Source organism: Pantoea sp. B270, assembly GCF_018726825.1.
Classification (GTDB): domain Bacteria; phylum Pseudomonadota; class Gammaproteobacteria; order Enterobacterales; family Enterobacteriaceae; genus Pantoea; species Pantoea dispersa.
Window position 1 is genome coordinate 3,134,606 of sequence record NZ_JAHCSX010000001.1, and the last position, 56,823, is coordinate 3,191,428.

Annotated in this window: 51 protein-coding genes, 2 tRNA genes and 2 pseudogenes (2 of these 55 only partly in view); 35 read left to right on the forward strand and 20 right to left on the reverse strand. The window is 58.3% G+C overall.

Annotated elements, in window-relative coordinates; all coding sequences use genetic code 11:
• Positions 1-1,117: the 3' end of a TonB-dependent siderophore receptor gene (locus tag KOL70_RS14855; RefSeq protein ID WP_058770686.1), read on the forward strand. Its footprint begins 1,160 nt before the window's first position; the window shows 1,117 of its 2,277 coding nt (coding positions 1,161-2,277); its start codon lies beyond the left edge, outside the window; the stop codon is at positions 1,115-1,117.
• 6 nt (positions 1,118-1,123) lie between these two features.
• Here the strand turns inward: KOL70_RS14855 and pmrB are convergent, their stop codons facing one another.
• From pmrB to dacB, 3 genes are read right to left on the reverse strand one after another with little or no spacing between them, the layout of a single operon-like run.
• Positions 1,124-2,185 (reverse strand): two-component system sensor histidine kinase PmrB, encoded by a 1,062-nt coding sequence (pmrB, locus tag KOL70_RS14860; protein ID WP_104188015.1) that lies wholly within the window; start codon positions 2,183-2,185, stop codon positions 1,124-1,126.
• The gene (gene pmrA, locus KOL70_RS14865; protein WP_021507711.1) at positions 2,182-2,844 is read right to left on the reverse strand and encodes a two-component system response regulator PmrA; all 663 of its coding nucleotides are present in this window, start codon (positions 2,842-2,844) and stop codon (positions 2,182-2,184) included. Before pmrA ends, pmrB begins: the two co-directional genes overlap by 4 nt.
• Positions 2,844-4,277, reverse strand: coding sequence for a serine-type D-Ala-D-Ala carboxypeptidase (dacB, locus tag KOL70_RS14870; RefSeq protein WP_215480832.1), 1,434 nt, complete (start codon positions 4,275-4,277; stop codon positions 2,844-2,846). The genes pmrA and dacB overlap by 1 nt, the downstream gene beginning before the upstream one ends.
• A 248-nt stretch (positions 4,278-4,525) precedes the next feature.
• On the opposite strand from dacB, the gene greA reads away from it, so the two are divergent.
• Positions 4,526-5,002: a transcription elongation factor GreA gene (gene greA / locus KOL70_RS14875; protein ID WP_021507709.1), complete on the forward strand. Its 477-nt coding sequence runs from the start codon at positions 4,526-4,528 to the stop codon at positions 5,000-5,002.
• 128 nt (positions 5,003-5,130) lie between these two features.
• Here the strand turns inward: greA and yhbY are convergent, their stop codons facing one another.
• Positions 5,131-5,424: a ribosome assembly RNA-binding protein YhbY gene (gene yhbY, locus KOL70_RS14880; protein ID WP_010617345.1), complete on the reverse strand. Its 294-nt coding sequence runs from the start codon at positions 5,422-5,424 to the stop codon at positions 5,131-5,133.
• A 126-nt stretch (positions 5,425-5,550) separates the two neighbouring features.
• Here yhbY and rlmE point away from each other — a divergent pair, with 126 nt between their 5' ends.
• The 17 genes from rlmE (at position 5,551) to KOL70_RS14965 (ending at position 23,658) form a co-directional block, all read left to right on the forward strand.
• Positions 5,551-6,180, forward strand: a complete 630-nt coding sequence (rlmE, locus tag KOL70_RS14885; RefSeq protein WP_021507708.1) for a 23S rRNA (uridine(2552)-2'-O)-methyltransferase RlmE — start codon at positions 5,551-5,553, stop codon at positions 6,178-6,180.
• Positions 6,181-6,354: 174 nt separating this feature from the next.
• Complete coding sequence (gene ftsH / locus KOL70_RS14890) at positions 6,355-8,283, forward strand: ATP-dependent zinc metalloprotease FtsH (protein WP_021507707.1); 1,929 nt, start codon at positions 6,355-6,357, stop codon at positions 8,281-8,283.
• 85 nt (positions 8,284-8,368) lie between these two features.
• On the forward strand, positions 8,369-9,202 hold the full coding sequence (gene folP, locus KOL70_RS14895; RefSeq protein ID WP_021507706.1) for a dihydropteroate synthase: 834 nt from the start codon (positions 8,369-8,371) through the stop codon (positions 9,200-9,202).
• A gap of 4 nt (positions 9,203-9,206) precedes the next feature.
• Complete coding sequence (gene glmM / locus KOL70_RS14900) at positions 9,207-10,541, forward strand: phosphoglucosamine mutase (protein ID WP_021507705.1); 1,335 nt, start codon at positions 9,207-9,209, stop codon at positions 10,539-10,541.
• A gap of 217 nt (positions 10,542-10,758) precedes the next feature.
• Positions 10,759-11,094, forward strand: coding sequence for a preprotein translocase subunit SecG (secG, locus tag KOL70_RS14905; protein WP_010617340.1), 336 nt, complete (start codon positions 10,759-10,761; stop codon positions 11,092-11,094).
• Positions 11,095-11,140: 46 nt separating this feature from the next.
• Positions 11,141-11,227, forward strand: a tRNA-Leu gene (locus KOL70_RS14910).
• 59 nt (positions 11,228-11,286) lie between these two features.
• Positions 11,287-11,363: transfer RNA gene (locus tag KOL70_RS14915), tRNA-Met, on the forward strand.
• A gap of 212 nt (positions 11,364-11,575) precedes the next feature.
• The gene (gene rimP, locus KOL70_RS14920) at positions 11,576-12,028 is read left to right on the forward strand and encodes a ribosome maturation factor RimP (RefSeq protein ID WP_031279732.1); all 453 of its coding nucleotides are present in this window, start codon (positions 11,576-11,578) and stop codon (positions 12,026-12,028) included.
• A gap of 24 nt (positions 12,029-12,052) precedes the next feature.
• Positions 12,053-13,540, forward strand: a complete 1,488-nt coding sequence (gene nusA, locus KOL70_RS14925) for a transcription termination factor NusA (protein WP_021507703.1) — start codon at positions 12,053-12,055, stop codon at positions 13,538-13,540.
• Positions 13,541-13,557: 17 nt separating this feature from the next.
• Entirely contained in the window at positions 13,558-16,248 is a 2,691-nt protein-coding gene (gene infB / locus KOL70_RS14930) for a translation initiation factor IF-2 (protein ID WP_021507702.1), read from the forward strand.
• A gap of 64 nt (positions 16,249-16,312) precedes the next feature.
• A complete protein-coding gene (gene rbfA, locus KOL70_RS14935; RefSeq protein ID WP_021507701.1) occupies positions 16,313-16,720 on the forward strand; it encodes a 30S ribosome-binding factor RbfA in 408 nt (135 codons plus the stop codon).
• Entirely contained in the window at positions 16,720-17,664 is a 945-nt protein-coding gene (gene truB / locus KOL70_RS14940) for a tRNA pseudouridine(55) synthase TruB (RefSeq protein WP_058780382.1), read from the forward strand. The genes rbfA and truB overlap by 1 nt, the downstream gene beginning before the upstream one ends.
• A 132-nt stretch (positions 17,665-17,796) precedes the next feature.
• Complete coding sequence (rpsO, locus tag KOL70_RS14945; RefSeq protein WP_010615981.1) at positions 17,797-18,066, forward strand: 30S ribosomal protein S15; 270 nt, start codon at positions 17,797-17,799, stop codon at positions 18,064-18,066.
• A 308-nt stretch (positions 18,067-18,374) separates the two neighbouring features.
• Positions 18,375-20,507 (forward strand): polyribonucleotide nucleotidyltransferase, encoded by a 2,133-nt coding sequence (gene pnp, locus KOL70_RS14950; RefSeq protein WP_058770684.1) that lies wholly within the window; start codon positions 18,375-18,377, stop codon positions 20,505-20,507.
• Between the two features lie 192 nt (positions 20,508-20,699).
• Entirely contained in the window at positions 20,700-21,584 is an 885-nt protein-coding gene (nlpI, locus tag KOL70_RS14955; protein WP_021507697.1) for a lipoprotein NlpI, read from the forward strand.
• Between the two features lie 105 nt (positions 21,585-21,689).
• The gene (yrbN, locus tag KOL70_RS23810) at positions 21,690-21,746 is read left to right on the forward strand and encodes a protein YrbN (protein WP_098053093.1); all 57 of its coding nucleotides are present in this window, start codon (positions 21,690-21,692) and stop codon (positions 21,744-21,746) included.
• A gap of 16 nt (positions 21,747-21,762) precedes the next feature.
• Positions 21,763-23,658: a DEAD/DEAH family ATP-dependent RNA helicase gene (locus KOL70_RS14965; RefSeq protein WP_058759574.1), complete on the forward strand. Its 1,896-nt coding sequence runs from the start codon at positions 21,763-21,765 to the stop codon at positions 23,656-23,658.
• Between the two features lie 65 nt (positions 23,659-23,723).
• Here KOL70_RS14965 and KOL70_RS14970 read toward each other — a convergent pair whose 3' ends face one another.
• The gene (locus KOL70_RS14970; RefSeq protein ID WP_021507695.1) at positions 23,724-24,470 is read right to left on the reverse strand and encodes an SDR family NAD(P)-dependent oxidoreductase; all 747 of its coding nucleotides are present in this window, start codon (positions 24,468-24,470) and stop codon (positions 23,724-23,726) included.
• A 181-nt stretch (positions 24,471-24,651) separates the two neighbouring features.
• On the opposite strand from KOL70_RS14970, the gene KOL70_RS14975 reads away from it, so the two are divergent.
• Entirely contained in the window at positions 24,652-25,566 is a 915-nt protein-coding gene (locus KOL70_RS14975; RefSeq protein ID WP_215480833.1) for an AraC family transcriptional regulator, read from the forward strand.
• A 3-nt stretch (positions 25,567-25,569) separates the two neighbouring features.
• Here KOL70_RS14975 and KOL70_RS14980 read toward each other — a convergent pair whose 3' ends face one another.
• The 3 genes from KOL70_RS14980 to KOL70_RS14990 form a co-directional block, all read right to left on the reverse strand.
• Positions 25,570-26,580, reverse strand: coding sequence for an LLM class flavin-dependent oxidoreductase (locus KOL70_RS14980; RefSeq protein ID WP_021507693.1), 1,011 nt, complete (start codon positions 26,578-26,580; stop codon positions 25,570-25,572).
• Positions 26,581-26,696: 116 nt separating this feature from the next.
• On the reverse strand, positions 26,697-27,581 hold the full coding sequence (locus KOL70_RS14985) for a U32 family peptidase (protein WP_058759572.1): 885 nt from the start codon (positions 27,579-27,581) through the stop codon (positions 26,697-26,699).
• Between the two features lie 9 nt (positions 27,582-27,590).
• Positions 27,591-28,586, reverse strand: coding sequence for a peptidase U32 family protein (locus tag KOL70_RS14990; protein WP_058759571.1), 996 nt, complete (start codon positions 28,584-28,586; stop codon positions 27,591-27,593).
• A gap of 205 nt (positions 28,587-28,791) precedes the next feature.
• Between KOL70_RS14990 and KOL70_RS14995 the strand changes: the two genes are divergently transcribed.
• Together KOL70_RS14995 and KOL70_RS15000 are read left to right on the forward strand one after the other, a co-directional pair.
• Entirely contained in the window at positions 28,792-29,316 is a 525-nt protein-coding gene (locus tag KOL70_RS14995) for an SCP2 domain-containing protein (protein ID WP_058759570.1), read from the forward strand.
• Positions 29,310-29,816, forward strand: coding sequence for a GNAT family N-acetyltransferase (locus KOL70_RS15000; RefSeq protein WP_021507689.1), 507 nt, complete (start codon positions 29,310-29,312; stop codon positions 29,814-29,816). The genes KOL70_RS14995 and KOL70_RS15000 overlap by 7 nt, the downstream gene beginning before the upstream one ends.
• On the opposite strand, the gene KOL70_RS15005 is transcribed toward KOL70_RS15000, so the two are convergent.
• On the reverse strand, positions 29,800-30,087 hold the full coding sequence (locus KOL70_RS15005; protein WP_021507688.1) for a GIY-YIG nuclease family protein: 288 nt from the start codon (positions 30,085-30,087) through the stop codon (positions 29,800-29,802). The two genes, KOL70_RS15000 and KOL70_RS15005, sit on opposite strands and share 17 nt — an antisense overlap.
• Before the next feature lie 77 nt (positions 30,088-30,164).
• Here KOL70_RS15005 and KOL70_RS15010 point away from each other — a divergent pair, with 77 nt between their 5' ends.
• Entirely contained in the window at positions 30,165-30,578 is a 414-nt protein-coding gene (locus KOL70_RS15010; RefSeq protein ID WP_058759569.1) for a YhbP family protein, read from the forward strand.
• Positions 30,579-30,612: 34 nt separating this feature from the next.
• On the opposite strand, the gene KOL70_RS15015 is transcribed toward KOL70_RS15010, so the two are convergent.
• The gene (locus KOL70_RS15015) at positions 30,613-31,134 is read right to left on the reverse strand and encodes a type 1 glutamine amidotransferase domain-containing protein (RefSeq protein ID WP_021507686.1); all 522 of its coding nucleotides are present in this window, start codon (positions 31,132-31,134) and stop codon (positions 30,613-30,615) included.
• Between the two features lie 237 nt (positions 31,135-31,371).
• Here KOL70_RS15015 and KOL70_RS15020 point away from each other — a divergent pair, with 237 nt between their 5' ends.
• Positions 31,372-32,406 carry a permease gene (locus tag KOL70_RS15020; protein WP_215480834.1) on the forward strand — a complete coding sequence of 345 codons (1,035 nt, stop codon included), beginning with the start codon at positions 31,372-31,374 and terminating at the stop codon, positions 32,404-32,406.
• Here KOL70_RS15020 and nrdG read toward each other — a convergent pair.
• Positions 32,401-32,865, reverse strand: a pseudogene (gene nrdG / locus KOL70_RS15025) (anaerobic ribonucleoside-triphosphate reductase-activating protein); the annotation flags it as partial. The gene KOL70_RS15020 and the pseudogene nrdG overlap by 6 nt on opposite strands.
• Positions 32,862-35,000 (reverse strand): anaerobic ribonucleoside-triphosphate reductase, encoded by a 2,139-nt coding sequence (nrdD, locus tag KOL70_RS15030; protein WP_215480836.1) that lies wholly within the window; start codon positions 34,998-35,000, stop codon positions 32,862-32,864. The pseudogene nrdG and the gene nrdD, both read right to left, overlap by 4 nt.
• A gap of 277 nt (positions 35,001-35,277) precedes the next feature.
• Between nrdD and KOL70_RS15035 the strand changes: the two genes are divergently transcribed.
• Positions 35,278-37,662 carry a beta-N-acetylhexosaminidase gene (locus KOL70_RS15035; RefSeq protein ID WP_215480837.1) on the forward strand — a complete coding sequence of 795 codons (2,385 nt, stop codon included), beginning with the start codon at positions 35,278-35,280 and terminating at the stop codon, positions 37,660-37,662.
• Between the two features lie 112 nt (positions 37,663-37,774).
• Here the strand turns inward: KOL70_RS15035 and ridA are convergent, their stop codons facing one another.
• The 4 genes from ridA to argF all read right to left on the reverse strand — a co-directional run bounded on the left by ridA (position 37,775) and on the right by argF (position 40,900).
• Entirely contained in the window at positions 37,775-38,161 is a 387-nt protein-coding gene (gene ridA / locus KOL70_RS15040; RefSeq protein WP_010615965.1) for a 2-iminobutanoate/2-iminopropanoate deaminase, read from the reverse strand.
• Between the two features lie 78 nt (positions 38,162-38,239).
• On the reverse strand, positions 38,240-38,704 hold the full coding sequence (gene pyrI, locus KOL70_RS15045) for an aspartate carbamoyltransferase regulatory subunit (RefSeq protein WP_010615964.1): 465 nt from the start codon (positions 38,702-38,704) through the stop codon (positions 38,240-38,242).
• 11 nt (positions 38,705-38,715) lie between these two features.
• Positions 38,716-39,651: an aspartate carbamoyltransferase gene (pyrB, locus tag KOL70_RS15050; protein WP_058770675.1), complete on the reverse strand. Its 936-nt coding sequence runs from the start codon at positions 39,649-39,651 to the stop codon at positions 38,716-38,718.
• A 241-nt stretch (positions 39,652-39,892) separates the two neighbouring features.
• Complete coding sequence (gene argF / locus KOL70_RS15055; protein ID WP_215480838.1) at positions 39,893-40,900, reverse strand: ornithine carbamoyltransferase; 1,008 nt, start codon at positions 40,898-40,900, stop codon at positions 39,893-39,895.
• Between the two features lie 162 nt (positions 40,901-41,062).
• Here argF and rraB point away from each other — a divergent pair, with 162 nt between their 5' ends.
• Together rraB and KOL70_RS15065 are read left to right on the forward strand one after the other, a co-directional pair.
• Positions 41,063-41,482, forward strand: a complete 420-nt coding sequence (rraB, locus tag KOL70_RS15060) for a ribonuclease E inhibitor RraB (RefSeq protein ID WP_010615961.1) — start codon at positions 41,063-41,065, stop codon at positions 41,480-41,482.
• A gap of 56 nt (positions 41,483-41,538) precedes the next feature.
• Positions 41,539-42,300, forward strand: coding sequence for a tRNA-(ms[2]io[6]A)-hydroxylase (locus KOL70_RS15065; protein WP_088516037.1), 762 nt, complete (start codon positions 41,539-41,541; stop codon positions 42,298-42,300).
• Between the two features lie 162 nt (positions 42,301-42,462).
• Here the strand turns inward: KOL70_RS15065 and KOL70_RS15070 are convergent, their stop codons facing one another.
• Together KOL70_RS15070 and KOL70_RS15075 are read right to left on the reverse strand one after the other, a co-directional pair.
• The gene (locus KOL70_RS15070) at positions 42,463-42,945 is read right to left on the reverse strand and encodes a YlaC family protein (protein WP_021507677.1); all 483 of its coding nucleotides are present in this window, start codon (positions 42,943-42,945) and stop codon (positions 42,463-42,465) included.
• Positions 42,946-43,047: 102 nt separating this feature from the next.
• Positions 43,048-44,763: pseudogene (locus KOL70_RS15075) on the reverse strand (flagellar biosynthesis protein FlhA); the annotation flags it as partial.
• Here KOL70_RS15075 and lafU point away from each other — a divergent pair.
• The 6 genes from lafU (at position 44,735) to KOL70_RS15105 (ending at position 50,516) form a co-directional block, all read left to right on the forward strand.
• A complete protein-coding gene (lafU, locus tag KOL70_RS15080) occupies positions 44,735-45,649 on the forward strand; it encodes a putative lateral flagellar export/assembly protein LafU (RefSeq protein ID WP_088516086.1) in 915 nt (304 codons plus the stop codon). The pseudogene KOL70_RS15075 and the gene lafU overlap by 29 nt on opposite strands.
• A 257-nt stretch (positions 45,650-45,906) precedes the next feature.
• On the forward strand, positions 45,907-46,509 hold the full coding sequence (locus KOL70_RS15085; protein WP_021507674.1) for a hypothetical protein: 603 nt from the start codon (positions 45,907-45,909) through the stop codon (positions 46,507-46,509).
• A 125-nt stretch (positions 46,510-46,634) separates the two neighbouring features.
• Positions 46,635-48,074: a circularly permuted type 2 ATP-grasp protein gene (locus tag KOL70_RS15090; RefSeq protein ID WP_132465900.1), complete on the forward strand. Its 1,440-nt coding sequence runs from the start codon at positions 46,635-46,637 to the stop codon at positions 48,072-48,074.
• Positions 48,068-48,997, forward strand: a complete 930-nt coding sequence (locus KOL70_RS15095; protein WP_021507672.1) for an alpha-E domain-containing protein — start codon at positions 48,068-48,070, stop codon at positions 48,995-48,997. The genes KOL70_RS15090 and KOL70_RS15095 overlap by 7 nt, the downstream gene beginning before the upstream one ends.
• Positions 48,994-49,794: a transglutaminase family protein gene (locus tag KOL70_RS15100; protein ID WP_058759558.1), complete on the forward strand. Its 801-nt coding sequence runs from the start codon at positions 48,994-48,996 to the stop codon at positions 49,792-49,794. The genes KOL70_RS15095 and KOL70_RS15100 overlap by 4 nt, the downstream gene beginning before the upstream one ends.
• 17 nt (positions 49,795-49,811) lie before the next feature.
• The gene (locus tag KOL70_RS15105; protein WP_031279727.1) at positions 49,812-50,516 is read left to right on the forward strand and encodes a proteasome-type protease; all 705 of its coding nucleotides are present in this window, start codon (positions 49,812-49,814) and stop codon (positions 50,514-50,516) included.
• A gap of 44 nt (positions 50,517-50,560) precedes the next feature.
• On the opposite strand, the gene KOL70_RS15110 is transcribed toward KOL70_RS15105, so the two are convergent.
• The gene (locus tag KOL70_RS15110; RefSeq protein WP_230201028.1) at positions 50,561-51,217 is read right to left on the reverse strand and encodes a response regulator transcription factor; all 657 of its coding nucleotides are present in this window, start codon (positions 51,215-51,217) and stop codon (positions 50,561-50,563) included.
• Positions 51,218-51,456: 239 nt separating this feature from the next.
• Between KOL70_RS15110 and KOL70_RS15115 the strand changes: the two genes are divergently transcribed.
• Together KOL70_RS15115 and KOL70_RS15120 are read left to right on the forward strand one after the other, a co-directional pair.
• Complete coding sequence (locus tag KOL70_RS15115; protein ID WP_021507668.1) at positions 51,457-53,160, forward strand: lysophospholipid acyltransferase family protein; 1,704 nt, start codon at positions 51,457-51,459, stop codon at positions 53,158-53,160.
• A 256-nt stretch (positions 53,161-53,416) separates the two neighbouring features.
• Positions 53,417-56,260, forward strand: a complete 2,844-nt coding sequence (locus KOL70_RS15120) for a bifunctional diguanylate cyclase/phosphodiesterase (RefSeq protein WP_215480839.1) — start codon at positions 53,417-53,419, stop codon at positions 56,258-56,260.
• Between the two features lie 64 nt (positions 56,261-56,324).
• Here the strand turns inward: KOL70_RS15120 and ftnA are convergent, their stop codons facing one another.
• Positions 56,325-56,823: the 3' portion of a non-heme ferritin gene (gene ftnA, locus KOL70_RS15125; protein ID WP_058759556.1), read on the reverse strand. 8 nt of this gene lie beyond the right edge of the window; only the last 499 of its 507 coding nucleotides appear in the window; the start codon falls outside the window, past its right edge; it ends in the stop codon at positions 56,325-56,327.

Consider the following 56,823-nt stretch of genomic DNA (forward strand, 5'->3'; position numbering starts at 1 on the left):
AATCAGCCTGCCGTTTGAGCTGGGCGTCAATCAGACCGCGACGCTGGGCACCGAGTGGAACCAGCAGCGCATGAAAGATCCTTCGTCGACCACCCAGGCCGCCAGCAACGGTGCCGTGCCAGGCATCGCCAGCACCGGCCGCAGTCCTTATGCCCAGGCGGAGATTTTCTCCCTGTTTGCCGAAGACAACATGGAGCTGACCGACAGCACCATGCTGACGCCGGCGCTGCGCTTCGATCATCACTCCATCGTTGGCAACAACTGGAGCCCGTCGCTTAACCTGTCACAGGGGCTGGGCGATGACTTCACGCTGAAGATGGGGATTGGCCGGGCCTACAAAGCGCCGAGTCTGTACCAGACGAACCCGAACTACCTGCTGTACAGCAACGGCCAGGGCTGCGCCGCCAGCACCGGCGCCTGCTATCTGCAGGGTAATCCGAATCTGAAAGCGGAAAACAGCATCAATAAAGAAGTTGGGCTGGAGTGGAAGCATGAAGGTTATCAGGCCGGTCTGACCTGGTTCCGTAACGACTACCGTAACAAGATTGAAGCCGGCTATGCGCCTTCAGGTAAAGCCTCTAACGGCACCACGGATATCTATCGCTGGGAGAACGTGCCGAAAGCGGTGGTGGAAGGGCTGGAAGGTACGGTCAATGTTCCCTTCTCTGACAGCGTGATGTGGAATAACAACTTCACCTACATGCTGCAGAGCAAGAACAAGGAGACCGGCGATCGTCTGTCGATCATTCCGGAGTATACGCTGAACTCGACGCTGAGCTGGCAGGCAACGCAGGATCTGTCGCTGCAAACCACCCTGACGTGGTACGGCACCCAGACGCCGAAGAAGTACGACTACAAAGGACAGCCGGTGACCGGCAGCGCCACCGACAAAGTGAGCCCGTACTCAATTGTCGGCCTGAGCGGTACTTACGATATCAATAAGTACGCCAGCGTGACGCTGGGCATCGATAACCTGTTCGATAAGCGCCACTTCCGTGAGGGCAATGCGCAAACCACCGGTAACGCCACCACCGGCGCTTATCTCTACGGTGCCGGTGCCAATACCTATAACGAATCAGGCCGTACTTACTATATGAGCCTCAACACCCACTTCTGATGGCGTTCAGCCAATCAGTTGCGTTGGCAAACAGCAGCGGGCAATCAGTCCGCTGCTGTCTTCGCGGTTGACCAGTTCCAGTCTGCCACGATGCATCTGCACAATACGCAGCACAATGTTCAGGCCCAGGCCGCTGCCGCCATAGCGTTGATCGCGCCGCCGGAACGCCTGCGTCAGCTCTTCTGCCGCATCGGCATCAATACCCGGCCCCTGATCCCACACTTCAACCCAGACCTGCTGTTGCATCTGACGCAGCTTCACCTGCACGCTGCTGCCTTCCGGACTGTAGCGCGATGCGTTCTCCAGCAAATTGCGCAGCATCAGGCGCAGCAGCACCGCTTCACCCTGCTGCGGCACATCGTCGCCGTCTGGCCAGTGCAGCGTCTGCTGACGCTGGGCATACAGTTCAGCCATCTCCGGCATCAGCGGCTGCATGATGTCACGCTGCCACTGCAGCTGCTGATAGTGGCCGCCCGCCAGCGCCTGACCGGCGCGCGACAGCATCAGCAGCTGTTCGACGGTGTGCATCAACTGGTCGATACGCTCAATCAGCATGGCGCTTTGCGGCACCTGCTGCTGATGCAGAAGCTCAAGATGCAGGCGCAGCCCGGCCAGCGGCGTACGCAGCTCGTGCGCGGCGTCGGCGGTGAATAATCGCTCCTGCTGCAGCGTGTGGTCGAGACGGGAAAACAGCTGGTTGATGGAGGAGGTGACCGCAACAATCTCATCCATCTCGGAGTAAATCGGCAGCGGCGTCAGGTTGTCGGCAGAGCGGTGGGCAAGGCTGTCCTGTAACGATTTGAGCGGACGGATAATCCAGTTGATGGCCCAGAACGACAGCAGCAGTGTCAGGCTTACCATCACCAGCGAAGGCAGCAACAGCGAAGCGATGGCCTCACGGATCTCATTCTCCACGCGATCGTTACGCGCCTGGGCCGACAGGGTTTCGTTGACGAGGAAACTGATCTGTTCGCGGCTTTCGTGCCACAGCCAGATGGCGCTCATCACCTGGCAGGTGAGGAGAATCAGCGCCAGCATGATCAGTAACCGCTGACGCATGCTGTTCATTCGCGCAGTTCCAGCCGGTAGCCAACGCCGCGCACGGTTTTGATGCGATCTTTCCCCAGCTTACGGCGCAGATTATGAATGTGGACTTCTAATGTGTTGGAGCCGGGATCGTCGTTCCAGCTGTAGAGATCCTGCTGCAGCGTTTCGCGATGCACATTCTGCCCCACGCGCATCAGCAGGCGGGTGAGCAGGGCGAACTCTTTGGGGGTGATCTCCAGCGGCAGATTCTCCAGCAGCACCTGCTGCGAGCTGAGATTGAGCGTCAAATCACCCTGCTGCAGCAGGTTGTCGCTGTGCCCCTGATAGCGGCGGATCAGCGCGCGCACCCGCGCCTGCAGTTCTGCCAGCGCAAACGGCTTGACCAGGTAATCGTCGGCACCGGCGTCCAGCCCGTCGACGCGATCCTCCAGCGCATCGCGCGCGGTCAGGATCAGCACCGGCACCGCGATGCCGTCGCGCCGCCACTGGCGCAGCAACGTGGCGCCATCGCGATCCGGCAGGCCGAGATCCAGCACGATCAGGCTGTACTGGCTGCTGCGCAGCAGGGCGTTGCTTTCCGCCGCGCTGCCAGCGCAATCCACGGCGTAGCCCTCGCTGCTCAGCGCCTGCGCCAGGCCCGATTGTAATAACGCATCATCTTCAACGATCAACAGTTTCATTAGTTGTTCTTGTTAATGTCGGTATAGAGCCGGCTCTCAAAGCGCACCAGCGGAATCCGCCGCGTTTTCTGGTCTTCCGGCGGTACCGCATAGCCAGAGAGGAACTGGACAAAGGCCACGCGCGCACCGCTCGACGTGGTGATGAACCCAGCCAGATTATAGACGCCCTGCAGCGAACCGGTTTTTGCCGACACTTTGCCATCCAGCCCCGCTTCGTGCAGACCGCCGCGATACTGCAGCGTGCCGTCATAACCCGCCAGCGGCAGCATCGAAATATAATTCAGCGTGGCGTCATTTTTGGCGATGAACTGCAGCACCTGCATCATGGTATCCGGCGCGATCAGGTCATGACGCGACAGGCCGGAGCCATCCACCTGAATGCTGTTGCCGAGGTCAACGCCGGCTTTTTCGCGCAGCACACGCCTGACCGCATCCGAACCGGCGCGGAAGGTGCCCGGCACGTTAAAGTAGTGATGGCCGATGGTGCGGAACACGGTATCAGCGATCATGTTGTCTGACTTTTTCAGCATGGTGTGCAGCAGGTTGTGCAGCGGTGCGGACTGCGTCGAGGCCAGCACCGTACCCGGTGACGTCACCTGCGTCTGGCGCACTAAATGGCCGCTGTAATCAATATCGGCGTCGCGCAGCTGCGCTTTAAGGATCTCGCCGGCCCACGCGGCGCCATCCTGCACGGCAAACGCCAGGGGCAGCGGTTCCGCACGCTGGCGCATACAGCCGGTCAGCGTGTAGCGATTGAGCTCGCCGGGCACCACGTCGAGCTCGCAATACTGCCCGTCACCGCTGTTGCGTCCGATCGTGCGCACCTGGCTGAACATGTGCGCCGGATAGTAAGAGGCGATGCGCACAAAGGCGTTTTCGCCGGGCGTATTGGCACTGTAGAGCGAAACCGAGAAGCAGTTTTTATCAATAATCGCCGCACCTGGCGGGGCGCTGAAGCACTGTGTCAGATCGTTCCACGGCCAGCCTGGCGCCATATCGTGACTGGCGAACACCGAGGTGTCTATCACCAGATTGCCCTTGATATGGTTGATGCCCTGCTTTTTCAGCGCCGCCACCATATTGCGCAGATCCTGGCGGCTGAGCGTCGGATCGCCGGCAAAGCGCGCTACCAGGTCGCCATTTAAGGTGCCATCGCTGACCGCGCCTTTGGTCTCCAGCGTGGTCTGAAAACGGAAGTCCGGGCCCAGCTCCAGCAGTGCCGCCAGCGCGGTGATCACTTTCATGGTACTGGCCGGCAACGCCATCTGTTTGCCGTGATAGTCGATTATCGGGGTGGATGCGCCCACTTTTTGTACCATCAGCGCCAGGTTTGCGCCGTCTGGCAAATACTGCATGTATTCTTCAACGGGTGCTGCTTGTGCCTGCAGCATAAACGCACAGGTTAATCCGGTAACAAGTCGTGAAAATCGCATAATCTCGCGGTAACTGACGGGTGAAGGCGTCAATACTATGTCCCCGGACGGTGCAAAGTAAACAATGACCCACAGGGAACTCTGGGGTAAAATACGTATCAAAATGCAAAACCGATACCTGACCCGGAAAGCTTTCCGGGTCAGGATTCTTTTGCTTGTGAAAAGAGGTTACGCGCCGCAGAAGCCGATCTTCTGCTGTCACCGGTCAGGATGACGCCGTTAACCAGGATAGATGACGAGGAGCCAAAATGAATCAGATTCCGATGACGTTGAAAGGCGCTGAGAAGCTGCGTGAAGAGCTGAACGAACTGAAAACCGTTAAGCGTCCGCGCATCATCGCCTCTATCGCCGAAGCCCGTGAGCACGGCGATCTGAAAGAGAATGCCGAATACCACGCCGCGCGCGAAGAACAGGGGTTCTGCGAAGGGCGTATTCAGGAGATTGAAGCCAAGCTCTCCAATGCACAGGTGATTGACGTGACCGCCATGCCGAAAACCGGCCGCGTGATTTTTGGCGCCACCGTCACCGTGCTGAATGTCGATACCGATGAAGAGTTTACTTACCGGATTGTTGGTGACGACGAAGCGGACTTTAAACAGAACCTGATTTCCGTGAATTCGCCGATGGCGCGCGGTCTGGTGGGCAAAGAGGCCGATGACGTGGCTATTGTCAAAACCCCAGGCGGCGATGTGGAATATGAAGTGCTCAAAGTGGAATACATCTAAGATATTGCTACGCTTTGAAATGCGCAGCTGCATATTGTAAAGAAAGGAAAAAGGCCGCGCTGCGGCCTTTTATCCCATGCAGGAGCATGGCACTTTCTCTGCCCGTCGGACGAGCCGTAACGGTACGCTTAACGTGGCAGAGTAATTTTGCGCTCTTTGGCAGGGCGATACAGCACCAGCACGTTGCCGATGACCTGAACGTTGTTTGCCTTAGTTTCACGCACGATAGCGTCAACGATCAGCTGCTTGGTTTCACGATCTTCCGAGGCAATTTTTACCTTGATCAATTCGTGATGTTCGAGCGCCTGTTCGATCTCGGCGAGCACGCCTTCAGTCAGGCCATTGCCGCCCAGCATGACCACTGGCTTCAGTGGATGGGCAAGGCCTTTCAGGTGCTGTTTTTGTTTGGTACTCAGATTCATCGTATTTTTTGCTTACTCAGGGATTGAAAACGGTTCATTCTACCGCCATCTCGGGTATATCGCCAAATCAACGCGACCCATTGCGTGCTGATTTATCGCTACGATGACGATTTAACTGGAAATATTATGACGGGTAAAAAGCGTTCGGCCAGTTCCAGTCGCTGGCTTCAGGAACACTTTAGCGATAAATATGTGCAACAGGCACAGAAAAAAGGGTTGCGCTCGCGCGCCTGGTTTAAACTGGATGAAATTCAGCAGGGTGACAAGCTGTTCAAACCCGGTATGACCGTAGTTGACCTGGGCGCTGCGCCCGGCGGCTGGTCGCAATATGTGGTACAACAGATTGGTTCGGGTGGCCGTATTATTGCCTGCGATCTGCTGCCGATGGATCCCATCGTCGGCGTTGACTTCCTGCAGGGCGATTTTCGCGACGAAGCGGTGTTGAAAGCGTTACTGGAGCGCGTGGGCGACCAGAAAGTGCAGGTGGTGATGTCGGACATGGCGCCGAACATGAGCGGTACGCCTGCGGTCGATATCCCACGTTCCATGTATTTAGTTGAACTGGCGTTAGAAATGTGTCGGGATGTACTGGCACCTGGCGGCAGTTTTGTAGTGAAAGTGTTTCAGGGAGATGGCTTCGATGAATACCTGCGGGAAATTCGCTCCCTGTTTACGAAAGTGAAAATTCGTAAGCCGGACGCTTCGCGATCACGTTCGCGCGAAGTGTACATTGTGGCGACAGGGCGCAAACTGTAGCCCTCCATACCGGAATCAAAGCAAGGCGAAACGGCGTTTATTCTGATGCGTAATTCTGAGTTTCAGGCTAAACAGGCAAAATCATCAGCGCCGCGATTCCAGGTATGAAGGATATATAGTACCCTACGCTGTCTGTTAACACCGTTGTAATATGAGGTTAATCCCTTGAGTGACATGGCGAAAAACCTGATTCTCTGGTTAGTCATCGCGGTCGTGCTGATGTCAGTATTCCAGAGCTTTGGGCCCAGCGAGTCGAATGGCCGTAGGGTTGATTATTCAACCTTCCTGTCGGAAGTGAACCAGGATCAGGTCCGCGAGGCACGTATTAACGGGCGTGAGATCAACGTAACCAAAAAAGACAGTAATAAATACACGACCTACATTCCTGTCAACGATCCCAAGTTACTCGATAACCTGTTGACCAAAAACGTCAAAGTTGTGGGTGAACCACCGGAAGAGCCGAGCCTGCTGGCTTCCATCTTCATCTCCTGGTTCCCGATGCTGCTACTGATTGGCGTGTGGATCTTCTTTATGCGGCAGATGCAGGGCGGCGGCGGCAAGGGCGCGATGTCCTTCGGCAAGAGCAAAGCCCGTATGCTGACCGAAGACCAGATCAAAACCACCTTTGCTGACGTTGCGGGTTGCGACGAAGCAAAAGAAGAGGTGGGTGAGCTGGTGGAATACCTGCGTGAGCCGAGCCGCTTCCAGAAGCTGGGCGGTAAAATCCCGAAAGGCGTGCTGATGGTGGGCCCTCCGGGTACCGGTAAAACGCTGCTGGCGAAAGCGATCGCCGGCGAAGCAAAAGTGCCGTTCTTCACGATTTCCGGTTCTGACTTCGTAGAAATGTTCGTTGGTGTCGGTGCATCACGTGTGCGCGACATGTTCGAGCAGGCGAAGAAAGCGGCACCGTGCATCATCTTTATTGATGAGATCGATGCGGTGGGTCGTCAGCGTGGCGCCGGTTTAGGCGGTGGTCACGACGAACGTGAGCAGACGCTGAACCAGATGCTGGTTGAGATGGATGGCTTCGAAGGCAATGAAGGCATCATCGTTATTGCCGCGACTAACCGTCCGGACGTACTGGACCCGGCGCTGCTGCGTCCAGGCCGTTTTGACCGCCAGGTGGTGGTAGGTCTGCCAGACGTGCGCGGCCGTGAACAGATTCTGAAAGTGCATATGCGTCGCGTGCCGCTGGCAACCGACATTGATGCAGCGATTATCGCACGTGGTACGCCGGGCTTCTCCGGTGCGGACCTGGCGAACCTGGTCAACGAAGCGGCGCTGTTCGCTGCGCGTGGCAACAAGCGCGTGGTGTCGATGGTCGAGTTCGAGAAAGCGAAAGACAAAATCATGATGGGTGCGGAACGTCGCTCCATGGTGATGACGGAAGCGCAGAAAGAATCCACCGCGTATCACGAAGCGGGCCATGCGATTATTGGTCGCCTGGTGCCGGAACACGATCCGGTGCATAAAGTGACGATTATCCCGCGCGGCCGTGCGCTGGGTGTGACCTTCTTCCTGCCTGAAGGCGACGCGATCAGCGCCAGCCGTCAGAAGCTGGAGAGCCAGATTTCAACGCTGTACGGCGGTCGTCTGGCAGAAGAGATCATCTACGGGGCGGAACACGTTTCTACCGGTGCTTCAAACGACATCAAAGTGGCGACCAACCTGGCGCGCAACATGGTGACGCAGTGGGGCTTCTCGGAAAAACTCGGTCCGCTGCTGTATGCGGAAGAGGACGGTGAAGTGTTCCTCGGCCGTTCAGTGGCGAAAGCTAAACACATGTCGGACGAAACGGCACGCATCATCGACCAGGAAGTTAAACACCTGATCGACAGCAACTACCAGCGTGCACGCCGTATTCTGGGTGAGAACATGGATATCCTTCACGCGATGAAAGACGCGCTGATGAAGTATGAAACCATCGACGCACCGCAGATCGACGACCTGATGGCGCGCCGCGAAGTGCGTCCGCCAGCAGGCTGGGAAGATCCAGGCAGCAACAACTCTGACAGCAACGGTACGCCAAAGGCGCCACGTCCGGTTGATGAACCGCGTACGCCAAACCCAGGCAACACCATGTCAGAACAGTTCGACAAGTAACAGGCCTGTTCCTAAGCAAAAACCCCGGCTGGTCCGGGGTTTTTTACATTCCACAATCCAGTGATTCCTCAGGGAGATTTTCGCCATGAAGTTGTACGCCCGTGATACCCATCTCGATCTGTCGTTTCCCCATGTGATGGGAATTTTAAATGTCACGCCGGACTCCTTTTCTGATGGCGGAACGCACAACACGCTGGTCGACGCGCTCACGCACACCAACGAGATGGTGAATGCCGGTGCCACGATTATCGATGTGGGCGGCGAATCAACGCGTCCCGGTGCTGATGAAGTCTCAGTGGAAGAGGAACTGGCGCGGGTGATTCCGGTGGTGGAAGCCATTGCGCAGCGCTTTGAAGTGTGGATTTCGGTGGATACGTCAAAAGCAGAAGTGATCCGCGAAGCTGCGCGAGTAGGCGCTCACATCATTAACGATATCCGCTCGCTGTCCGAGCCGGGTGCGTTACAGGCCGCCGCAGATACTGGTCTGCCGGTATGCCTGATGCACATGCAGGGCGAACCGCGCACCATGCAGCAGGCACCGGAATATCAGCACATCGTAAGCGAAGTGGACGCTTACTTCGCCGCGCAGATCGCCCGCTGTGAAGCGGCCGGCATTAAAAAAGAGCGTCTGCTGCTCGACCCGGGCTTCGGTTTCGGTAAGAATCTCAGCCACAATTATGAGCTGCTGGCGCATCTCAGTGATTTTCACCATCACGGCCTGCCGCTGCTGGTGGGCATGTCGCGTAAGTCGATGATTGGCCAGCTGTTAAACGTCGGCCCGGCACAGCGCCTGACCGGCAGTCTGAGCTGTGCGGTAATCGCCGCCATGCAGGGCGCGCAGATTATTCGCGTGCATGACGTTAAAGAAACTGTCGAAGCGATGCGCATCGTCGAGGCGACACGGAGAGCAAAAGGATAAAGGCATGAGCGATCGTAAATATTTCGGTACGGATGGGATTCGCGGCAAAGTGGGTGAAGCGCCCATTACCCCGGACTTTGTGTTGAAGCTGGGTTTTGCTGCCGGCAAAGTGCTGGCCCGTTCCGGCTCGCGCAAGGTATTGATTGGTAAAGATACACGGATTTCCGGCTACATGCTGGAATCGGCGCTGGAAGCCGGTCTGGCGGCTGCCGGGCTGTCTGCGGCTTTCACCGGCCCGATGCCCACGCCGGCCATTGCCTACCTGACGCGCACCTTCCGCGCCGAGGCGGGCATCGTGATCTCCGCGTCGCACAACCCGTTTGACGACAACGGCATCAAATTCTTCTCAGCCGAAGGCACCAAACTGCCGGACGACGTCGAAGCCGCCATTGAGCTGGAGCTGGAGAAGCCGCTGACCTGCGTCGAATCCGCTGAGCTGGGCCGTGCCAGCCGCATCGTCGATGCCGCCGGGCGTTACATTGAGTTCTGCAAAGGCACTTTTCCCAGCGAGCTGAGCCTGAACGGGCTGAAGATCGTGGTGGACTGTGCCAACGGCGCGACCTATCACATCGCGCCGAATGTGCTGCGTGAACTGGGTGCGAAGGTGATTGCGATTGGCGTGCAGCCGGACGGCATGAACATCAACAAAGAGTGCGGCGCTACCGATCTGCGTCAGCTGCAGCAGCGCGTGCTGGATGAAAAAGCCGATCTCGGCCTGGCCTATGACGGCGACGGCGACCGCATCATGATGGTGGATCACCTTGGACAGAAGGTGGATGGCGACCAGATTCTCTACATCATCGCGCGTGAAGCGCTGCGTCAGGGCCAGCTGCGTGGCGGCGTGGTCGGTACGCTGATGAGCAACATGGGGCTGGAGCTGGCGCTGAAGCAGCTGGGGATTCCGTTTACCCGCGCCAAAGTGGGCGACCGCTATGTGCTGGAAAAAATGCAGGAGAAGGGCTGGCGCATGGGCGCGGAGAACTCCGGCCACGTGATCCTGCTGGATAAAATCAGCACCGGTGACGGCATCGTAGCAAGTTTGCAAGTACTTACTGCGATTGTGCGCAACCACATGAGTCTGCACGATCTGTGCAGCGGCATGAAGATGCTGCCACAGGTGCTGGTCAATGTGCGTTTCAGCGGCAGCCACGATCCGCTGGAGAGCGACAGCGTCAAAGCGGCTGCCGCAGAGGTGGAAAAAACGCTGGCCGGGCGCGGGCGTGTGCTGTTGCGCAAATCCGGCACTGAGCCGCTGATTCGCGTGATGGTGGAAGGCGAGGATGAGGCGCAGGTGACCGAACTGGCGCACAAAATTGCCGATGCGGTAAAAGCGGTTTAACTGCGTTATGGGCGGTCAGTTTGCTGCTTTCCGCCTGTAAAATCACCGGGATGGCGCTTTTTTCCGCAATCGCAAAACTTCGTGTAAATTGCGCTTGCAGAGGTATGCGCCTTTGGTTAGTATTCACACCCGCTTCTGATGGGTGATGACGAGACTCCCCGTCAATATTGGTTGAAGCTTTAACTGTGCGGATAACGCGCAAGGAAACAGGTTGATTATGTACGAAGCTCTGTTGGTTGTTTTCCTTATTGTAGCGATTGGCCTCGTTGGTCTGATCATGCTGCAGCAAGGCAAAGGCGCTGATATGGGAGCCTCATTCGGTGCAGGCGCTTCTGGTACGCTGTTCGGTTCAACCGGGTCTGGTAACTTCATGACTCGCATGACCGCAGTACTGGCTACGCTGTTTTTCATTATCAGTCTGATTCTGGGCAACCTGAACAGTAACAAGACTTCCAAAGGAAGCGAGTGGGAAAACCTCAGCGCGCCGGCTCAGTCTCAACAGCAGACTCAGCCAGCTAAACCGGCCACGCCGGGCAATGATATCCCGCAGTAAGATCGTCAGCGCTAAAGCGACATCGTATCGTCGCAGTCAGTGAAGTGCCGAGGTGGTGGAATTGGTAGACACGCTACCTTGAGGTGGTAGTGCCCGATTGGGCTTACGGGTTCAAGTCCCGTCCTCGGTACCAAATCTCAGTATAACTTGCATTTTTCGCAAGATCGGCGTAATATTCGCCACGTTTTCGGACGCGGGGTGGAGCAGCCTGGTAGCTCGTCGGGCTCATAACCCGAAGGTCGTCGGTTCAAATCCGGCCCCCGCAACCACTTTCCCTTAGAGTTCTTTTTCAAATATACTGTATGCATCGACGGACGCATCCGCAGTCAGTTTTGAAAAAAATTCTGCTGGATGGTGTGCCGAAGCCGCATCGCGGCATACAGGGTCCAGTCACAAAAAGCCCCGAATTTTCGGGGTTTTTTGTTATCAGGAAATCGTAACACTGGGCTTTAGGCCCTTTTTTTATGTCTTGGGGGTGGGCTTGTCCACATTAGAGCAAAAGTTGACAGAGTTGATCTCTGCTCCGGTAGAAGCGCTTGGCTACGAATTGGTCGGTATCGAGTTCATTCGTGGTCGCACATCAACCTTGCGCATCTATATTGATAGTGAAGAGGGTATCAATGTTGATGATTGCGCCGATGTTAGCCACCAGGTCAGCGCTGTAATGGATGTGGAAGATCCTATTACGGTGGCTTACAACCTTGAAGTTTCCTCACCGGGTCTCGATCGCCCTCTGTTCACCGCGGAGCACTATGCGCGTTTCGCTGGCGAAGAGGTGAGCCTGGTACTGCGTATGGCCGTGCAGAACCGCCGTAAATGGCAGGGCATCATCAAGTCTGTCGAAGGCGAGATGATCACGGTAACCGTTGAGGGTAACGATGAAGTGTTCGCGCTGAGCAACATTCAGAAAGCGAACCTGGTCCCCCACTTTTAAAAGTCCGGATTGAGGCTAACCAGGATGAACAAAGAGATCTTAGCTGTAGTAGAAGCCGTTTCTAACGAAAAAGCCCTGCCGCGTGAGAAAATCTTCGAAGCGCTGGAGAGCGCTTTGGCCACTGCGACCAAGAAGAAGTATGAGCAGGAAATCGACGTGCGCGTCAGCATTGACCGTCGCAGCGGCGATTTCGACACCTTCCGTCGCTGGGTGGTTGTAGAAGAAGTCACGCAGCCAACGCGCGAGATCACGCTGGAAGCAGCACGCTTTGAAGATGAAGCCTTCAATCTGGGCGATTATGTTGAAGATCAGATCGAATCTGTCACCTTCGACCGTATCACCACGCAGACCGCGAAACAGGTTATCGTCCAGAAAGTGCGTGAAGCCGAGCGCGCGATGGTGGTCGATCAGTTCCGCGAGCAGGAAGGCGAAATCATCACCGGCGTGGTGAAGAAAGTGAATCGCGACAACATTTCACTGGATCTCGGCAACAACGCCGAAGCGGTGATTGTACGTGAAGACATGCTGCCGCGTGAAAACTTCCGCCCGGGTGACCGTATTCGCGGCGTGCTGTATGCCGTGCGTCCGGAAGCGCGTGGTGCGCAACTGTTCGTTACCCGCTCCAAACCGGAGATGCTGATCGAACTGTTCCGCATTGAAGTGCCGGAGATTGGCGAAGAAGTTATCGAGATCAAAGCGGCAGCGCGCGATCCGGGTTCACGCGCCAAAATTGCGGTAAAAACTAACGACAAACGTATCGATCCGGTCGGTGCCTGCGTCGGTATGCGCGGTGCGCGCGTGCAGGCGGTGTCCAGCGAGCTGGGCGGCGAGCGTATTGATATCGTGCTGTGGGACGACAACCCGGCACAGTTCGTGATTAACGCCATGGCACCTGCCGATGTGGCGTCAATTGTGGTGGATGAAGACAATCACACCATGGATATCGCTGTTGAAGCCGGCAATCTGGCTCAGGCGATTGGCCGTAATGGCCAAAACGTGCGTCTGGCATCCCAGCTGAGCGGCTGGGAGCTGAACGTGATGACCGTCGATGATCTGCAGGCGAAGCATCAGGCCGAAGCCCATGCAGCGATCGATATGTTCACTAAACATCTCGACATCGACGAAGAGTTCGCCACCGTTCTGGTGGAAGAGGGCTTCTCTTCGCTGGAAGAATTGGCTTACGTGCCAATCAACGAGCTGCTGGAAATCGACGGCCTCGACGAAGAGACCATTGAAGCCCTGCGTGAACGAGCAAAAAATGCGTTAACCACCCTGGCATTAGCGAAAGAAGAGAGCCTTGGTAATCAGGAACCTGCTGAGGACCTGCTGAATCTTGAAGGCCTGGATCGTGCGCTGGCGTATCGCCTGGCGTCAAAAGGCGTTTGCACGCTGGAAGATCTCGCTGAGCAAGGTGTTGACGATCTGACAGATATTGAAGGGCTGGATGATGAGAAAGCCGGTGCGCTGATTATGGCTGCACGTAATATCTGCTGGTTCGGCGATGACGCGTAATAACAGGAAGGAACAGCATGACAGATGTAACCGTAAAATCGCTGGCCGCCGAAATTCAGACTCCGGTCGATCGCCTGGTACAGCAATTTGCTGATGCAGGGATCCGTAAGTCTGAAAACGACGCCGTATCCCAGCAAGAGAAAGAGACCTTACTGTCCCACCTGAATCGTGAGCACGGTCAGACCGGTTCAGGCAAACTGACGTTGCAGCGCAAAACGCGCAGCACCTTGAATATTCCAGGCACCGGGGGTAAAAGTAAGTCGGTGCAAATCGAAGTCCGCAAAAAGCGCACATACGTGAAAGGTGATGCCGACGCTGAGCAAGCTCAGGCGGAAGCAGAAGCTGAGGCGCAGCGTGAAGCGGAAGAGCAGGCGCGTCGCGAGGCTGAAGAACAAGCCCGTCGCGAAGCTGAACAAAAAGCGCAACGTGAAGCCGAAGAGAAAGCCAAGCGCGAAGCCGCTGACAAGGCTAAGCGTGAAGCAGCGGAAAATGAGAAAGTGACTAATCAACCTACCGACGAAATGACCAAGGCTGCGCAATCTGACAAAGCCCGTCGTGAAGCTGAAGCCGCCGAACTGAAGCGTAAAGCGGAAGAAGAAGCGCGCCGTAAGCTGGAGGAGAATGCGCGCCGCGCGGCGGAAGAAGCCCGTCGTCTGGCCGAAGAGAAAGCCGCTGAATGGGAAAAACCAGAGGAAGAAGATAAGGGCGACTACCACGTCACCACTTCAACTCATGCCCGTCAGGCAGAAGACGAAAACGATCGCGAAGTCGAAGGTGGTCGTGGTCGCACCCGCACCACCAAGGCAGCGCGTCCGGCCAAAAAAGGCAACAAGCACTCTGAAGCCAAAACTGACCGTGAAGAAGCGCGTGCTCAGGTACGCGGCGGTAAAGGTGGCAAACATCGTAAACCAAGCACGCTGCAGCAGGGCTTCAATAAACCTGCTCAGGCGGTGAACCGTGACGTCATCATTGGCGAAACCATCACCGTTGCCGAACTGGCCAACAAAATGGCGGTGAAAGGCTCGCTGGTTATTAAAGCGATGATGAAGATGGGTGCCATGGCGACCATCAACCAGGTTATCGATCAGGAAACCGCCCAGCTGGTGGCCGAAGAGATGGGTCACAAAGTGATCCTGCGCCGCGAGAACGAGCTGGAAGAAGCGGTAATGGACGATCGTGATACCGATGCTGCGCAGGAAAGTCGTGCGCCGGTCGTGACCATCATGGGTCACGTTGACCACGGTAAAACCTCGCTGCTGGACTACATCCGCTCCACCAAAGTCGCCTCCGGCGAAGCGGGCGGGATTACCCAGCATATCGGTGCGTATCACGTTGAAACCGATAACGGCATGATCACCTTCCTCGACACCCCGGGCCACGCCGCGTTTACCGCAATGCGTGCACGTGGTGCGCAGGCCACGGATATCGTTATCCTGGTGGTGGCGGCGGACGATGGCGTGATGCCGCAGACCGTCGAAGCTATCCAGCACGCGAAAGCGGCCGGTGTGCCGGTGGTCGTGGCCGTGAACAAGATCGATAAGCCAGAAGCCGATCCGGATCGCGTGAAGAACGAGCTGACTCAGTACGGTATCATTCCGGAAGAGTGGGGCGGCGAGAACATGTTCGTTAACGTCTCGGCGAAAGCCGGTACCGGCATCGACGACCTGCTGAACGCAATTCTGCTGCAGGCGGAAGTACTGGAGCTGACTGCGATTCGTCAGGGTATGGCGAGCGGCGTGGTGATCGAATCGTTCCTCGACAAAGGTCGTGGTCCGGTAGCAACCGTGCTGGTGCGTGAAGGTACGCTGAACAAGGGCGATATCGTGCTGTGCGGCTTCGAATACGGCCGTGTGCGTGCGATGCGTGACGAACTGGGTCGCGAAGTGCTGGAAGCGGGTCCATCGATTCCGGTGGAAATCCTCGGTCTGTCCGGTGTGCCGGCAGCGGGTGACGAAGCGACCGTGGTGCGTGATGAGAAGAAAGCGCGTGAAGTGGCACTGTATCGTCAGGGCAAATTCCGCGAAGTCAAACTGGCGCGTCAGCAGAAGTCCAAGCTGGAAAACATGTTTGCCAACATGACCGAAGGCGAAGTGTCCGAGCTGAATATCGTTCTGAAGTCCGACGTACAGGGTTCTGTGGAAGCGATCTCCGACTCGCTGCTGAAACTCTCCACCGACGAAGTGAAGGTGAAGATTATCGGTTCTGGCGTGGGCGGTATCACCGAAACCGACGCCACCCTGGCCGCTGCGTCCAACGCGATCATCCTCGGCTTCAACGTGCGTGCTGATGCCTCTGCGCGTCGCGTGATTGACGCTGAAAACGTTGACCTGCGCTACTACTCCGTCATCTATAACCTGATTGACGAAGTGAAAGCTGCCATGAGCGGCATGCTGGCACCAGAGTTCAAACAGCAGATTATCGGTCTGGCCGAAGTCCGTGACGTGTTCAAGTCACCGAAATTTGGCGCGATTGCCGGCTGTATGGTCACCGAAGGCAACATCAAACGTCACAATCCGATCCGCGTACTGCGCGACAACGTGGTTATCTATGAAGGCGAGCTGGAATCTCTGCGTCGCTTCAAAGATGACGTCAACGAAGTGCGTAACGGCATGGAGTGTGGTATCGGCGTGAAGAACTACAACGACGTTCGCGTTGGCGATATGATCGAAGTGTTCGAAGTGATTGAAGTTAAACGCACCATCGAGTAATTGCTGGTCGATGTGATGCAATTTGGGAGGCCTCTGGCCTCCCGAATTATTTGGGAGAAATAGTATGGCGAAAGAGTTTGGTCGCCCACAGCGCGTAGCGCAGGAGTTGCAGAAAGAGATTGCGATCATCCTGCAGCGCGAAATCAAAGACCCGCGTCTGGGTATGATGGTCACCGTGTCTGGCGTTGAGGTGTCACGCGATCTGGCGTATGCCAAAGTGTTCGTGACCTTCCTGAACGACCAGGATGAAGAAGCGGTGAAAAACGGCCTCAAAGCGCTGAAAGAAGCGTCTGGCTACATCCGTATTCTGCTCGGTAAAGCGATGCGTCTGCGCATCGTGCCAGAGCTGACCTTCTTCTACGATAACTCGCTGATTGAAGGGATGCGCATGTCGAATCTGGTGTCTAACGTGATCAGAAACGATGCTGAGCGACGGGGTGAAAGCCCGGCGGAAGACGACAAGGAGGACTGATGAGTCGTCCTCGTCGCCGTGGTCGTGATGTCCACGGTGTTTTCCTGCTGGATAAACACCAGGGCGCATCCTCCAACGATGTGCTGCAAAAAGTAAAACGCCTGTTTAATGCTAACAAGGCGGGCCATACCGGCGCGCTCGATCCGCTGGCCACCGGTATGCTGCCGATTTGTCTCGGCGAAGCCACCAAGTTTTCCCGCTATCTGCTGGATTCGGACAAGCGTTACCGCGTGATTGCCCGTCTGGGCCAGCGCACCGATACCTCCGATGCGGACGGCAATATCGTTGAAACGCGGCCGGTGACCTTCAGCCAGGCTGAGCTGGATGCCGCGCTGGAGAGCTTTCGCGGCGAGACGCTGCAGGTGCCCACCATGTTCTCGGCGCTCAAGTATCAGGGCCGCAAGCTGTACGAATATGCGCGCGAAGGCATCACCGTGCCGCGTGAAGCGCGACCGATTACCGTGTTTGAACTGCAGTTTATTCGCTGGCAGGGCGACGAGCTGGAACTGGAAATCCATGTTTCCAAAGGCACCTACATTCGCACCATCATTGACGATTTAGGTGAGAAGCTCGGCTGCGGTGCACATGTAATCATGCTGCGCCGTCTGCAGGTGGCGCGCTACCCGATTGCGCGCATGATGACGCTGGAACAGCTGCAGGCGCTGGCGGCGCAGGTTAATGCGGCGGAAACGCCGGATTACGCACCGCTGGACGCGTTGCTGTTGCCAATGGACAGCCCGGCGGAAGATTTTCCAGCGGTCAATCTGCCCACGCCGATCGCGGCCTGGTTCAAACAGGGCATGCCGGTCCAGGCGGAAAACGCGCCGGCCAGCGGGCTGGTGCGGGTGACCGAAGGTGAGCAGCAGAAATTTATCGGTATGGCGGAAATCGCCGACGATGGCCGCGTGGCACCGCGTCGTCTGGTAGTGGAGTTTGCCGACTGACCGCGTATTACCGCTGGGCGTTACAGCGCATTTGCGTTGCTACCGGGCGAAGAGTAGAATAGCGCGGCTTTAAAAGCGGGCTGCTGAATTAGAGATCGGCACCCATACATTCATTTTTTACTGGAGTTTATTATGTCTCTAAGCGTAGAAGCTAAAGCAGAGATCGTTGCTAAATACGGTCGTGGCGCTAACGACAGCGGTTCAACTGAAGTTCAGGTTGCTCTGCTGACTGCTCAGATTAACCACCTGCAGGGTCACTTCTCTGAGCACAAGAAAGACCACCACAGCCGTCGCGGTCTGCTGCGCATGGTATCCCAGCGTCGTAAGCTGCTGGACTACCTGAAGCGTAAAGACGTTGCACGTTACACCAGCCTGATCGAAAGCCTGGGTCTGCGTCGCTAAGTCTGAAGAATCTGATCAACGATGTAGCGCATGCAGTATGCAAAAAACCGCATCTGGCGATCAGATTTGTGCGAGTTTCGCGAAAAGGGGGCCTTTATGGCCCCTTTTTTCGAGCAATCCGCAGCAATCCGGACCAAACTCATGTATTGTTGCTGAGAGTGATCTTTGCTTGCAGAGGTTCGCGCGGCTAATGAGAGGCTTTACCGCAGGGGCGGTTAAGGGTTGTCATTAGTCGCGAGGATGCAACTAAAGATCGGTAATCCCCGGCGGGCCGAGCAGGCTTTGCCACGAATTTAAGGACTTAAATTTTGCTGAACCCGATCGTACGCAAATTCCAATATGGTCAGCATACCGTCACGCTGGAAACCGGCATGATGGCGCGCCAGGCCACCGCAGCAGTAATGGTAAGCATGGACGACACCGCGGTATTCGTTACCGTCGTGGGCCAGAAAAAAGCCAAAGCCGGTCAGGACTTCTTCCCTCTGACAGTGAACTATCAGGAGCGTACTTACGCCGCTGGCCGTATTCCGGGCAGCTTCTTCCGTCGTGAAGGCCGTCCAAGCGAAGGCGAAACCCTGATTGCGCGTCTGATTGACCGCCCGGTGCGTCCGCTGTTCCCGGAAGGTTTTGTTAACGAAGTACAGGTTATCGCGACTGTGGTATCCGTGAACCCGCAGGTTAACCCGGACATCGTTGCAATGATCGGTGCTTCTGCTGCGCTGTCACTGTCTGGCATTCCGTTCAACGGCCCAATCGGTGCGGCACGCGTCGGTTACATCAACGATCAGTACGTGCTGAACCCAACCGCGGATGAGATCAAACAGTCTCGTCTGGATCTGGTGGTTGCCGGTACGCAGAATGCAGTGCTGATGGTGGAATCTGAAGCGGACATCCTGACCGAAGACCAGATGCTGGGTGCTGTGGTGTTCGGCCACGACCAGCAGCAGGTTGTGATTGAAAACATCAATGCGCTGGTGGCCGAAGCCGGCAAACCACGCTGGGACTGGCAGCCAGAGCCGGCGAACGATGCGCTGATCGCACGCGTTGCCGCCCTGGCCGAAGCGCGCATCAGCGATGCTTACCGCATCACTGACAAGCAGGAGCGCTATGCGCAGGTTGGCGTCATCAAAGACGAAACCATCGCCGCACTGCTGGCTGAAGACGAAACGCTGGATGATGCCGAAATCGGTGACATCGTACACAGCCTGGAAAAGAACGTGGTGCGTACCCGTATCCTGAACGGCGAACCGCGTATCGATGGCCGCGAAAAAGATATGATCCGTGGTCTGGACGTGCGCACTGGCGTACTGCCGCGTACCCACGGTTCTGCGCTGTTTACCCGTGGTGAAACGCAGGCGCTGGTCGCTGCCACCCTCGGTACCGCGCGTGACGCACAGAATCTCGATGAGCTGATGGGCGAGCGTACTGACAGCTTCCTGTTCCACTACAACTTCCCTCCGTACTCCGTGGGCGAAACCGGTATGGTTGGCTCACCGAAGCGTCGTGAAATTGGTCACGGCCGTCTGGCGAAGCGTGGCGTGCTGGCAGTAATGCCTAAACAGGATGCGTTCCCGTACACCGTGCGCGTCGTGTCTGAAATCACCGAATCGAACGGTTCTTCTTCTATGGCTTCCGTGTGCGGTGCATCACTGGCACTGATGGACGCTGGTGTACCGATCAAAGCGGCCGTTGCCGGTATCGCGATGGGTCTGGTGAAAGAAGACGAGAAGTTCGTGGTGCTGTCTGACATCCTCGGCGACGAAGATCACCTCGGCGATATGGACTTCAAAGTAGCCGGTAGCCGTGAAGGTATCACCGCGCTGCAGATGGACATCAAAATTGAAGGTATCACCCGCGAAATCATGCAGGTGGCACTGAACCAGGCCAAGGGTGCGCGTCTGCACATTCTGAGCGTGATGGAACAGGCGATCAGCACGCCGCGTCAGGAGATCTCCGAGTTCGCGCCGCGCATCTACACCATCAAGATCAATTCAGACAAGATCAAAGACGTCATCGGTAAAGGCGGTTCAGTTATCCGTGCGCTGACCGAAGAGACCGGCACCACCATCGAAATCGAAGATGATGGCACCGTGAAGATCGCAGCGACCGACGGCCTGAAAGCCAAAGAAGCGATTCGCCGCATCGAAGAGATCACCGCTGAGATCGAAGTGGGCCGTATCTACGCCGGTAAAGTGACCCGTATCGTTGATTTCGGTGCCTTCGTGGCGATCGGCGGCGGTAAAGAAGGTCTGGTACACATTTCTCAGATCGCCGACAAGCGCGTAGAGAAAGTGACCGATTACCTGCAGATGGGTCAGGAAGTGCCAGTTAAAGTGATGGAAGTGGATCGTCAGGGCCGCGTTCGTCTCAGCATCAAAGAAGCGACAGAGCAGAAGCCAGCAGAAGAAACCGCTGCGGTGACGACGCCTGACGCCGAGTAAGCGTTTTTCCTGATCAGCCGCTCCCTGCCAGCTGGCGGGGAGCGGTGTTTGTATACCCGGAATGCGTGGCGCGCTGGTCAGCGTGTCAGTGCAGCTGAAGCAGGACGGGTATCATCGCGAGGGCGGGAACCCTTGTGCATAGCAGGCGGATGACAGGATGGTTATCCCAATGTTTGTATTCGGGAGTGGGAAATGAAGCCTTTTTTGCGCTGGTGTTTTGTTGCGACAGCTATCACGCTGGCAGGATGCAGCAACTCCAATTGGCGTAAGAACGAAGTTCTGGCAGTACCTTTGCAGCCCACACTGCAGCAAGAGGTTATTCTGGCGCGAATGGAACAAATTCTTGCCAGTCGGGCCCTGACCGATGATGAACGCGCACAGCTGTTATATGAGCGCGGAGTGTTGTATGATAGTTTGGGTCTGAGGGCATTAGCGCGAAACGATTTCTCGCAAGCGCTGTCTATCAGACCGGATATGCCGGAAGTGTTTAACTATCTCGGCATTTACTTAACGCAGGCAGGCAATTTTGATGCTGCCTATGAAGCGTTTGATTCTGTACTTGAGCTTGATCCAACTTACAACTATGCGCATTTAAACCGTGGTATCGCCCTCTATTACGGCGGTCGATACAAGTTAGCGCAAGATGATCTGCTGGCGTTTTATCAAGACGATCCTAACGATCCGTTCCGCAGCCTGTGGCTCTACCTCGTTGAACGCGAGATGGATGCCGACAAGGCAAAAGTGACGCTACAACAGCGTTACGACAAGGCGGCTAAGGACCAATGGGGATGGAATATTGTCGAGTTCTACCTGGGCGACATCAGTGAAAAAACATTGATGGAACGTCTCAAGGCGGACGCAACGGATAACACCTCGCTCGCTGAACATCTCAGTGAAACCAACTTCTATTTAGGTAAGTACTACCTAAGTCTGGGGGAGAAGGACGACGCGAAAGCGTTGTTCAAACTGGCGGTGGCCAACAACGTCAATAACTTTGTTGAACACCGATACGCATTGTTGGAACTGGCGCAACTCGGCCAGACACAAGACGATTTATCAGAATCTGACCAGCAATAGCTGACGAACTTTTATTGCCTGATTTACCCGTAAAGTCATCGCCTGAACAGGTGAGGGCTTTTCTGTTCGTCAAAACTTCTAATTTGAGCCGGTTCACACTTTTTGATGAAAATGACTGAAAGTTTTCACGACGAGTTATGTAGACTGGCCGCCGCAATCTAAGAGGCACGTGTACTACATGACTGATATTCAAACCACTTTTGCTGATCTGGGCCTGAACGCCGACATCCTCGAATCACTGAACGGTATGGGCTACGTTAAGCCATCGCCAATCCAGGCTGAGTGTATTCCTCACCTGCTGGCGGGCCGTGATGTGCTGGGTATGGCGCAGACCGGTAGTGGTAAAACAGCAGCGTTCTCGCTGCCGCTGCTGAACAACGTTGATCCTTCTGTCCGCGCACCGCAAATCCTGGTGCTGGCGCCGACCCGCGAACTGGCGGTTCAGGTGGCTGAAGCGATGACAGAATTCTCTAAACACATGCGCGGTATTAACGTCGTGGCCCTGTACGGTGGCCAGCGTTATGACGTGCAGCTGCGCGCACTGCGCCAGGGTCCACAGATCGTGGTTGGTACCCCGGGCCGTCTGCTGGATCACCTGAAACGCGGTACCCTGGACCTGTCCAGCCTGCGTGGTCTGGTACTGGACGAAGCCGATGAAATGCTGCGTATGGGCTTCATCGAAGACGTTGAAACCATTATGGCGCAGATCCCGGAAGGTCATCAGACCGCACTGTTCTCTGCAACCATGCCGGAAGCGATTCGCCGTATCACTAAGCGTTTCATGAAGGATCCGCAGGAAGTGCGCATCCAGTCCAGCATCACTACACGCCCGGACATTTCTCAGTCTTACTGGACCGCTTACGGTCGTAAGTCTGACGCGCTGGTGCGTTTCCTCGAAGCGGAAGACTTTGATGCTGCCATCATCTTCGTGCGCACCAAAAATGCCACGCTGGAAGTCGCAGAAACGCTGGAGCGTAACGGCTACAACAGCGCCGCGCTGAACGGTGACATGAACCAGGCGCTGCGTGAGCAGACGCTGGAGCGCCTGAAAGACGGTCGTCTGGATATCCTGATCGCGACTGACGTTGCGGCCCGTGGTCTGGACGTTGAGCGTATTAGCCTGGTGGTTAACTACGACATCCCGATGGATGCCGAATCGTATGTGCACCGTATCGGCCGTACCGGTCGTGCGGGTCGTGCTGGCCGTGCGCTGCTGTTCGTTGAGAACCGCGAGCGTCGTCTGCTGCGCAACATCGAACGCACCATGAAGCTGACTATTCCGGAAGTTGAGCTGCCTAACGCCGAGCTGCTGAGTCAGCGTCGTCTGGCGCAGTTCGCTGCCAAAGTTCAGCAGCAGCTGGAAAGCAGCGATCTGGATCAGTACCGTGCGCTGCTGGCTAAAATGCAGCCAGAAGAAGAGCTGGATATGGAAACGCTGGCCGCTGCACTGCTGAAAATGGCGCAGGGCGAACGTCCACTGATTCTGCCACCGGATGCACCACGTCCACAGCGTCGTGAATTCCGCGATCGCGATGAGCGTGGCGGCGACCGTCCACGTCGTGACAGCCGTGACAGCCGCGAAGGTGGCGATCGTCCACGTCGCGAACGTCGTGACGTTGGCGAAATGCAGCTGTACCGCATTGAAGTGGGCCGTGATGACGGTGTTGAAGTGCGTCATATCGTGGGCGCGATTGCTAACGAAGGCGACATCAGCAGCCGTTACATCGGTAACATCAAGCTGTTTGGTACTCACTCCACTATCGAGCTGCCAAAAGGCATGCCGGGTGAAGTCCTGCAGCACTTCACGCGTACGCGTATTCTCAACAAGCCGATGAATATGCAGCTGCTGGGCGATGCACAGCCACACGAGCGCACCGAGCGTCGTAGCGGTGGTCGTGACTTCGGTGGCGAGCGTCGTGGTAACCGCGAGGGTGGCAACCGTGAAGGTGGCGCACCGCGTCGTTTCTCTGAGCGTCGCGAAGGCGGTCGTGAAGGCGGACGTTTCAGTCGTGAAGGTGGCCGTGGCCCACGTCGCGACGAAGGCGCAGCTGCACCACGTCGCCGTGATGCATAAGCGTTAATCGCTTAAAAATAAAAAGGACGCGCAAGCGTCCTTTTTTTATGTCTGTAATGCGGACTTTACACGCCGCCGGCAATCAGCACCCGCTCACCAGTAACATAAGCCGACTCCTCCGACGCCAGGAACAGCGCCACCTGCGCCACATCTTCCGGCAGACCAAAGCGCCCCAGCGGCGTGGCCGCGATCAGCTGCGCTTTAAATTCCGCATTCATTTTTTTCGCTGCCAGCAGCCCTTCGGTCAGAATGATCCCCGGTGCCAGCGCGTTGACGCGAATATTGCGCGGGCCCAGCTCACGTGCCAGCCCCTGCGTTAAGGTATCGATTGCGCCTTTGGTCGCTGACCACAGCACCGAGCCGGGCAGGCTACGCTGGCTGTTCAGCGCGCTGAGGTTAATGATGCAGCCGCCGCGCGCCGGAAAATGCTGCGCCGCCTGCTGGCACACCAGCAGCGTACCGAGCAGATTGACGTTGAGCTGCTGCTGCATGTCGCTGACGCTGAGGCTGGCGAAGTCGCCATGGTGAAACATGCCGGCGTTGTTGACCACGATGTCTGGCGCGCCAAACTGCGCAATACTGCTGGCGAACAGGCGCTGCACGTCAGCTTCACGGGATATATCGGCCTGTACGGCGATGGCGTCGCTTCCCAGCGCGCAGATATCGGTCACCACATCCGCCGCGCCCGCTTCATCCTGACGATAATTCACCACCACCCGGGCGCCGGCCGCGGCGAAAGTCATGGCGATGGCGGCACCAATGCCTTTCGACGCGCCCGTCACCAGCGCAATTTTGCCTTCAAGTGCTTGCATTGTGTCTCTCCACCTGAGATTTCGGGTGAGTAAAGCATGCGCTGTTGCCGCTTTGTGCGGTAGCGCAATCCTGCAAGCTTTTTGCACGATCCTGCAAATCTGTGGCGCAGGGACTAGGCGCAACCGCATCGGCAGGTAAGAATGGGGATTCAGTGATTTTTCATCGCGGAGTGCATAACGCATGATTCATCAGGAACAGTGGCAGCAGCTGGTGGCGATGATTGCCCGTCACGCGCAGCAGGATGGGCGTACCGCCAGCGCGATTGACTTTCTCTCTTTTGGCCGCAGCTCGCACCCCTCCAGCCTGGCGCATATTGCCAGCTGGGCGGGGTTTGCGCTGATGGCCCAGGGCCAGAAAGCACTGCGCATGGGCGATGATGTGATGCATTACGGGCCGGGCGATCTGCTGCTGGTCACCATGGACATGCCGGTGCAGTCCTGCGTGGTGCTGGCGACGCCAGAGAAACCCTGTCTTGGCGTCGGCATCACCATCAACGAAGCGCGCCTGCTGCGCTATCTGGAGCATTTCCCGCCGCAGCAGATTGGCAGCGCTGCCCCTGAACGCAGCATTACCGTCCATAAAGTCGCGCCGTCGCTGGTGGATGCGGTGATGCGGCTGGTGGCGCTGCTGGATCAGCCGCAGGATATCGCCGCGCTGGCACCGCTGATTGAGCAGGAGATTTTCTATCGCCTGCTGACCGGGCCGGAAGGGCCGCGCATTCTGAACATGGCGCTGACCGAGCGCCCGGGCAACAAAGTGGCGCGCGCGGCGCGCTGGCTGCGCGAAAACTTTCATCAGCCGCTGAAGGTGGATCAGCTGGCCAGCAGCGTTGGCATGAGCATTTCATCGCTGCACCATCACTTTAAAGCGGTTACGGCGATGACGCCGATGCAGTATCAGAAGCAGCTGCGGCTCAACGAAGCGCGCCGGCTGATGATGATTGAGAAGCTGGATGCCGGGACGGCGGGCTATCGGGTAGGCTATCAGAGTGCGTCGCAGTTCAGCCGGGAGTACAGCCGTTTTTATGGCCAGTCACCGGCGCGCGATGTGCGCAAGATGGCGGTGGGGCCGGAAGGACTCTCCCCACCGCAGTAAGGCTTACAGCGTGCGTGCGGCTTCCATCGCCAGCGCGAACGAACGCAGGCGCGCCTGCGGATCGTAAATCTGGCCGTTGACCATGATCTCATCCGCCTGGGTTTCGCGCAGCAGCGCGGCAAGGCCGTGGCGCACTTTATCTTTATCGCCCACCACCGACATGCTCAGCGCCTGCTGCACGCCATACTGTTCGGACGGCGACCACAGGTTATCCATGTTCTCCACCGGCGCCGGCAGCGGGCCGGGCTTGCCGCGACGCAGATTAATGAACTGCTGCTGCATCGAGGTGAACAGGAAGCGCGCATCACGATCGCTGTCTGCCGCCACCACGTTGACACACACCATAGCGTAAGGTTTTGCCAGACGCGCAGAGGGCTGGAATTTTTCACGATACAGGTGCAGCGCCTGCAACAGCAGGTCTGGCGCGAAGTGCGAAGCAAAGGCAAACGGCAGACCAAGCTGCGCCGCCAGCTGTGCGCTATACAGGCTGGAACCCAGCAGCCATACCGGAATTTTCAGCCCGAGGCCGGGCACCGGCTGCACCGGCGGATGTTCGCCCTCTTCGGCATCGAACCAGCGGATCAGATCGGCCACATCTTCCGGGAAGCTGTCGGCCTGGGCGCTCGAAAGATGACGGCGCAGCGCCAGCATGGTGCGCTGATCGGAGCCGGGCGCGCGGCCCAGTCCGAGATCGATACGGCCAGGGTAGAGGGATTCCAGGGTGCCAAACTGTTCGGCAATCACCAGCGGTGCGTGGTTAGGCAGCATGATCCCGCCGGAGCCGAGGCGCAGCGTTTCGGTGTTAGCGGCGAGATAGCCAATCAGCACCGACGTTGCAGCGCTGGCGATGCCGGTCATGTTGTGGTGTTCGGCCAGCCAGTAGCGATGAAAGCCAAGGGCTTCAGCCTGACGCGCCAGCGCCAGCGAATTATGGAAGGCATCGCGCGCAGACGAGCCTTGCGGAATGGGGGCCAGATCCAGCACGGACAGGCGAACAGTTTTCTTCTCAGACATGGGTACTCCAGCAAAGGATGGCGCAGGTGATAAGTAAACCTGCACCAGTCAGTATTACGCATCATTACCCATATTAAAACTGCTAATAACGGCAGGAATATAGCCGGAATGTGCCTTTAACCGCCGCTATCCAGCGCCATTCCGGCCAGGCGGCGCCAGTAACCGTTGCTGTCGCTGCCGCGCGCCATCATCAGCGGCGCTTCACCCGCTTCGTTAGCGCGGAAGCGATCAACCTGTGCCAGCGTGCTCTCATCCTGCGGCGACAGGCGCACAATATCGATCCAGCCATGCATACCGGCGAGATCGTTGCCAAGGTTGTAACAGTAGCCGCTCATGGTCTGAATGCCGTTGAGGACAAATACCTGCTGGCCCTCCTGCGACAGCACGCGGCGTCCGGTGGGATAATCAATACAGCAGGTCTGGCAATCATCTTTGGCACGGTTTTCGGAACGCGCGGTAAAGCAGCGCGCCGACAGCGCCAGCGGCAGATGGCCATAGCCGAGCACTTCAACCTCAAACCGATCGCGCAGGCCAGCGTCATGGCACTGCTGCAACAGCTGAATCAGCCAGTCGCGTGACATCTCCACCGGCATGCACCAGCGCGTCATGCCCTCCTGCAGCAGCAGCTGGAGCGTCTGCGCGTTATACACATTCAGGGTGGGACCGGCGACAAACGGCAGTTTGCGCTCTGCCGCCATGTTCACGGTGCCGATATCGTTGGCTTCCAGTAAGAACTCACCGTTTTCAACATAGCGGCGCAGCTCTTTGACTTCGGAAGGCGACTGCAGCAGCGCCAGCGTGCTCAGCACCACCTGTTTGCCGCTGGCCGCCAGCGTGCGGCCCATCTCCATCCACTGACTGAACGCAGTGGCGCGGCGTTTGCTGCACACCGCTTCGCCGAGGTAGACAATCTCTGCGCTGCTCTCTGCGGCGCGCTGGTAAAACTGCTCCAGCGTAGCGGCTGGCCAGTACCACAGCACCGGGCCGATGGCGTATTTCATACGGTCTCCTTATTGCCAGTCGCGGTGATAGGCGCCAAGCGTGGTCTGGCTGCCTTCAGAAAGTTCACCGAGTGCGCGCATCCACGGCGCCTGCACCGTGAACTGTTGCGGATCGGCCATGCAGCGATCGATCGCCTGACGCCACACTTTCGCCACCTGCGCCACATAGGCCGGGCTGCGCTGGCGTCCCTCAATTTTCACCGAGGCGATATTGGCGCGCAGCAGCTCTGGCAGCAGCGCCAGGGTATTGAGGCTGGTGGGCTCCTCCAGCACGTGATAGCGCTGGTTATCCACCTCGTAGCGTCCTTTACACAGCGTCGGATAGCCCGCGCTCTCATCGGCGGCGTAACGGTCAATCAGTACTTCGTTCAGGCGCGACTCCATGCCCTGTGCCGTCTGCTGCCAGCGCACAAATTTGGCCGGTGAACAGGCGCCCGCGCTGTTCGGCGACTCGCCGGTCAGCCACGACGAGAGATAGCAGCGGCCTTCGGCCATGATGCACAGGCTGCCAAAGGCGAATACTTCGAGCGGCACCGGCGTTTCGCGCGCCAGCTGCTTCACCTGGTGCATCGACAGCACGCGTGGCAGCACCACGCGACTCAGCGCAAAGTGGCGGTGATAAAACTGAATGGCCTGCAGATTGGTGGCGGACGCCTGCACTGACAGGTGACGTTCAACCTGCGGGTAGCGGCTGGCGGCGTACTCCAGCGTGGCGATATCGGCCAGAATCAGCGCATCGGCACCGTTCTGTGCGGCGACGTCAATGGCGCTTTGCCAGCGGTTAAGGCCGTCAGGATGGGCGAAGGTGTTGATCGCCACGTGCAGTTTACGCCGGTGCTGATGCAGGAAGCGCGCGGCTTCTGCCAGTTTCTTATCGGTAAAATTGAGGCCAGCAAAGTGGCGGGCGTTGGTGTCATCTTTCAGGCCGACGTACACCGCGTCAGCGCCGTGCTCCACCGCCGATTTCAGCGCAGGTAAATTCCCCGCCGGACACAGCAGTTCCATACAATTTCCTCCCCCGGATTCTGAACGCCGTTGAGTGTAAGGAAGCGCAGGTGCAGCAATGTTGATTTAAGGCAGTGAAAGCGGGATTGCCAGGGCGGAATGGAGAATTTTCGCACAGACACGGGGCGATTTCCTTGATCCCGGTTGAGGTGAAAGCCGACGGATGTGGCAATATAGATAAAATTTTCTCAAGGGAGTGCAGCGCATGTTCGCACGCTTACGCGGCCTGTTAATTGAAAAAGGGCCGGAATTCCTCGCTTTACCGGTGTCGCTAACACCATTCGCCGTGAAAAAAACGGTTTTGCAACAACTCCTAAACTGGCAATTTCGTCATGCTTTGGCTGAAGGTGAGTTAGACTTTCTGCAAGGGCGCTATCTCGGCATTGAGATCGCGGACGTCAATCTGCGCTGGATCACCACGCTGCAGGACGGGCGCCTGACCGTTTCGCGCGACGCCGAAGCAGATGTCTGGTTTCGTGGCGAAGCCAACGATCTGCTGCTGGTAGCAGCACGCAAAGCCGACCCCGATATGTTGTTCTTTCAGCGCCGTCTGGTGATTGAGGGCGACACGGAGCTGGGACTGGAGGTGAAGAATCTGATGGATGCCATAGAACTGGACGCCATGCCCACGCCATTGCGCACGGGGTTGCTGCAGCTGGCTGCTTTTGTTGAGGCAGGAATGACACAGGACGCGAAGGCCGCTGAGGCGCGCGCGGGGATCTCATGTTGATTCGTACTGAAATTGGTGTGGACGCGGCAGGCATCGACAGCCTGTTAAAGCGCAGTTTTGCCACCGCAGCCGAAGCGGAACTGGTACAGCAGCTGCGTGAAGACGGTTTACTCACGCTGGGCGTGGTGGCCACCGATGACGAAGGCCAGGTGCTGGGTTATGCCGCCTTCAGTCCGGTGACGTTGCAGGGCGAGGATCGTAACTGGGTGGCGCTGGCGCCGCTGGCGGTTGATGCCTCGGTGCGCAGTCAGGGCATTGCTAAACAGCTGGTGTATGAAGGGCTCGATTCGCTCAATGAGTTCAGCTACAGCGCCGTGGTGGTGCTGGGCGATCCGCAGTTTTACAATCCGCTCGGCTTTGAACCGGCGGCGCGTCACGGCCTGCACTGCCGCTGGCCCGGCAGCGAAGCGGCGTTTCAGGTGTATAAACTGGCGGACGATGCGTTCGATGGGGCAGAAGGGCTGATCGCCTTCTCGGCACCTTTCAATCGTATCGACTAAACCACGCCGTTAAGCAGGCCGGCTGCTGGGCAACCAGCAGCAGTTTCTGCGCCCGGCTCAGCTGTTTTACCTGATACTCCAGCCGGGAAGCCGCCGCGCGATCGCCAGCCGCGCAGTGAAACACCAGCGTCAGCGGACCTTTGCCGCGCAGCGCGCGGGCACCGCGCCCCTGCTGGTGCTGCTGCAGGCGGCGGTTGACGTCAGTGGTGATGCCGGTATAAAGCATCCCGGCGGCGGTTTGCAGCATATATAGCTGCCAGCCCTGTTCCATTTACAAACCTCGTTCATGTGCTGGCGGGCAGTGTAACGCGCCTGCGGCCGCATCGCTATCAACGCACGGAGTTGCTCTTGTCTGACCATTCTCATCTGATTCGCTATCTGAAAAAACAGCACGTGCTGTCGCTGTGTGCCAGCGACGGCGATGCGCTATGGTGCGCCAACTGTTTCTACGTGTTCGATGAAGCGCGTATGGCGTTCTGGCTGATGACCGAAGCCGATACGCGTCACGGCGCGCTGATGGCGCGTCATCCACGCGTTGCCGGCACGGTGAACGGCCAGCCGAAAACGGTGCTGCTGATTAAAGGCGTGCAGTATCGCGGGCGTATACAACTGACCGATGAGGCGCAGGCGCTGAAGGCCTATCAGTCGCGCTTTCCGGTGGCAAAAAAAGTCACCGCGCCGCTGTGGGAAATTACGCTGGATGAGTTGAAAATGACCGATAACGCGCTGGGGTTTGGCAAAAAGATTGTCTGGCAGCGTTAGCCCGGCACGCGCGCAGGCGCACCGGGCGACCGCCTTACGCTGCGTTCAGAATGCGCAGGGATTCGCGGTTAAACGCGGGCAGGTCTTCAGGCGTGCGGCTGGTAACCAGCTTGTCATCATCAACCACCACCTCTTTATCGTAAAAGTCCGCGCCGGCATTACGCAGATCGATGGCGATAGCTTTCACGCAGGTCATTTTGCGACCGCGCACGCCGTTCGCGCTGATCAGCAGCTGCGGACCGTGACAGATGGCGAAAATCGGTTTGCCGCTGGCAACAAACTCTTTGGTAAAGGTGACAAAGCGATCGTCACCGCGCAGCGCGTCAGGCGAATGACCACCGGGCAGCAGCAGCGCGTCGAACTCGGCCGGGCTGACATGGTCAATATCCTTGTCGATTTTGACTTCGGCTTTGCCCTGTTTTCCCTTCACGGTTTTGCCCGCCTGCATCTCAATGGTGACCACTTCATGGCCCGCTTTGGTGAAGGCCTCGGCCGGTGAGGTAAACTCTGAGTCTTCAAATTCATCGGTAATCAGAACCGCTATTTTCTTGCTCATCTTTCTCCTCCTTGCTGGTCACGCACCTGCTGTGCGTGACACGTTTCAACAGACAAGTCTGGACCCTGAGCGCGGAAACGCAAGCCAGCCGGCACAGGCGGGATTGGTTAAATTCCGGAGACAGATCAAGTTTAAGCGTGACGACGCTGGCACACGGGCATAACCTGAATAACACTGTGGGATCTGCGTCGCGCCCTCCGCGCGGCATACGTTATTCAGTTGAATACGGAACCGGTCATGACCCAATTCGCCTCACCTGCACCAGCGGCCCGCTTCGCCTGGTGGAAACCGCTGCTGTTCCTCGCCGTGGTGCTTATCGGCCTGTGGTACGTTAAATGGCAGCCTTACTATGGCAAAGCCTTCACCGCCGCAGAAACCCATTCCATCGGCCGCTCTATTCTTGCCAATGCCGCAGATTCGCCGTGGCGCGCCGCGCTGGATTACGCCATGGTCTATTTTCTCGCGGTGTGGAAAGCCGCGGTGCTCGGTGTGATGCTGGGCTCGCTGGTGCAGGTGCTGATTCCGCGCCGCTGGCTGCTGCGCCTGATGGGCAGCAACCGGCTGGGGGCCACGCTGGTCGGCACCGGTTTTGGCCTGCCGGGCATGATGTGCAGCTGCTGTGCCGCGCCAGTTACCGTCGGCCTGCGTCAGGCGCAGGTTTCAAGCGGCGCGGCGATGGCGTTCTGGCTGGCGAATCCGCTGCTCAATCCGGCAACGCTGGTGTTTATGGGCTTTGTGCTCGGCTGGCAGTTTGCCGCCATTCGGCTGGTGGCGGGTGGGGTGATGGTGCTGGGCATTGCCATGCTGGTGCAGCGCAGCGTGCCGGAAACCGCCGTTGCCGCGCCGCTGTTGCCGCAAGAAAGCCATGAACGGTTTGTGACGCGCTGGCTGCGCGTGATGTGGCGGCTGTTCTGTAACACCATTCCGCTCTACATCGTGGCGGTACTGCTGCTCGGCGCCGCGCGCGTCTGGCTGTTTCCGCACGCGGACGGCGCGGTAGGGAATACGCTGTTCTGGGTGATGCTGATGGCCATCGCCGGCTGCCTGTTTGTGATCCCGACCGCCGCCGAAATCCCCATCGTGCAAACCATGATGCTGGCGGGCATGGGCGTCGCACCGGCGCTGGCGCTGCTGGTGACGCTGCCCGCGGTCAGCGTGCCGTCGCTACTGATGCTGCATCGCGCGTTCCCACCGCGCGCGCTGTGGATCGCCTTCTGCGGCGTGGCCGTCAGCGGCATGCTGCTCGGCACCCTCGCGCTGTGGCTGGCGTAGATACCAGATAGTCTGATTGCGGCTGCCGCGCCACAGCAGCCGCGCATCTTTTTCCGCTTCGATGAAACGTCCATCAATCAGCACGTCGATTTCCGCAATCACTTCACGCTGCGCCGCCGTCAGCTCCGCCAGGGTGTAGCCGGTCCACAGCCAGATATCTTTATCCGGACAGTCGCGGCGCACGCGCTTCACCAGCCGGCGAATATGCGGCACATTGTACGGATGCAGCGGATCGCCGCCGCTCAGCGACAGCCCCTGACGCGGAATGCGGCGATCCTGCAGATCGGCGATCAGTTGCTCCTCCATGGCCAGCGTAAACGGCACGCCGGAGTCAGGCCGCCAGGTGCTCTGGTTGTAGCAGCCGCGGCACTGATGTTCGCAGCCCGCGACAAACAGCGTGCAGCGCGTGCCGGGACCATTCACGATATCCACATCGTAGTAGCGATGAATGTGCATCATCCCAGCTGTCCGGTATCAAGGTGTTTGACGCGGCGCTGCACCTCTTCCTGCTTGCCGGCGTTGAACGGCCGCGCATCCGGGCTGCCAAGATAGCCGCAGACGCGGCGCGTGACCGAAACGCGCGCCGGATCGTGATTGCCGCAGCACGGACAGGTAAAGCCTTTGCTGGTACAGCTGAACTCGCCGCTGAAGCCGCACTCGTAGCACTCATCGATCGGCGTGTTGGTGCCGTAATAGGGCACGCGGTCGTAGCTGTAATCCCACACATCTTCCAGCGCCCGCAGGTTGTGCTGAATGTTGGGGTATTCGCCGTAACAGATGAAGCCGCCGTTAGCGATGGCCGGGTAGGGCGCTTCAAAGTCGATTTTGTCGTACGGATTGACCTTTTTCTCTACGTCGAGATGGAAGCTGTTGGTGTAATAGCCCTTGTCGGTCACGCCCGGCACCACGCCAAATTCGGCGGCATCAAGGCGGCAGAAGCGATCGCACAGGTTTTCACTGGGCGTACTGTACAGGCTAAAGCCGTAGCCGGTTTCCGCTTTCCACGCATTCACCGCCTGGCGCAGATGCGTCACAATCGCCACGCCGGTTGCGCGCAGATGCGCGGCATCATACGGATGCACGGCGTTGCCGCTTAGCGCGTTAAGCGTTTCATGCAGACCGATATAGCCCAGCGAGATCGAGGCGCGGCCGTTGCGAAAGATCTTGCCCACCTCGTCGTCCGGGTTGAGCCGTACGCCGCAGGCGCCTTCCATATAAAGAATCGGTGCGACGCGCGCTTTGGTTTTTTCCAGCCGGGCAATGCGGGTCATCAGCGCCCGCTTCGCCAGCGCCAGGCGTGCATCCAGCAGCGTCCAGAAGCGGGCTTCGTCTCCCTGGGCTTCTAACGCAATGCGCGGCAGGTTGAGGCTGATCACGCCGATGTTGTTGCGGCCCTCATGAATCTGCTCGCCGTTTTCCTCGTATACGCCGAGGAAGCTGCGGCAGCCCATCGGCGTTTTAAACGAGCCGGTGACTTCCACCACTTTGTCGTAGTTGAGGATATCCGGATACATGCGCTTGCTGGCACACTCCAGCGCCAGCTGTTTGATGTCGTAATTGATGTCGCCGGCGCGGCGATTGACGCCTTCGCGAATGGCAAACACCAGCTTAGGAAACACTGCGGTTTTATGGTTTTTGCCCAGCCCGGCGATGCGGTTGCGCAGAATCGATTGCTGAATCAGGCGCGCCGCCCAGTCGGTGCCGAGGCCAAAGCCAAAAGTGACGAACGGCGTCTGGCCGTTGGCGGTGTGCAGCGTATTAACCTCGTACTCCAGCGACTGAAACGCGTCGTAGCACTCTTTTTCCGTGCGTGCGTGCGCGTAAGCTTCCACGTCAGCAATTTGCCATTCGCGGGCAATCTGGCGATGTTTTTCGAGGCTGAGGGTGACAAATGGCGCCAGCACTTCGTCAATGCGGTTAATGGTGGTGCCGCCGTAAATATGGCTGGCGACCTGCGCGATGATCTGCGCCGTCACCGCGGTGGCGGTGGCGATGGATTTTGGCGGTTCAATCTCGGCGTTACCCATTTTGAAGCCGTGCGTCAGCATGCCGTGCAGATCGATCAGCATGCAGTTAAACATCGGGAAGAAGGGGGAGTAGTCGAGGTCGTGATAGTGGATCTCACCGCGTTCGTGCGCCAGCACCACATCGCGCGGCAGCAACTGCTGCTGGGCATAATGTTTGGCCACGATGCCGGCCAGCAGGTCGCGCTGCGTCGGGATCACTTTGCTGTCTTTGTTGGCGTTTTCGTTGAGCAGCGCCGCGTTGGTCTGTTCCACCAGGCCGCGAATGGCATGGTGCAGCTTGCCGCGCTGCTCGCGCGCCAGATCGCGGTCGTGACGGTATTCAATATAGGCGCGCGCCAGCTGCGGCCAGCGTCCGCTCATCAGCGCCTCTTCCACGGCACACTGGATGTCACGAATATCGACTTCAGCCTGGGTTGCCAGCTGCGCGCTGACCTGCTGAGCGACCGTCGTGCACCAGGCCAGGTCGTCAACCTGGGCGGCCTGCGCGGCGGCCCGCACTGCAGCTTCAATGCGCCGGGCATCAAACGGCACCCTGCAGCCGTCACGCTTAATCACTACCGTTGCCATCTTCCCTTCTCCGCTGAAAACTACATGTAGATAATTTTAAGGAGTGTAATCGCAACATGTGGTGTTTCAGAGGGAATTAATCGCACTGTTTTTGACCTGTCGCAAAGAAGCGCGGCCAGCGCCTGAAAGCCGTGCAGTGGTCAACAGCCGCTACACTGAAAAGTTTTAAGCCGCACAAACTTCAGCCGGTTGCAACTTGCTTTGCGTTGCGAAACAGGTTTAATGAGCGTTTTGCGCCATTTCCGGCCCATCGTTTTGCCTTACAAGGATGCCCACCATGCTTCTGCCCCGTACGCTGCTGGCCGTTTTGTGTTCCCTGACGTTTTCCACGCAGGCCGCACCGGCAGGCGATCTGCCACTGATGCCGTGGCCACAGCAGGTGACGCAGCCCGCAGGCGGTGGCGCGTTTACCCTGACGCCGCAATTTTCGCTGCACATCACCGGCGATCATCTGGAAGGGGCCGAAGCGCGCTGGCGCGCCCGCATTGCGCGGCAAACCGGCTGGGCGCTGTTGCCCGCCAGCCCGGCCAGCGATCGTCCCGCCATTCAGATCCGGATTGCCGACGCGGTCGATCCGCTACCGCAACCGGACAGCGACGAAAGCTACCGTCTGGAGGTCAGCAGCAGTGGCGTACTGCTGCAGGCACCAACCCGTTTTGGCGCGATGCGCGGCATGGAAACCCTGCTGCAGCTGATCGCCAACACCGCCAGCGGCACGCAAATTCCCTTTGTCACCATTGACGATCGGCCGCGCTTCCCGTGGCGCGGCGTGCTGATCGACCCGGTGCGCCACTTCCTGCCGCTGGAAACCCTCAAGCGGCAGATTGATGGTATCGCCGCGGCGCGCATGAACGTGTTCCACTGGCACCTGACCGACGATCAGGGCTGGCGCTTTGCTTCCAGTCACTATCCGCAGCTGCAGCTGCAGGCCAGTGATGGGCTGTTCTACAGCCAGCAGCAAATGCGCGAGCTGGTGCACTATGCCACCCAGCGCGGCGTGCGCGTGGTGCCGGAAATCGATCTGCCCGGCCATGCTTCTGCCCTGGCCGTAGCGATGCCGGAGCTGATGAGCGCGCCGGGTCCATATGCCATGGAGCGCGGCTGGGGGGGGTTTAAACCCTTGCTCGATCCCAGCAATGAAGCGGTGTTTCGCTTTATCGATACGCTGATTGGCGAAGTCGCGGCGATCTTTCCCGATCCCTACATTCACATCGGTGGGGATGAAGTCGATCCCAGTCAGTGGAACGCCTCACCGAAGATTCAGCAGTTTATGCGCGACCACGGCCTGCAGGACGCCCATGCGCTGCAGGCGTGGTTCAACCAGCGAGTTGAGAAGATTCTCGCCGCGCATCAGCGGCGCATGCTTGGCTGGGATGAGGTGTACCATCCCGACCTGCCGAAAAGTATTGTGATTCAGTCGTGGCAGGGGCAGGACGCGCTGAGCGAAGTGGTAAAGCAGGGGTATCGCGGCATTCTTTCCACCGGTTTTTATCTCGACCAGCCGCAGAGCGCCGCGTATCACTATCGCAATGATCCCTGGCCGCAGGGGCTGAACGGCGTCGATCAACTGCGCGCCGACGATCAGGCGCAAAGCTGGCAGTTCACTATGCCGCGTCTGAAAGGCAGCGCGGTGCAGGGCAGTTTCACTCTGATTGAGAGCAAAAACGGCTGGCGCGGCTTTATCGATTTCAGCGGCAAGGCGCGACGCCAGGTCAGCGATATTCGCTGGCTGTCGCCGACGCAGCTGACCTTCAGCGTCGACAGCTGGATGGGGCCGTTTCAGCCGGTGGTGACGCTGACGCGTGACAGCCTGACCGGCTACGTGCTGGTGGGCAACGTGCGCTATCCGACCACAGGCAGCAGGCTGGCGCAGATACCGGCCGGTATTGCCCCGGTACTGCCCACGCCCGCTCAGCTGCAGCGTGATTTGCTGGGCGGTGAAGCGGCGCTGTGGGCGGAGAACGTGAATAGCCGGGTGATTGATACGCGGCTGTGGCCGCGCGCCTTTGTGGTGGCGGAGCGGCTGTGGTCGGCGCAGGATGTGACCGACAGCGAGAATATGTACCAGCGGCTCAGCGCGATTGATCGCTGGGGGACGGTGTCGGTCGGCCTGCAGCAGCATCAGCAGGCCGAGGTGCAGATGATGCGGCTGGCCAACAGCAGCGATATCACTCCGCTGCGCGTGCTGGCGGAAGTGCTGGAACCGGCGCAGTATTACACCCGCCAGCACCTGAAGTTTCAGGCCGGGCATTATGACTATTTTGAGCCGCTGAACCGGCTGGCGGACGTGTTGCCGGCCGAGAGCGAGCCGGTGCGGCTGCTGGATAAGCAGGTGGATGCGCTGATTGCCAATCGCGGCGATCATGCTGCCGCCAGCGCCCTGCGCCATCAGCTGCAGCGCTGGCAGCGCAACAGCGATGCGGTGATGCCGCTGGTGCTGGGCAATTATCAGCTGAAAGCACTGCAGCCGCAGGTGCGCCAGGTCGCAGAGCTGAGCCGGATGGGGCTGGATCTGGTGAATGCGCTGGAGCGTAACCAGGCCTACGGCGCAGGCGAGGTGGCGCAGATGCACGCCCAGCTGGATGCGGCGGCGCAGGTGCAGGATGAAACGGTGCTGGCGCTGGTGCGACCGCTGGAGAAACTGCTGCGATCGTCGAGATAGGGAAGATCGGAAGTCACGAACTATGCAGGGGCATCATTGATGACGACCAGGCGATCACGCCAGGTGCGCACGGATACGCCCCCTGCATGCTGTGTGAATGATGACAGCTAAATCAGCGACGTACCGCGATGGCTTCGATCTCAATCTTCACGTCTTTCGGCAGACGCGCCACTTCCACGCAGGAGCGCGCCGGGAAGCTGGCCTGATGCTCGGTGAAAAACGCTTCATAGGTGGCGTTGACCGTGGCGAAATCGTTCAGGTCTTTGACGAACACGGTGGTCTTCACAATGTCGCCCACCTGCAGGCCAGCGGCCAGCACAATCGCCTTCACATTCTCGAGCGATTGACGCGCCTGCGCGGCGATATCGTCCGGAACCGCACCGGTGGCCGGATCGACCGGGATCTGGCCGGAGGTGATGATCATGCTGCCGAGATCCACGCCCTGGACGTACGGGCCAATCGCTGCCGGGGCTTTTTCAGTACTGATTTCGCGAGACATTGTTTCTCCTTAGGCATGCGCGGCGAACCCTTGCCCGCCGCGAAAATGTTCGCCCCATTATAGGGAGGAAACGGGCGATTACCAGTGACCGAGCACCACGTGGCGCGCGAACTCTTTCTCGCAGTATTTACACTTCAGGTGCACATCGTCATCGCGCTGCTTCACCGCAAAGCTGGAGAACACCGGCTCGCTGCGGCTGATGCAGTTGCCGTTGGGGCAGGTCAGCACGCGCTCGATGCGTTCCGGCAGCGTTGGTGCGATCTTCGCCACCACTTCATACTCGTCAATGCGATTCACCGTGGCGTGCGGCGCGTACACCGCCAGCTGATTGATCTGATCATCGGTCAGAAAAGTATTTTCGATTTTGATCAGATCCTTACGTCCCATCTCGCCCGACGGCAGATTAAGGCCGATGGTGATGCGCTGATCGGTTTCAGTGAGGCGGAACAGTGACAGTAACTTAAAGCCGACCTGCGCCGGAATATGGTCGATCACCGTGCCGCGTTTGATGGCTTCAACCTGCAATTTGTTATCGTGGGTCATCGTTCTGCTCCTTACAGTGCCAGTTCGCTATTCAGTACCAGCGCCAGCAGGGCCTGGCGGGCATAGATGCCGTTGCCGGCCTGCTGGAAATACCAGGCGTGCGGCGTGCTGTCGACATCGGTGGTGATCTCATCAATGCGCGGCAGCGGATGCAGCACCTTCATGTTATCGCGCGCACCGGCCAGGTCGGCCGCCCGCAGGATGAACTGCGCTTTCACGTTGGCATACTCTGAGGGATCGAGACGCTCTTTCTGTACGCGCGTCATGTAGAGAATATCCAGCTCCGGCATCACTTCTTCGATGCTGTCGTGGCGCGACCAGGCAATGTTCTGTTCATCCAGCATATCGGTGATGTAGGACGGCATCGCCAGTGCATCCGGTGCGATGAAGTAGAAGCGGTTGCCGCTGAACTTCGCCAGCGCCTGGGTCAGCGAATGCACGGTGCGGCCATATTTCAGGTCGCCGACCATCGCCACGTTGAGGTTATCGAGGCGGCTCTGGGTTTCCCGGATGGTGAACAGATCGAGCAGCGTCTGCGTCGGGTGCTGGTTGGCGCCGTCGCCGGCGTTAAGGATCGGCACGCCGCCCGAAAACTCCGTGGCCAGCCGCGCCGCCCCTTCCTGCGGATGACGCATCACGATGGCATCCACATAGGTGCCAATCACCGAGATGGTATCGGCCAGGGTTTCCCCTTTTTTGCCCAGCGAGGTGTTGCTGCCGTCGGCAAATCCCACCACCGACGCGCCCAGCCGGTGCATCGCGGTTTCAAACGACAGGCGGGTGCGCGTTGAGGCCTCAAAGAAGCAGCTGGCGATAACGTTGTGTTTCAGCAGCTCCGGCTGCGGATGGGCTTTCAGCTGGGCGGCGGTATGCAGCACCAGCTCCAGCTCATCGCGGTTGAGGTCGTTGATGGAAATAATGTGCTTGCGATATAGCGGGTTGGCCATAGCTCTCTCCTCTGCGCTGCCGGATTGCGGACAAAAAAAAGCCCCTTTACAGGGGCTTTCTGGCGATCGATGAATGACGGAAAGAAACAGGTGCGCCGCCTGCATTCAGGCGTACGGGAGCGGCAAATTGTGCGCTGCGCTGTTGCATGTTTCCTCCGGCAAATTGTGGCGCATTATACGCATTCACTGAGCCGCATCAAGCAGAAATCACGCGCGAGGTAAACGTTTGCGCCGTGCAGGCTTAGCGCTGACTCAGCGTCGCCACCATCACCGCTTTAATGGTGTGCATGCGGTTTTCCGCCTGGTCAAACACCACGCTATGGTCGGATTCAAACACCTCGTTGCTGACTTCCATGCCGTCGTGCAGACCATACTGTTCGGCCATCTGCCGTCCGAGCGTGGTTTGGTCATCATGAAACGCGGGCAGGCAGTGCAGGAATTTCACTTGCGGATTGCCGGTCAGCGCCAGCATCGCGCTGTTCACCTGATAGGGACGCAGCAGGGCGATACGTTCTTCCCACACCGATTTCGCTTCGCCCATCGATACCCAGACGTCGGTATAGATAAAATCAGCACCCTGCATGCCTTCGGCAATCTCTTCTGTCAGGGTGATTTTGCCGCCGGTGTGCTGCGCTGCCGCGCGGCACTGCGCCACCAGCTCCTCTTCTGGCCAGCAGCCTTTCGGTGCCACCAGCCGCAGATCCAGCCCCACCAGCGCCGCCGCTTCCAGCATACTGTTGCCCATGTTGTTGCGCGCATCGCCGACGTACACCAGCGTCATCTCGTTCAGCGCTTTGCCCGGCAGATGCTCCTGCATGGTTAGCAGGTCAGCCAGCAACTGCGTCGGATGGAACTCGGTGGTCAGGCCATTCCACACCGGCACGCCGGCATGTTCGGCCAGCGTCTCTACCAGCGCCTGGCCGTAGCCGCGATACTGGATGCCGTCATACATGCGTCCCAGTACGCGCGCGGTATCTTTCATCGACTCTTTATGGCCGATCTGGCTGCCACTCGGACCGAGATAGGTGACGTTAGCGCCCTGATCGTAGGCGGCAACTTCGAAAGAGCATCGGGTACGGGTCGAGTCTTTTTCGAAGATGAGCGCGATGTTTTTGCCTTTCAGGTACTGGGTTTCGCTGGCGTTTTTCTTTGCCTGTTTTAATTCACTGGCGAGTGATAACAAACCGGTGATTTCGGCTGGGGTGAAATCCAGCAATCTCAGGAAATGTCTCGAATACAGCTGACTCATACTGCGCTCCGCATTACATCAATAATGAATTAAAATTCAATCTAACCGTATGAATATGCATTTTCAACCCCAGCGATAAGAAACTTTCTGTTTTGTGTAGTGGCGCGCGAGGCAGTGTGGGAAAATAATTGCATTCACTGCCACCATTTTGAGGACACGCCCATGGCATACGAAGCATTGCTGGAAGAACAGCGCGAAGAGACGCGCCTGATCATTGAAGAGTTGCTGGAAGACGGCAGCGATCCGGATGCGCTTTACACCATCGAGCATCATCTCTCCTGCAACAACTTCGACTCGCTGGAAAAGGCCGCGGTTGACGCGTTCAAGCTGGGCTATGAAGTCACCGAGCCGGAAGAGCTGGAGCTGGAAGACGGCAGCACCGTGATGTGCGTCGACATCCTGAGCGAATCGGCGCTGAAGCCGGAGCTGATTGACGCGCAGGTCGAGCAGCTGGTGAATCTGGTCGGGAAATACAACGTCGATTACGACGGCTGGGGCACTTACTTTGAAGATCCGGATGCCGAAGATGAAGACGACGGCGAAGAGATCGACGACGAAGACGATGACGGTGTACGTCACTAAGCCCTGACGGGCGGCACATGCCGCCCGGTAATTTTCCTGCCAGCAAAGAATCTCCGATGAATTACGCTTCGCTATTAGACCCCATTCACCAGTTTTTACAGTGCCGCACGCCGCAGGCGTGGATTGATGAAGCGCGCAAGCCGGAAAATCTTACGCTGCTGCTTACCGATCACATGGTATGCGAGTTGAAAGCGGCGCAGACCGCAGTGTGGCTGATCCGCAAATACGTCGCGGATAAACCCAGTGGTGACGCGATTCTGGCGTGGCTGCAGCCGTACGAAGATTTTATTTTCGGCGAGAATCACGACAGCGATTTCATCAATGCCCACAAGAATCTCAGCAAAAGCATCATTGTGCGCAATGAACTGCCGTGGGCTGATGAGATGGTGGAAAAGATGGTGCTGCTGATCAAAGAAGAGCTGCACCACTTTTATCAGGTGTGGGAAATCATGCAGGCGCGCGGTTTGCCCTATCGCAAGATCACCGCCAGCCGCTACGCCAAAGGGCTGCTGCGTGAAGTGACCACCCATGAACCGGATACGCTGGTGGATAAACTGATTTGCGGGGCGTATATCGAAGCGCGTTCCTGCGAGCGCTTCGCCAGCCTGGCGCCGTACCTGGATGCGCAGCTGGAGAAGTTTTACATCTCACTGCTGCGTTCCGAAGCGCGCCACTATCAGGATTACCTGACGCTGGCGGCACAGATTTCACCGAAGGATATCGCGCCGCGCGTGCGGGCGATTGGGGCAGCAGAAGCGCGCTTGATCAGCGAACCGGACGCTGAGCTGCGCTTTCACAGCGGCGTGCCAGCGTTTTGATTTGGTGCGCGCGGCGAAACTTCCTGACCCAGCCTTCAGGCGTTGTCTTACTACCCTCTTTAGCTTCGCATACCCTCTGTATAAAGACGCTGGGGGTAGTAATTAAGCAGTGAGTCATTAAAGACTTATAAATACCATGGAAGCAGGAATGAATTTGCCCGATCAGATCTTCGCGGCGCGCTGATGGCCCCAGGTCAGGTAGTAGACATCATAAAAATCCACTTCTCCTTTCTGCTGCATCAGGCGATCGATGCCGCTGCGCACGCGCTCGGGCGTGCCCGGATTCTCCAGGATCTTGTCCAGCGCCTGCTGTGAGACCGGCTGCACGTAATACCACTCGCCGTTGTAGCACACGCGCAGATCCAGCGTATCGATGTCCTCGAAGCGGTATTTCGGGTTGATGTCGAGCAGCATCAGAAAACTCATCACCAGCACGAACACCGTGGCGAACCAGAAGGCCGGCCAGCCGAGCATCTCGGTCGAGAAAATCAGCGCCACGCACAGGCCGTAGCACAGGTACATCACGCCCCACAGCCCCGGATGGGTTTTCAGGAAGTTAAAGCTAAAACGCGGCAGATTATCGCGCCGCTCTTCGCGGTTGAGCGTGTCGATTTCATCGATCAGAATTTGTTTAATCGCGTCCATTATTCACCTCTGAATATCACTGCCTGCCAGTAAACCACATAACAGTGAAGGGCGGCAGAGACAGATCAGCGGTGTTTTTTTATAACAGTTTTCCGTAACGCATCAGCTTACCTGCCCGACAATCTGCAGATTGGCATCGTCCGGCACCTCGTTATACGACAGCACATTCAGCCCGCTGGCGAACAGCCGGGCGTAGCGCGCAATCAGCGGCCGCAGCTGCGGCGTCACCAGCAGCACCTGCGTCAGGTTCTGCGCTTTCAGCTGCTCCATCATCACCGGCAGCGTGCTCTGCAGCTGGGTGAGAATGTTGGGATCGACCGGGAAACTGTCCAGCGCCACTTTGCCGCCCTGCTGCGCCTGATTGAGCGCAGCCAGCAGCAGGTTTTCCAGGCTGTTATCCAGCGTATAGGCCGACAACGGTTTGTTGTCCGGCGCAATCGCCGCCACCATGGCGCGGCGCAGCGCGTAGCGCACATCGGAGGTCAGCAGGATCGGATCTTTAGTGATCGCCACGCTCTCCAGCAGCGTGGTGGCAATGGTGGTGATGTCCTTGAGCGATACCTGATCGTTGAGCAGCAGACGATACACCTTGAGCTGCAGACTGTAGTTCACTGCGGCGTTGAGATCCTCTGACAGCTTCGGCGCCACGCTCGCCAGCCGCTGATGCAGCTGAGTAATATCATCGTAATTAAACAGCTCCGGCAGGTTTTCGCGCACCACTTTGTTGACGTGCGTGGCCACCACGCTGGCGCAGTCGACTACCTGATAACCCAGATTCAGCGCTTTGGCTTTCTGCTCCGGCAGGATCCAGGTCACCGCCATACCGTACGCGGGATCGGTATCCAGCAGGCCGTCGATCTCACCGTACTGATCCGGCGTCGGCAGCGCCATCAGGCGGTCGGCGTGGACTTCGCCCACGGCAGTGCGGACGCCGTTGATTTTAATTGCGTACTGCGACGGTTTTAAGTGGAAATCCTCACGCAGGGCGATCTCCGGCAGCAGCACGCCGCTGGTTTCTGACACCACCTGACGCACACCGCGCATACGCTGGGTCAGCGGCGCGCCTTTGCCTTTGTCCACCAGCGTGACCAGCTTGTAGCCCAGGTTAAGGCCGATGGGCTCGACCAGCGGAATATTGTCCCAGCTGATGGTCGGCTGTTCCTCCGGCTGCGCCAGCGCCTGATTGATCGCCTCCATGTCGACATGGCTTTGCGTCGGCTTCTGCACCACGCGGCTCTGGCGCCACGCGGCGAACAGCAGCAGGGCGGTGAAGACGAGGAACACCATGTGCGGCATGCCCGGCACAATCGCCAGCACAAACATCACGCCCGCAGCGGTATACAGCGTGGCCGGTTTCGCCAGCAGCTGCGACTTCACTTCCTCGCCCATGTCAGCGCCGTCGCTGATACGCGTCACGATGATCGCCGCCGCCGTCGACAGCAACAGCGACGGGATCTGCGCCACCAGACCGTCACCGATGGTCAGCAGCACATACTGTTCGAACGCCTGGCCGGCCGGTAAACCGTGTTTGAATACGCCGATCAGGATGCCGCCCAGTACGTTGATCAGCAGGATCATGATGCCGGCGACGGCGTCACCGCGCACAAACTTGGAGGCACCGTCCATCGCGCCGTAGAAGTCCGCTTCGTTGGCCACATCCTGACGCCGCACGCGCGCCTGTTCCTGATTGATCAGCCCGGCGTTAAGATCGGCGTCGATCGCCATCTGTTTGCCCGGCAGCGCGTCGAGGGTAAAGCGCGCCGACACTTCAGAAATACGCTCAGCCCCTTTGGTCACCACCACAAAGTTGATCATTAAACGCGGCAGCAGGAAAGCGCATCACGGGGCTCACGGCGGCGCATGGAAGGTGGCCTTTGCCGACTTCACGCTGGCGATGATGGCGCTGTTTATGGTGCTGTGGATCATGGGCGCCGTCACCGAAGACGAGCGTAAGGAGATTGTCGCGCAGCTCAACGGCACCTCGGTGTTTAACGGTTCCGGCTTTAATCCGTTCGATGTCGAAACCGGACGCGGCTCCGCCATCATTGGTGAAACGCTGGCGATTGCGCCGCCGACCGAGGGCGCCACCGTCAGTGACACCAGCGCGGAAAACAGCGACAACAACGCCAATCAGCCTAAGGAAGATCTGGACAGCGTGCTGTCGCGCTCTGACGCCGAGCTGGCGCAGCTGCGTCAGCAGATCCAGAGCATCATCAACAGCTATCACGCCCAGAACCTGCTGACGCTGGAAACCCTGCCGCAGGGGCTGCGTATCCTGATTCAGGATGACCAGGATCGCATGATGTTTCCGCGCGGCAGCGCGGTGCTGACGCCGTTTTATCAGCGCCTGCTGACCGAACTTGGTCCGGTGTTTAACCGCATCGACAACAAAATCATGATCAGCGGCCACACCGACGCCGCACAGTACAGCGGCAACGCGGCGTACAACAACTGGAATCTCTCCGGTGACCGTGCGCTGGCGGCGCGGCGCGCGCTGGAGCGCGGCGGGCTGGAAAGCACGCGCGTGCTGCAGGTGAATGCCATGTCGTCCCGTATGCCGCTCGACAAAGCCGATCCGCTCAGCGCACGTAACCGCCGCATTGAAATCATGGTGCTCACCGAGGCGGCAGCCGAGACGCTGTTTCAGTTTTATGGTCGCGAAGGGGAGAACGTGGTGAAACCCATCGCTGACCGCCTGCGATAACCTGTCAGTGCCTTTGAATCAACTGTTGATTCTACCGGTGGCGAAATCCACCGGTTTTTTTTGCCTGTTTTTTGCTGCGGCAGACGCCGGGTAAACGAGGCGCGCCACGGCATGCCACGAAATGTTAAATATGTTAATAAGTAATTTGGCTTTAGTAAGCTAAATCATTCTTTTATGTGAATTTTGCCGGTGTGCGCACATTGCAATGCCCGGTGGCTTTGCCACAATTAGGCAACGTGGCTATCCGGAGAAAGAGTATGTCTGCCCAATCTTCCAGTCTGCTGTTACTGATGTCTTTCGCCGCCGGTACCTTTTCCGCGGGATCGTCAGGTAACCCGCAGCATTTAATGTTATCGCTGCCGTCCGGCGGTGTACCCAATAATCCGCTGCCGCTGATCATCTGGCCGTGCGTGGTACCGGAAGAGGAGGAGGACAGCGCGGCCTGGTTTGAAAAAACCTTTAGCGCCAGCGGCTGGCCTGCGGCGTGGCGCGCGCCGATTTTTCCTTACACCCACTATCATCCCAATACCCATGAGGTACTGGGCGTCGGCGCGGGCTGGGCGGAAGTGCTGTTTGGCGGCGACAGCGGCCGCATGGTGACGCTGCGTGAGGGGGATGCGGTGCTGATCCCGGCCGGCGTGGGCCATAAACAGGTGTTTGCCTCCGACGACTTTTTCACCGTTGGCGCCTATCCTGAAGGAATGTCACCGGAAACCGTGCGCGACGAACCCTCCCGGCTGCGCGCGTCGAAAGAGCAGATCCAGCGTGTGCCGCTGCCGGATCGCGATCCGTTTACCGGCGGCGAAGGAGCAATGACCGAAATCTGGCTGCCAGTGGCGCAGCAGCTGATGCACCAGTAAGGTGCAATGCAACGATTATCCGGCGCGGCTCCGCTTTCGGGGCGCGCGTGCCGTTGCGGCGGCGGGCCTCTGGCACACTTTGTGCAGGAGAGAAGTCAGGTCCTCTGACAAGCGCCGGGTAAATCATGAAAGCACGCGACCAGATAGCATCAACCTTCTACGATGAGATGTTGCAGAGCGACGGTCAGCACCGCGCTCACTATCAGCATTACTGGGAATGGTTACAACAGGCGGACAAAGAGGCGGTGGCGCGTAAACGTGAAGAGGCAGAACTGCTGTTTCATCGCGTTGGCATCACCTTCAACGTCTACGGTGACGACGGCGGTGCCGAGCGGCTGATTCCGTTCGACAGCGTGCCGCGCATCATTCCTGCCAGCGAGTGGGCGATGCTGGAACGCGGCATCCGCCAGCGCGTTCAGGCGCTCAACGCCTTCCTGCACGATATCTACCATCAGCAATATATTCTCAAAGCCGGCATCGTGCCGGCCGAGCAGGTGCTGGTTAACGATCAGTATCAGCCCTGTATGCAGGATGTCGATCTGCATCGCCAGATCTACGCGCACATTACCGGTGTCGATATGGTACGCAACAGCGACGGTAACTATTACGTGCTGGAGGATAATCTGCGCACGCCATCCGGCGTCTCTTACATGCTGGAAAACCGCAAAATGATGATGCGCCTCTATCCGGAGCTGTTTGCCGCGCAGCATATCGCGCCGGTGGAGCGTTACCCGTCGCACCTGTTGCAGACGCTGCGCGAAAGCTCGCCGGTTAACGATCCGGTGGTGGTGGTGCTGACACCGGGACGTTTCAACAGCGCCTACTTCGAACACAGCTTTCTCGCCCAGCAGATGGGCGTGGAGCTGGTGGAGAGCGCCGATCTGTTCGTCAAAGACGGCGCGGTGCTGATGCGTACCACCGCCGGGCCGTGCAAAGTGGATGTGATCTATCGCCGCGTGGATGACGCCTTTCTCGATCCGCTCGCCTTCCGGCCGGACTCCATGCTCGGCGTGCCGGGATTACTGTCGGTATACCGATCCGGCAATGTGGTGCTGGCCAATGCGATCGGCACCGGCGTCGCCGATGACAAGTCGATCTACCCGTACGTGCCGGAGATGATCCGCTACTACCTTGATGAAGATCCGATCCTCAACAATGTGCCCACCTGGCAGTGCCGCAAGCCGCAGGATCTGAGCTACGTGCTGGCCAATCTGGCGCAGATGGTGGTGAAAGAGGTGCACGGTGCCGGCGGTTACGGCATGTTGATTGGTCCGGTCGCCAGTCAGCAGCAGCTGAGTGAGTTCCGCGAACGGCTGCTGGCGCGGCCGGACAATTACATCGCGCAGGATACGCTGTCGCTCTCCACCTGCCCGACCTTTATCGACAACGGTCTGGCGCCGCGCCATATCGATCTGCGGCCTTTTGCGCTGTACGGCGCGGATATCCGGCTGGTGCCGGGCGGCCTGACGCGCGTGGCGCTGACCGAAGGCTCGCTGGTGGTGAACTCGTCGCAGGGCGGCGGCACCAAGGACACCTGGGTGCTGGAGGATGACACATCATGCTAAGCCGGACGGCCAGTGGCCTTTATTGGATGGCGCGCTATCTGGAGCGCGCAGAACAACTTGCCCGGGTATTGGATGTGACCCATCGCCTGTCGCTGATGCCGGTGCGCAATCGCCAGGGCGACGAACTGCTGTTGCCGCTCAACCTGACCGGCACGCGTCAGCTGTTTGAAACCCTCAACGGGCGCTGCACCATGCCGCAGCTGTTCAACTTCTTCGCGCTGGATGAGCGTAACCCGAGCAGTATTTTCAGCTGCTGGCAGGCGGCGTGGAATAACGCGCACGCGGTGCGCGGCAGCCTCTCATCCGAAGTGTGGGAGAGCATTAACTCGACGTGGATTGAGATGCGCAACACGCGCCGCCGCGGCATCTCGCCGGCCGGTGCCGACAGCTTCTTCGACTGGGTGAAAGAGCGTTCGCATCTGTTTCGCGGCGCGATGTCCGGCACGCTGCTGCGCGGCGATGCGCTGCGTTTTATCCGGCTTGGCACGCTGATGGAGCGCAGCGACGGCACCGCGCGGCTGCTGAGCGTTAACCAGCAGCTGCTGGAGCAGCATCCCGACACGGTACGGGAATATTACTGCCTCGACAGCCTGCTGCGCGCGGTGTCGGCGCGCGAGGCCTACAACGCCATCTTTAAGCAGCAACTGATGCCGCCGCTGGTCAACGAAATGCTGATCCTGCGCAGCGAAAGTCCGCGCTCGCTGCACTCCTGCATTGAAGAGATCGCCAGCCAGCTGGAGCAGATTGGCAGCAGCGGCGAGGATCGCCCGCGCTATCTCAGTACGGTCCTGCTGGCGGAGATGCGCTTCAGCACCTGGGAGAGCCTGACGCGCGACGGCCTGCAGCCGTGGCTGGACCATTTTCTCAGCCGCATCAACGCGCTGGCGGAGAGCATCAATCACACCTATCTGGAGGCGAAATGAGACTGAACATTGAGCATAAAACCTGGTACGCCTATGAGCAGCAGGTAAAACTCAGCACCCAGTATCTGCGCCTGACGCCGCAGAATTCGGTGCACCAGCAGGTGCTGTCGTGGCAGCTCGATCTGCCGTGTGAGGCGACGCGCACGCTGGATGCTTACGGCAACGTGCTGCACGTGCTGACGCTGGACAGGCCGCATCAGTTGCTGGAGATTGCCGCGCGCGGCGTGGTCGAGATTCTGGATGCCAGCGAGCTGGCGCCGGATCCGCAGTCGACGCTGTCGCCGCTGGTGTTTCTGCGCGCCACGCCGCTGACCCAGCCGGACGGGGCAATCCGCGACTTCGCCCGGCGTTACTGGCAGGCGGAGAAACCGCTCGCCAGCCTGGAAAAACTGATGGACGAGCTGCTGCTGAAAATGCCGTACCAGCCCGGCAGCACGCAGGTAAGCGACAGCGCGGCGAAAGTGTTTGCTGCCGGCAGCGGCGTTTGCCAGGATCACAGCCACGTGTTTCTCGCCTGCTGTCGCAGCCTGGGGATCCCGGCGCGCTACGTCAGTGGCTATCTGTATACTGACAACGTTGAACACGTTGCTACCCACGCCTGGGTTGAAGCCTGGCTGGATGGCAGTTGGCACAGCTTTGATATCACCAATAACACGCGCAGTACGCGGCAGCATTTGAGGCTGGCGGTGGGCGTCGACTATCTCGATGCCTGTCCGGTGCGCGGCATTCGTCTGGGCGGCGGCGGTGAAGATATGCTGGCGGTGGCTGCGGTGCAACAGGTGCACGGGCAGCAGTAATCGGAACAGGCGTAACTATGACTTATTGTGTGGCAATGCGTTTATCGGCCGGGATGATTTTTGTCTCGGATTCACGCACCAATGCGGGCGTGGATCATATCTCCTCGTTTCGCAAACTGCATGTGTTTCAGGTGGACGATGAGCGCACGCTGGTGCTGCAAAGCGCCGGCAATCTGGCGACGACGCAGAGCGTGATGAGCCTGCTGCGGCGCAACTGCAACGACAGCGAGCAACCCAATCTGCTCAACGGGCGTTCGCTGTACGACATTGCGCTGCTGGTGGGCGCCACGCTGCGTGAAGTGATTGCGCGCGACGGCGAGGAGTTTGGCGGCACGCTGCTGCTGGGCGGGCAGATTCGCGGCGAAGAGCCGCGGCTGTTCCAGATCTATCCGCAGGGCAACTTTATCGAAGCCAGCGTCGACACGCCGTACTTCCAGATTGGTGAGAGTAAATACGGTAAGCCAATAATTGATCGCGTGCTGCGCTATGAGACCTCGCTCAGCCAGGCGATGCAGTGTGCGCTGATCTCCATGGATTCGACGCTGGCGAGTAACATCTCCGTCGGCCTGCCGCTCGACGCGATGGTTTACCACAGCGACAGCTTTAGCGACAGCGAGCAGTACCACATCACCGAACAGCATCCCTACTTTTCCCAGATCCGCCAGCTGTGGAGTAAAGGGTTGCTGAGCGTGTTCTCTCAGCTGCCGCCGCTCAAGCTCTGACCTGCTGCCCGGTCGTCACGCTGGCGGACCGGGCCGGGTTTGACTCACACCAGCTCATTGGCGCGCGCCGCCGTATTAATTCCGCTAATCCCTTTCAGGCCGAGCTTACGCAGAATTTTAATTTTATAAGTGCTGATGGTTTTACTGCTCAGCTGTAATTGTGAGGCGATCTCTTTATTACTCATCCCGGAGGCCAGTTTCACCAGCACAATCAATTCGCGGCGCGTTAAACTCATCAATTTCTCGCTTTCAATCAGCTCGGCGGCATCCGCCGCACTGTGCGTGACCGGATAAAAACGTTTTCCGCGCTCGACTTCTTTTATTGCTGTCAATAAAGTTTCCAAATCGCCGCGTTTACACACATAGCCTTCTACCCCTAACTGCAGGCAACAGCGTTGATAAAACAGGCTTTCTGAGGCGGTAAAAACAATGATTTTTTGCTGCGGCAAAATACGTTTAATGTCGGCAATCAGCGGAATGCCCGCGCGGCCGGGCATGGTCAAGTCCAGCAGCACCACGTCTGGCTGCGCATGATGTAATTCGCTAATCAATAAATCGCCTTTGTTGGCAATGCCCGCAACCGAATAGTCATAAGCGTGCAGCAGTGCCTGAATACCCGCACAGATTAATGGGTGGTCATCAACTATAAATACCGAATGAATCATATGTGTAGTCCAAAAATAAACAAAAAAAGAATGCAAGGAATAAACACCGATGAAAATTCATTAGCAGAGGTGTGACCAGATTAATTCACGGGTCTTAAGAATAAGATTTAAGTCCTGTCTGGAAAATTCTCATTTAAGGTTAAATTGACTTTTTTATGCGCCAGCACAAAGCGCGCCGATACTTTTTCCTGTCCGCATCTGCCGTGGTCATAAATCTGAAAACAAGCCGTTTTAACGTCAGGGGGAATAAACCGCTGCGTATAAAAAGGTGCACCATGTTTTCCGTTGATCAGCTTCTCAATACTTACTGGCCAGGCCAGCAGCCAGCGCACTGGCAGAAAAGCCTGCTGAAGTGGGCGGTGCGTGAACAGGAGTTTCAGGACTTTGCCCAGCGCTATCCGCATCTGAAAGGGGTGGATATGGTGGAGCAGGTGCTGGAACACCTGGATGTGCGCTGTGAGCTCAGCGAACGCGACCTTGAACAGATCCCGACGCACGGGCCGGTGGTGATCGTCGCCAACCATCCGCTTGGCGCGCTGGACGGCCTGGCGCTGCTGGCGGCGGTATCGCAGGTGCGGCGCGACGTGAAAATCGTTGCCAACCGCATGCTGATGATGCTGGAGCCCATCAACAACCTGATGCTGCCGGTGGATAACATGGGCAACCGCACCAGCCGCGAGCAGCTGACGCGCATGCAGCAGCATCTCGACAACCAGGGCGCGCTAATTATCTTCCCGGCCGGTGAAGTCTCGCGCCTGTCGAGCCGCGGCGTGCGCGATCGCCACTGGCACCACAGTTTTCTGCGCCTCGCCGCCCGCGCCCGCGCGCCGCTGGTGCCGGTGCACGTGGTAGGACGTAACAGCCTGGCGTTTTATGCCGCGGCGAAGGTGGCGGCACCGCTGGCGCTGCTGATGCTGGTGCGCGAAATGTTCCGCCAGCGCGGCACGCGCATCAAACTGCATATCGGCGAGCAGATTCCCTTCGCCAACTGGCACGATGGCCATACGCCGGGCAAAGAGCTGGCGAAGCGGCTGCGCAAGCATCTGTACCGCATCGGTCAGGGACGGCGCGGTCTGTTTCTTACCGAAGCCGCCATCGCCCGCCCGGAAGATCGCGCTGAGCTGAAAAAAGCGTTGCTGGAGAGTGAACGGCTCGGGACGCTGCCGGACGGCAAACAGATTTACCTGTGGCGGCGCAACGGGGCCAGCTGGGTGCCGCTGCTGCGTGAACTGGGCCGGCTGCGCGAAATCGCCTTCCGCGCGGTGGGCGAGGGCAGTGGCCGGCGGCGCGATCTCGACAAGTATGACGATGATTACTATCACCTGATTTTATGGGATGACGAGGCGCTGGAGATTGTCGGGGCCTACCGCTTTATTCCGGGCGCCGAGCAGCTGGCGCGGCGCGGGCTGCAGGGCATCTACAGCGACAGCCTGTTCCACTATGACGAGCGCATGCTGCCGATTATTCAGCAGGGGCTGGAGCTGGGACGCAGCTTCATTCAGCCGGCCTACTGGGGCAAGCGCGGGCTGGATTATTTATGGATGGGCATTGGCGCTTACATTGCGCGCTATCCGCAGACGCGCTACCTGTTTGGCCCGGTATCAATCTCCGGCACCATGCCGCTGGCGGCGCGCGATCTGCTGGTGGCGTTTTACCGTCTCTACTTTCCGACCGACCTGCCGCTGGCGAAGTCGCGCCGCCCTTATCCGGCGTCGCTGCCGGAGGTGCTGGCGCAGTTCACCGGCGATAACTATGCCGACGATTTGCGGCGTCTCAAGCATTTGCTGGCTAATCTCGGTACCGCGATTCCGACGCTGTACAAACAGTATTCGGAAGTGTGCGAGCCGGGCGGCGTGCAGTTTATCGATTTCGGCAGCGATCCGGATTTCAATCACTGCATTGATGGTCTGGTGCTGGTCGATCTGTCTCGCGTGAAACCCGCGCGTTATGAGCGCTATATCGGCATGCATTTAACCTGAACGCGCCAGATGACGTCAGTTAATGCCACCTGACAGCACGCCGCCGGAGAATCTCCGCGCGGCGTGCTGTCAACTTTGCGCAATAAATCCACTATCCCACTGAACATTTTCTCGCCACTGCCGATAACCACACTACCAACTTTTGTCTGCGGATGATTTGCGCTTGTAAGCGATGCGCTTTTGCGTTTAAGTCTGCCTGAAGATTAAGAATTATCTTAACTGCGCATCGAGACCAGGCCAGCATAGGCGAACAACAATGAACAATAACTCTGACGTAATGTACCGGCTACTGGTGCAGAGCGTGGTGGATTACGCCATCTACATGATTAAGCCGGATGGCACGGTGGCTAACTGGAACATCGGGGCGCAACGCGCCAAAGGCTATACCCCCGAAGAGATTGTCGGGAAGAATTTTGCGCTGTTTTACAGTGAAGAGGATCGGCGCAACGGCGCGCCGCAGCGCGGTCTGGCCATCGCCACCGCCACCGGGCGCTATGAAACCGAAGGCTGGCGCTATCGCAAGGACGGCAGCGCCTTCTGGGCGCACGTGGTGATCGACGCCATCCGCGATGAGTACGGCGAATTGCTGGGCTTTGCCAAAATCACCCGCGACTGCACCGAACAGCAGGCGCAGCAGCGTAAACAACAGGAACAGGAGCAGCGTTTCCGTTTATTGGTTGAAGGCGTAACGGACTACGCCATCTACATGCTCGACCTTGACGGCAACGTCGAAAACTGGAACGCCGGCGCGCAGCGCGCCAAAGGCTACGTGGCCGAAGAAATTGTCGGTCAGCACTTCTCGCGCTTCTACAGCGCACAGGATCGCCTGAACCATATCCCGGAACGCAACCTGACCACCGCGTTTAAAACCGGTCGCTTTGAAGACGAAGGCTGGCGCTATCGCAAAGATGGCAGCGCCTTCTGGGCGCATGTGATCATCGACGCGATTCGCGATGACGCCGGCAAACTGATCGGCTATGCCAAAATCACCCGCGACTGCACCGAACAGCAGGTGCTGCTGCGCAAGCAGCGTGAATACGAGAAAACCTTCCGCCTGTTAGTGGAAGGCGTGACGGATTACGCCATCTACATGCTGGATTTACAGGGCCGGGTGGTGAACTGGAACGCCGGCGCGCAGCGCGCCAAAGGCTACATGGCTGACGAGATCGTGGGCCAGCACTTCTCCGTGTTCTACGGTTCACCGGAACGTCAGGCGCGTACGCCGGATGCCAATCTGGGCATCGCGCTGAAAACCGGTCGCTTTGAGGACGAGGGCTGGCGCTACCGCAAAGACGGCTCCGCCTTCTGGGCGCATGTGGTGATTGACGCGATTCATGATGAAGAGGGCAAAATGATCGGCTTCGCCAAGATCACCCGCGACGTCACCGAGCGGCGTGAGCACGAGCAGCAACTGCTGCGCGCGCGCGATCTGGCGCAGGCGCAGAGCGCCAAAATGTCGGAGCTTTCCGGCTTCCTCGACACCATCATCAGCAACATTCCCTCCTGCGTGATCGTCGAAGACGCCATCAGCCGCGAAATCCTGATGGTCAATGACAAAGCCGAGCAGCTGTTTGGCTTCAGTAAGTCGCTGATTATGCATAAGCGGCCGCACGAATGTATGTCGGCGGAACTGAGTGATTACTTCAACAGCCTGGCGGATATCGCGCTGCGCAGCGAAGGCATCCACACGCGCGAGCAGCTCTTGCTGACCGCCGGCGGTGAGCGGGTGCTGCACACGCGCGCCACCACCATCAGCGGCAAAGACATGCGGCAGAATTACGTGATGCTAATTGTGGAAGATGTCACCGACCAGCGTGAAGCCGATGCGCGCATTCGTCACATGGCGCATCACGATAATCTTACCAGCCTGCCAAACCGCATCCTGTTTCGCCAGAAGCTGAGCGAGGCGCTGCGCGTCGATCAGCAGCAGGGCCAGACCAGCGCCACGCTGTGTCTCGATCTGGATAACTTCAAGAACGTGAACGATGCGCTGGGGCATCAAATCGGTGACGATCTGCTGCGGGTGGTGGCGAAGCGGCTGCGCAGCGTACTGCGCGATCAGGACACGCTGGCGCGCATCGGCGGCGATGAGTTTGCCATCGTGCTGCCTAACGTGCGGAATGCCGATGAGGCCGCGATCGTGGCGCAGCGCCTGATCGAGGCGATCCGCCCGCCGGTGAATGTTGAAGGCCACAACCTGTCGGTCGGGCTGAGCGTCGGCATTGCGCTGACCTCGCAGGCCACCAATACGCCGGAACATATGCTGCGCTGCGCCGACATGGCGCTGTATGAAGCCAAGCGTAACGGCCGTAACCGCTATGAGCACTTTACGATGGAGATGGATAATGTGGCGCGCAGCCGCCGGGTGATCGAGAACGATCTGCGCGAGGCGATCACCGGACGGCAGCTCAAGCTCTACTATCAGCCGATCACCAACGAGACCGGCATCATTGGTTATGAGGCGCTGATGCGCTGGCATCATCCGATCAAAGGATTGATCATGCCGAATGACTTCATTCCGATTGCCGAAGAGACCGGGCTGATCCATATGCTCGGCGCCTATGCGCTGTACGAAGCCTGCCGCGAGGCGCAGAGCTGGGAAACCGAACAGTCGGTGTCGGTCAACCTGTCGCCGCTGCAGTTTAAGAACAGCTCGCTGGTGTCGGTGGTGGAGGGCGCGCTGCGCGAATCCGGCCTGGCACCGCATCGGCTGGAGGTGGAGATCACCGAATCGGTGCTGCTGGATGATACGCTCGGCAATATCCGTACGCTGCAGAGCCTGAAAACGCTGGGCGTGCAGATTGCGCTCGACGACTTTGGCACCGGCTACTCGTCGCTCAGCTATCTGCGTTCGTTCCCGTTCGATAAGATCAAAATCGACAAGTCATTTATCAATGATATGGGCGACAGCCGCGAGGCGCTGGCGATCATCCGCGCGATTACCGGCATGAGCCGCAGCCTGGATATTCAGATCACCGCAGAGGGCGTGGAGAGTAATGAGCAGTTTGTCCGCCTGCGCGAAGAGGGCTGTACGCTGTTCCAGGGCTACCTGTTTGGCCGGCCACAGCCGTCGGAGCTTAGGCTAAAAGCGCTGGAGTAAGCACAAAAAAACGCCCGACAGAGTCGGGCGTTGTGCATGCTGCTGTGCATAATCTTTATTATTTTTACTGGCCGTGGCCTTCGACGTTCATGCGGCCCAGATCTTTGTCCACCAGGAACAGACCTTCGCCTTTGTTGCCCACCAGCGCCAGCTTGTCCAGCACGGTTTTGAACAGCTTCTCTTCTTCGTGCTGCTCGGCAACGTACCACTGCAGGAAGTTAAAGGTGGAGTAATCCTGCGAAGTCAGCGCGGCGTGCACCAGCTCGTTGATTTTGCTGGTGATCAGCTGCTCGTGCTTCAGCGCTTCTTCCAGTACGTCATTCAGTGAGGTCCAGCTCACCGCCGGCGCGGCGATGCTGCCCAGCACCGGCAGTGAACCGGCATCGCTGACGTAATCAAACAGCTTCTGCATATGCTGCATCTCTTCGCGCGAGTGCATTTTCAGGAAGGAGGCGGCACCTTCGAAGCCTTTGTCGCTGCACCAGGCGCTCATCTGCAGATAGAGGTTGGCGGAGAAGAATTCGAGGTTGAGCTGGTCGTTCAGGCGTGAGGTCATTTCAGCG

What these genes read in the sequence shown, in the direction of transcription:
- pmrB (WP_104188015.1), bottom strand. Translation starts at nt 2,185, where the DNA reads ATGAACAGCATGCGTCAGCGGTTACTGATCATGCTGGCGCTGATTCTC.
- pmrA (WP_021507711.1), bottom strand. Translation starts at nt 2,844, where the DNA reads ATGAAACTGTTGATCGTTGAAGATGATGCGTTATTACAATCGGGCCTG.
- dacB (WP_215480832.1), bottom strand. Translation starts at nt 4,277, where the DNA reads ATGCGATTTTCACGACTTGTTACCGGATTAACCTGTGCGTTTATGCTG.
- greA (WP_021507709.1), top strand. Translation starts at nt 4,526, where the DNA reads ATGAATCAGATTCCGATGACGTTGAAAGGCGCTGAGAAGCTGCGTGAA.
- yhbY (WP_010617345.1), bottom strand. Translation starts at nt 5,424, where the DNA reads ATGAATCTGAGTACCAAACAAAAACAGCACCTGAAAGGCCTTGCCCAT.
- rlmE (WP_021507708.1), top strand. Translation starts at nt 5,551, where the DNA reads ATGACGGGTAAAAAGCGTTCGGCCAGTTCCAGTCGCTGGCTTCAGGAA.
- ftsH (WP_021507707.1), top strand. Translation starts at nt 6,355, where the DNA reads ATGGCGAAAAACCTGATTCTCTGGTTAGTCATCGCGGTCGTGCTGATG.
- folP (WP_021507706.1), top strand. Translation starts at nt 8,369, where the DNA reads ATGAAGTTGTACGCCCGTGATACCCATCTCGATCTGTCGTTTCCCCAT.
- glmM (WP_021507705.1), top strand. Translation starts at nt 9,207, where the DNA reads ATGAGCGATCGTAAATATTTCGGTACGGATGGGATTCGCGGCAAAGTG.
- secG (WP_010617340.1), top strand. Translation starts at nt 10,759, where the DNA reads ATGTACGAAGCTCTGTTGGTTGTTTTCCTTATTGTAGCGATTGGCCTC.
- nusA (WP_021507703.1), top strand. Translation starts at nt 12,053, where the DNA reads ATGAACAAAGAGATCTTAGCTGTAGTAGAAGCCGTTTCTAACGAAAAA.
- infB (WP_021507702.1), top strand. Translation starts at nt 13,558, where the DNA reads ATGACAGATGTAACCGTAAAATCGCTGGCCGCCGAAATTCAGACTCCG.
- rbfA (WP_021507701.1), top strand. Translation starts at nt 16,313, where the DNA reads ATGGCGAAAGAGTTTGGTCGCCCACAGCGCGTAGCGCAGGAGTTGCAG.
- truB (WP_058780382.1), top strand. Translation starts at nt 16,720, where the DNA reads ATGAGTCGTCCTCGTCGCCGTGGTCGTGATGTCCACGGTGTTTTCCTG.
- rpsO (WP_010615981.1), top strand. Translation starts at nt 17,797, where the DNA reads ATGTCTCTAAGCGTAGAAGCTAAAGCAGAGATCGTTGCTAAATACGGT.
- nlpI (WP_021507697.1), top strand. Translation starts at nt 20,700, where the DNA reads ATGAAGCCTTTTTTGCGCTGGTGTTTTGTTGCGACAGCTATCACGCTG.
- KOL70_RS14965 (WP_058759574.1), top strand. Translation starts at nt 21,763, where the DNA reads ATGACTGATATTCAAACCACTTTTGCTGATCTGGGCCTGAACGCCGAC.
- KOL70_RS14970 (WP_021507695.1), bottom strand. Translation starts at nt 24,470, where the DNA reads ATGCAAGCACTTGAAGGCAAAATTGCGCTGGTGACGGGCGCGTCGAAA.
- KOL70_RS14975 (WP_215480833.1), top strand. Translation starts at nt 24,652, where the DNA reads ATGATTCATCAGGAACAGTGGCAGCAGCTGGTGGCGATGATTGCCCGT.
- KOL70_RS14980 (WP_021507693.1), bottom strand. Translation starts at nt 26,580, where the DNA reads ATGTCTGAGAAGAAAACTGTTCGCCTGTCCGTGCTGGATCTGGCCCCC.
- KOL70_RS14985 (WP_058759572.1), bottom strand. Translation starts at nt 27,581, where the DNA reads ATGAAATACGCCATCGGCCCGGTGCTGTGGTACTGGCCAGCCGCTACG.
- KOL70_RS14990 (WP_058759571.1), bottom strand. Translation starts at nt 28,586, where the DNA reads ATGGAACTGCTGTGTCCGGCGGGGAATTTACCTGCGCTGAAATCGGCG.
- KOL70_RS14995 (WP_058759570.1), top strand. Translation starts at nt 28,792, where the DNA reads ATGTTCGCACGCTTACGCGGCCTGTTAATTGAAAAAGGGCCGGAATTC.
- KOL70_RS15000 (WP_021507689.1), top strand. Translation starts at nt 29,310, where the DNA reads ATGTTGATTCGTACTGAAATTGGTGTGGACGCGGCAGGCATCGACAGC.
- KOL70_RS15005 (WP_021507688.1), bottom strand. Translation starts at nt 30,087, where the DNA reads ATGGAACAGGGCTGGCAGCTATATATGCTGCAAACCGCCGCCGGGATG.
- KOL70_RS15015 (WP_021507686.1), bottom strand. Translation starts at nt 31,134, where the DNA reads ATGAGCAAGAAAATAGCGGTTCTGATTACCGATGAATTTGAAGACTCA.
- KOL70_RS15020 (WP_215480834.1), top strand. Translation starts at nt 31,372, where the DNA reads ATGACCCAATTCGCCTCACCTGCACCAGCGGCCCGCTTCGCCTGGTGG.
- nrdD (WP_215480836.1), bottom strand. Translation starts at nt 35,000, where the DNA reads ATGGCAACGGTAGTGATTAAGCGTGACGGCTGCAGGGTGCCGTTTGAT.
- KOL70_RS15035 (WP_215480837.1), top strand. Translation starts at nt 35,278, where the DNA reads ATGCTTCTGCCCCGTACGCTGCTGGCCGTTTTGTGTTCCCTGACGTTT.
- ridA (WP_010615965.1), bottom strand. Translation starts at nt 38,161, where the DNA reads ATGTCTCGCGAAATCAGTACTGAAAAAGCCCCGGCAGCGATTGGCCCG.
- pyrI (WP_010615964.1), bottom strand. Translation starts at nt 38,704, where the DNA reads ATGACCCACGATAACAAATTGCAGGTTGAAGCCATCAAACGCGGCACG.
- pyrB (WP_058770675.1), bottom strand. Translation starts at nt 39,651, where the DNA reads ATGGCCAACCCGCTATATCGCAAGCACATTATTTCCATCAACGACCTC.
- argF (WP_215480838.1), bottom strand. Translation starts at nt 40,900, where the DNA reads ATGAGTCAGCTGTATTCGAGACATTTCCTGAGATTGCTGGATTTCACC.
- rraB (WP_010615961.1), top strand. Translation starts at nt 41,063, where the DNA reads ATGGCATACGAAGCATTGCTGGAAGAACAGCGCGAAGAGACGCGCCTG.
- KOL70_RS15065 (WP_088516037.1), top strand. Translation starts at nt 41,539, where the DNA reads ATGAATTACGCTTCGCTATTAGACCCCATTCACCAGTTTTTACAGTGC.
- KOL70_RS15070 (WP_021507677.1), bottom strand. Translation starts at nt 42,945, where the DNA reads ATGGACGCGATTAAACAAATTCTGATCGATGAAATCGACACGCTCAAC.
- KOL70_RS15085 (WP_021507674.1), top strand. Translation starts at nt 45,907, where the DNA reads ATGTCTGCCCAATCTTCCAGTCTGCTGTTACTGATGTCTTTCGCCGCC.
- KOL70_RS15090 (WP_132465900.1), top strand. Translation starts at nt 46,635, where the DNA reads ATGAAAGCACGCGACCAGATAGCATCAACCTTCTACGATGAGATGTTG.
- KOL70_RS15095 (WP_021507672.1), top strand. Translation starts at nt 48,068, where the DNA reads ATGCTAAGCCGGACGGCCAGTGGCCTTTATTGGATGGCGCGCTATCTG.
- KOL70_RS15100 (WP_058759558.1), top strand. Translation starts at nt 48,994, where the DNA reads ATGAGACTGAACATTGAGCATAAAACCTGGTACGCCTATGAGCAGCAG.
- KOL70_RS15105 (WP_031279727.1), top strand. Translation starts at nt 49,812, where the DNA reads ATGACTTATTGTGTGGCAATGCGTTTATCGGCCGGGATGATTTTTGTC.
- KOL70_RS15115 (WP_021507668.1), top strand. Translation starts at nt 51,457, where the DNA reads ATGTTTTCCGTTGATCAGCTTCTCAATACTTACTGGCCAGGCCAGCAG.
- KOL70_RS15120 (WP_215480839.1), top strand. Translation starts at nt 53,417, where the DNA reads ATGAACAATAACTCTGACGTAATGTACCGGCTACTGGTGCAGAGCGTG.